The sequence below is a fragment of the Pseudoxanthomonas wuyuanensis genome (assembly GCF_900215535.1).
GTDB lineage: Bacteria > Pseudomonadota > Gammaproteobacteria > Xanthomonadales > Xanthomonadaceae > Pseudoxanthomonas_A > Pseudoxanthomonas_A wuyuanensis.
Genome location: NZ_OCND01000001.1, coordinates 344,610 through 400,794 on the forward strand (window position 1 = coordinate 344,610; position 56,185 = coordinate 400,794).

A 56,185-nucleotide genomic window follows, 5' to 3' on the forward strand; every position below is an offset into this window, starting at 1 on the left:
ATGCGTGCGCAGCGGCGGTGCGACGGCAGGCATCATAGAGGCAGGCGTTCGGGACATCGTGTTCTCCTGTAAGTCACCGGGCATCGGCCAACGGCGGGATGCGCCCGATGATAGCCGGTCCAACAGGAGGGCTAGACCGACCAGAGCTTCATAGACACTCAGTTGCCGCTTTACGCATAACGCCTTTCGAGATCTACCGGCTTTGTTAACGTGGGGCCGGAGCCGGAAGCGGGCCGAGTTCGCTGAACCCCACTTTTGACCAGCCCTTCGGCCGTTGAAGAGCGCCTCAAAGGGGGCAACAGGCTTCGGAAAAACGTAGGGTACTTCAGCTTCCGTTCCCTTTGACGAACAGACAGCAGTAAAAACGACATTGCTTTACGTGCATCAGAAATGATAACAATAGCCAGTATTCCAGCCAAAGCGGATCACTTCATGGTCATAACAAATAGATTAGTAGTGCTGGTGATGTTGTTGGCGCTAAGCATATGTGGCTGCGATCGCGCACCTGAACATCTACCTCAAGAGCGCCCTGAAGGGAACGTGGAGGAGACGCAGCTAAAAGAGCTATGGATTACCGATGCCGCAGAAGCCGTAGACGCTGACAGCAGAGCTTCGCGGCCACTTTCTCCAAATGACGCCATCGTCGCCAATGTAAGATTGAGTGGCGACAAGAAGGCAGATCTCCACGTAGCGCTGTTCTACTTAAAGACTGGCGCTAAAGTGGGCGAGGAAACTCGCTCCGTTCTTCCTAGTCCAGGACCTATTTCATTGACTTTCAGGCCTTCTCCAGCATGGAGTGCCGGCCGCTACCTTTTGGAAGTCAAACTAAACTCCAAGGTGGTTTCGCATCAAGAGATCGAGGTTGTAGAGATCGGTAAGGGAGCTTAGTTATCGTCGCTCAAGGCTTCCAAAAATGCAGTGAGTTGCTTGCGTTCTTCAACACTTAGGCTGATGGGCGTGTTTTCATTGAGGCCTCGATAGTAGATTTCTCGGTCTATCGCTTCTTCCAGCGTCTCCACACTGCCGTCATGCATATATGGAGCGGTTTCTGCGACATTTCGCAGCGACGGTGTCCTAAATGATCCTAAGTCACTAGGGTCCTTAGTGACTGCATACCGGCCCAGTTGTGCGATCTCGGCATCACGCAGAACAACATGCCCCAGCGGAACCATGTCACTGCTTTCAAGACGGGCGAGAATCGAAGAAACTCCTTTTTCCACAGCCGAAAATCCTACCCCAGTGTGATGAAACGATTGATTTGTGAGCATCCCCTGGTCAAGGGAATGGCACTGCGTGCAGCGCGCCTTGGTGGAGAAAAGTGCAAGGCCAGCGCGCTGGGTGTCATTCATCGCATTCTGATCGCCTGTGGTTCGGTACCGCTCGTAAGAGCCAGATGCTGGTGGAAGAGATGTTAAGAACGCGACGAGCGCCTTCTGCGCCGCTACGACTGTCTCGTGATCTGTATCACAGATGAGGTCCGTGTACTGATTGCCCTCCTTCAACCTAGAAATAGCTTCGGACATTGACGGTAGCCCCATCTCCATTGGGTTGGTGAATGCATCTAGTACCGTCAAACTGATATCCGATTGTCTGCCGTCCCAGAAAAAGGAGGCATGTGCCGAAACTCCAAGAAGGCTAGGAGCATTGCGTGTACCCACCGCGCCGCCTGTGCCAACAGAAACGGGTCTGCGGTCCGCAAACCGCTGAACAGCTTGATGGCAATCCGAGCAGCTTACATCTCGGCCGCGGCTGAATCGTCTATCGTTGAAAATCTGCTCGCCTAGCCTCAACAAACTATCGGCCGGGGGAGCATTGGTTGTTTCGCTGATGCGGCCGGAGGGGGCAGTGCACCCGCCAATCATAAGGAGCAAGAAAAGCGAACTTGTTCTTCTTAGGCGAGCCTGCCACATAGGGTTGCCTGGGCTATCCATGAATGTAAGTTGACGGCAGATTAGCGGCATGGTAACAATTCGCAAACGCAATCGCACGAAGCGGCCTCGATACCGGTCATAGACCTTGGCGTGAGGGAACGATATATGGATTTTGAAGCTGAAGATTGTTCTTCCCGTCGTTCCCCGTCGTCTGATTCTGATCCTAGTACATCTCGCCGCCTACGCCGTCCCCGCAACGGGGGCGCGAAATACTGGCTGGTTGCTTTTTCGCTGATCGCCGCCATCTTTTCGGCTACTATCACGTTAGCGGCATCATATATGTACGACGCCAACGGGCGATTGATCGTCGTCAAGGATGATAGCGGTCAGGCAGCACAATATATATATGACAACGTCGGAAATCTTGTCAGGATTGACCGCTTTTCTACAAACGAACTTGCTGTTGCGGGGTTTACGCCGCTTCGCGGTGCGGTCGGTACTCACGTTTCCATTCAAGGGCATGGGTTCTCAACCACGCCTGCGCAGAACTCTGTCTCCTTCAATGGTGCTCCTGCAACGATTGTTTCCGCTACCGCTGGAGAAATCGTAGCAAGCGTACCTCTGAATGCGACAACGGGGCCGATCAGCGTGACGGTAGGTGCTGTAACGGCAAGTAGTTCGCGTGCCTTTGTTGTTGACGCGAATGCCCGACCGCCGCTGATCACCTCAGTCTCGCCGTTGATCGTGCAGCAAGGCGCGACGATTTCAGTGTTGGGGCAGCATATGGAGCCCGAAGATGGTGAGACCACGGTAAGGGTTGGTAGCACCGTAATGGGTTCTGCATCAGTTGAGCCTCTAACGGCAACCTTCGCGGCTCCCGCTAGAACAATGGCGGGAAAGATTTCAGTGTCTACTCTCCATGGCACGGCTTACAGCATAGATGATGTGCTGGTTCTTCCATCAGGACTGTCGTCGAGCAACATTTCTCAGGTGATCCGTATGTCGCCGGATGCTCCGGCGGTAAGTATGGCGACCACGGGTCCGGGTAACCGGGTAGCCGTTCTATTCGATGCTTCGTTCGCGCATATGCTATCTATGCAGTTCTCCAACATAAGCGCATCTTCCTTACAGATTGATCTATATCGTCCGGATGGTGCGCTAATGGTTCAGAGAGAGGTCCGAGACCTGCGGCCAACATATCATCTTCCCAAGCTCGTCATGGCCGGGACCTATCTGGCACTTGTACGAAATGATGGATCGGCAGCGAGTTGGCAGATGCAGATCGAGAAGGATAAGAGATTCTTAGAAGATTTGGACACGTTATCTGTTGGCTCGGTCCTGGCTGGCCAATCAAAACGATTCGTGTATGAAGCGGATAGTGGAACATTTGGAGTCAAGGTTACGGATATTACTGGCGGCGACATTATTGCCCGCTTGAGTAGCAACTACGGCGAGGATATTTCGCAAGTACACTGCGCGTACTCAGCGGGTTGTGAGCTTGATGCCGCCGTACCTAGGGTCGCGACTTACTCGTTGATCCTTGAACCATCCATCAGTTCGAATAGCATTCAAGCGCAGGCCGCACTGTTGTTGGACCACAGATCAGAAATTCTGCCGAATGTAGCCTACCCAGTAGCGCTATCTCCAGCCGGACGAAACGGTCGTTTCAGTTTTCAAGCTGGCGCTGGAGATACCTATGGCATCCTGATTTCCAATCAGCAAACGGTCCCATCGGGCAGAGGCGTGTACTACTCGTTGTACGCCCCCAACGGAGAGTTTCAGGGATCGACTTACGTAAACGGAACGGGCGTGCTTTCAGTTGCGTCTTTGCAGACGACGGGAACATACACGTTGCTAGCGGACCCAGATTTAGACGTTGCCCTCACCGCAACCATAACGGTAGTTCCCGCTTTAATCGCTACAGCGAACGTAGATGGTGATTCGGTCAACTTTGCAACTGAACCGGGCCAGAGCGTTCGAGTGAATTTCACCATTGCAGGACCGATTCACCTTGGAGTCGGCATTCATGAACTGGTCACGCCGGGATCCACTGGCAACGTGGAGGCTACGGTTCTGACTTCAAGCGGGACGAAACTGATAGGAACAACCTGTAACGCTTCCCGAACCGGGTGCGAATTTGATTTCAGTAACTTGGCGCCGGGTAGTTATTCGTTGGAAGTTTCACCTCCAATAAATGGGGAGGGGACCATGCTTTTTGGCGTCACGCTGTCCACTGATCTTGTGGTGAACATCAACCGTAGCGTAGCAACACCAATAGCAGTATCTCGCTACGGCCAGAATGTCCGCATTCGATTTGATGCGACGCAAGGGGAATGGCTGGGGCTAGGATTTGCAGATCAAGTGACGAATCCGAGTGGGGAGAGCGTCCTGTACTCTAAGGTCAACATCGACGGCTCTGTCTCAGACAGCTACGGAGAACAGAATTCCGGTTCTTTTGCGGCGGTGGGTTACAAGAACATCACGGAAACTCGCAAGCATGAGGTATTTGTCGACCCTGAGTACGGTGGAAAACTTTCTGTTGTGGCGAAGGTAGAGACAAACTATCCACAGAGCATTGCTATCGATAGCTTAGTGACTTTTAGTAATCCTTTTCCTGCGGGGCCTGTCTATATCCATTTCGTCGCGCCACAGGGGGCTAACCTAGGGGTAGGCATAACTCAACTAAATGCGCCTGGGGGGACGCAGTTCTATGGGCCACGCTTCTATATTCGAGCAACGTCGGGTGCGCAGTATGCCTTCGGCGAATGTATCCGTTCGATGAGTGGTTGCGATTATGACTTGGAGAATCTCCCGGCCGGAACCTACGAGATCGAAATACTTTCGTCGCGCGACGGTGACCGTACATTTTCATTGGATCTGGGAGTTTACCCGGACGTCGCTAGTACGCTGCAGCCAAATGTTCCCGCTGCGACCTCCGTTACTAATCGCGGGCAGAACGCGCGTCTCAGCTTCTCGGCAACCAGCGGTAAGGGCCGCGTGTTTGAGATCCAGAACATGGCAACTACCCCTAGCGGGAAGCCGGTGTCTTACCGTATCTATAGCCCCAATGGCTGGCTATTGACGTCATTCACCAGAACAGGTGACGCAACAATCAATCTGCCGACTATGTCTAGCAGCGGAACATATACAGTCCTGGTGGACCCGGCGGAAGCAGCAACGTTTTCTGCCTCTTTCAAGCTGTACGTGCCATAGATAACGACGCCGAACTTTCACGAAACGACAATGGAACCAAGTTTCGGAGATCTTAAGCAATGAATCCTCGCCAGAAGCCACTGAAAGTATCAGTTCTCTCACTCTTTGGTGTGCTAGGGATACTGCTGGCTAGGTCATCGACCGATACTATTGCAGGTCAACATTCTGCATCTGAATCCGGAGCCGCAACAGGGTGGTTGACGCCTTCGAATAACGTGGCAAAAGAAGTCCAGTTAGCAGATGGGAGTCGATTGAGACTGCATGAGGATGGCCGGACTCTGTCGGTGTTTGACGCTACAACGGGGAAGTCATTCAAGACATTCCAACTAGCCGAGTCACGATTCCATGCCTCAATAACAACGCTATCAAGTGGCCGAGTTTTGATTTGGGGTGGAGTAACCGATAGAGGTGTCGTTTACGATGAGGGCATCTGGTTTGACTCCAAAACCCTGACGCTGACGAAGGCACGCGACACGGGGCTTTCTCCGCGCGCAGGACATACTGCCACAGTGCTAACGGATGGCGCATTGTTCATGGCTGGTGGAGTGTCTAGAGACCGGCCTTTACAAGAGGCCTCCGAGCTTTGGTATGAGCGAGATGGGTCAATCGTTGCTATTCGGCCCCAGGACAGCGTTGCTCGCGTACGACACCAGGCTGAGTTGCTGGCCGATGGTGGCGTAAGAATACGAGGGGGCTTAGACGGCACGCAGCGTCGTATGACAACGGAAAGCCTGGTGTATCCGTTGAAGCAACAAACAGCGACCGCTGGCGGCGGACGAGACGACGCACCGGAGTTCACCGTGGCTGGCACGTTTCCTGAGCATAACGCCGGTGATATTGTGCCATCATCCATGATCGCGCTGCGTTTCACTCGGCGTGTGGACGCAACTAAGCTACGGCAAGGCTCAGTGGCGTTGATCGGCCCCGGTGGCATTACGGGGATTGATGTTGGCTCGGCGGAGGGCGGGCGTTTGTTGTTTGTCAAACCACGCCAGCCACTGTTTCCAGAATCGAAGTACATCCTAGCGGTCAGCCGTTTGAAGGACTTATCAGGGAATGTTTTGCCGTTATCGACGTTAGAGTTTGAAACCATTGCTTTGGATGCAAGGGTGGGAGTATCAAAATCGGAGTCGAGCCAGGAACAGAATAGAAAAATAGTTTGCCGTGGATATGGCCGGATAGCGCCTTGCAACGCACGTGGTCGAGTCGAGAATGGTGTGTGGACGCCCGGCCGCGACAATACCAAAGGGCGTTGGCGCTTGTACACAAAGGCTTACCAGATTTTGCCAAACACTGCGTTGGAGCGGTCGCTAAAATATTCGAATCGAACCGTTATTTCCGGCCGTATTGCTCAGATTGATGAAAAACCTGTCGCAGGCATATCGGTGTATCTGGGCGACAAGACAGCGGTAACCAACGAAGTTGGTGAGTTCATTCTTTACGACGTACCTGCCGGCCGACAGGAATTGTACGTGGATGGGAGTACCGCCAATCGGGCGGATGCGGAGTACGGCCAATTTATCGCCGGCGTAGATGTGCAAAGCAAGCGCTATACGCAACTGCCGTACACCATGTATGTTCCGAAGATTTCCACTCGCGACAAAGTGAAGATTCGCTCGCCCTTGATAAAGGACACTGTTCTGACGCACCCGGCGATGCCGGGTCTTGAGGTGCTCATTCCTGCGGGTACAGTCATACGTGATCGCAAAGGAAAGCTCGTGACTGAGCTCGCGCTGGTGCCGACCCCAGTCAATCGTGCCCCGTTCCCTGTGACCGAAAACTTTCCGATGTACTTCACGATTGAGCCTGGCGGCGCCGTCATCCAGGGGTTGACGCCAGAAGCCGCAAAGGGCATTCGGGTTTCATACCCAAATTATGGGTCAGCTAAATCTGCGCAAAGTCGCTTTTGGATATACGATTCCGCCAGCGGTTGGCAGGTGTATGGCAAAGGTGCGCTATCGCGTGATGGAAGCCAGTTCATCGCGGAGCAAGGTGTAGCGTTACACCGCATGACGGGTGGAGCATTTACGGTCAATCATGACGATCCCGCGCCTGAGCCTGACCTCCCAGAAGACGGTGATGAATGTGGCTGCAGTGGTTCGGGTGGGGTCTCCAACGCCGGAGACCCGATCGACCTAAAGACCGGTGCTTTTATTAACTCAAGCACGGATATCGTTATCAGGGATGTTTTGCCCATCTCCTTGGGACGAAGCTACCGAACTCACGACGCCAGAAGCCGAATCTTTGGGATAGGAACTACCTCAAACTATGGGTATACGCTGTATACGTCGCTTGGAGGCGACTACGATCAACTGCAGCTGGTCCTTCCGAATGGAGCGGGGCTTGAATTTGATCGTATCGGTCCCCGTCCTCCCAGCTACAGCGTCAGCAGCTGGCGGCATACCAACTCTACGGGAAATTTTGCTGGCTCTGTGATCGAGACGGTGGTAGATGATCCGGTAGATGGAGAGGGCTACCGGCTTACCAAGCTGGACGGCACCATCCTTTTCTTTGAGTCGTCTTCTTACAGTGGCGACCTAAGTAGCCGCTTGCGTTACATCCGGAACAAGCATGGCCATCAGATACGGTTTATCTATAGCGCTGGCTTGCTCACAAAGATCATCTCACCCAATGGGCGCTACATAGATCTGAACTACGATTCCGATAACCGGGTATCAACCGCGGTCGACCACACGGGACGGACATGGGCATATACCTATTCAACGCAAGGAATGTTGACGAGGGTGACGTACCCAGACACTACTCACGAAGACATTACTTATGACACGGATAGCGTGATCCTTCCGAACGATGACTCGATCATTATTCATAGGATTACATCCATCACCAATCGCAGAGGCTTCCGCGAGTTGCTCAATTCATATGAGTCAGCGCTCGATGTTGGCGTGCCTGGCGCATACCGCGTAATCAAGCAAACTCTGGCGGATAACAGTGAAATCAACATTCAGTACGAGCATTTCAATGGCACGAACTATGGCGTGCTGGTGACAGAGGCGGATGGTAGGCAGCGCCGAGTAGTCTTCGATACATGGCGCTATCCCGCGTCAGAGTCTCTCGACTATGGTGCGTCTCTGGAACAGACTTTCCAGTTCGAGCGGGATCCCCTCAGTCAGCGGCTCACTGCTCGCATCGATCCGATGGGGCGGCGAACCGAGTACACGTACGATGCCAATGGTTTGGTTAGTCAGGTGGTCTCGTTGGCAGGCACGCAAGATGCAGTTGAGACCAGCTTCACCTACAACGTCGAAGGGCTGATTACCTCAGTCACTGATCCTCTCAACCAGCAGACAACTTTCGACTATCTAGATCGTTGTCTCACACAGGCGACCGATCCATTGGGACATAGTACGATCGTAGTGTGCAACGACGATGGGCTTCCTGAGTCCATCACTAACGCTCTAGGCAAGACAACCCATTTGTATTACTCAGGTGGACAGCTGATCGCAAGTGTTGACGCAATGAACAGAGCCACGGGATATGCCTATGATGCTCTCGGACGCGTGGTAGTGGTGCGGGACCCGCAAGGTCAGATATGGCGAAAGTACTATGACACCAATGATCGCGTCATCAAGACAGTAGATCCCTTAGGCTACGAGACCCAGCTTGGTTACGACGGCAATGGTAACGTCGTTGCAGTACTGAAGCCCCATGGAAATGGTATGACATACGATTACGACAATCGTGACCGGCTGCTGAGCCGCACCGATAGTCTTGGACAAAGTGAAACTTGGACCCATGACGTGATGGGGCGGACTACCAGTCATACTGATCGAAAAGGGCAACTCACGCAGTATGGCTACGATGCTCTTGGCCGTTTGATCACAACTATATACTACGATGGTTCGGTTATCACAGGTGCCTATGACGCAGGAAACCGACTGCTCAGCTTGTCTGATACCGCCGCCGGCGTTCTTACATGGAACTACGATGGATTCAATAGGGTGGTTTCTGAAGTAGGCTCACAAGGCAATGTCTCTTATGGCTATGATGCTGCTGGCAGAAGGACACACCTGAATGCCGCGTCGCAGGCGCAAGTAGTCTATGACTACGACGCAGCCGGTAGGCTCACAAGCATTCAGCAGGGAACCGAGGTCATCCACTATGTTTACGACGCCATCAACCGTGTGACACAAATGACATTGCCGAACGGCGTCAGTACGGGCTACGCCTACAACGATGCCAATCAGCTCACCGGTCAAGCTTATCTCAAAGCGGATGGCACATCGCTGGGAGACCTAGGTTATGGATATGACAGTTCAGGGCGACTGATAGCTCAGACAGGTACATTCGCGTCTAGTTTGCTTCCGAGCGCCAGTTCTACGCCCAGCACTTTTGATGACAATCATCGGCAGATCGGCTGGAATGGACAAACACTGAGTTACGACGCCAACGGCAATCTGATTTCAGATGGAACCCGTACGTTCAGTTGGAACCCACGGAACCAACTCGTTGAAGTAAAGCAGGGCAGTACAACCGTCTCTGCCTTTGCCTACGACGCGGTCGGTCGCCGAATTAGTAAGACAGAAGGCGGCACCATCGTCACCTACTTGTACGATGGACAAAATGCAGTGCAAGAAACGACAGGCAGCGCTGTGAATGCCATTCTTAGCGGGTTGTCCATTGATCAACGTTATGCACGAAATGATGCCGTAGGACGGACCTACTACTTGGTGGATGCCTTAGGAAGTACGCGCGCATTGACGAACTCTTCGGGAACAGTAGTGCAGCGCTATGACTACACGCCGTATGGCCAGTCGACTCAGACAAGCGTGATATTCAATAATCCTTACCTATACACCGGTCGCGAACTGGATAAATCGGGGTTGTACTACTATCGAGCTAGATACTACAGCGCCAGCATGGGGCGGTTCGTTTCGGAGGATCCTATTGGTATATCGGGAGGGTTGAACACTTATTCTTATGTGAATCAATCTCCGTTGGATGGGGTAGATCCTTTTGGATTGCAGAAGCTATCCGTTGATTACTTTATTTTTAAAGCCGGTGGCGGGATTGATATTTATTTTGACTACAATCAAGTAAAGGGATTTCAGTTGAATGGTGTCGGTCTTCGTGGGGGCGGTGGGCAAGGAGCTGGGATCAGTTGGGATCCCGCGGGTGAGCGCCCAGATAAAGACATACTGTTTCCTGATCCATGCCAAAAGATTGACCGTATGATGAATTCCAGTGTTGGCCTTTATGCATCAGGAGCAGCAGTCGTGCCGCCGCTTGGTCCATGGGGAGCAAGCCTCACTGGAGAAGCGCATGCGGGTGTAAGGACAAACACAACGCAAAATTATGATCCTAATAGACCAATATTTAGGCCTTATGGTGATGCTAATCTTCCAGGGCTCCAATTTGGAGCAGGACCAAAAGGAGGGGCGGCAACCTGGAGCGCTGGAGTGGAAGTAATAATATATTGATATTAAACAATATGTTTATTTTCGAGTTTAAGATTAATATCTGTTTTCTACATTTACCTTAGTGCATGGAGCTTTTATGAGTGGAAGGATGACTTTAAAGGGGATAGCGATCTTGATCGCTATATTGATTCTATTTAATATTTCAATTTCTTCGTATATTTTATTATCGGATCCGTACGAGCGTGTGGTTGCTGCATATGAGAAAGAGTATGGGTATTCTGGGTCTGAGAAAGTTGAAATGTGTCTCTATTGTCGGAAGAGAATTAGTTATGCGAGCGGATTTCGAATTTTCAGGTTTACTATAGTCGTCAAGAATGGACGGGCCAGTAAGAAGGTTCCTGTCGTTTATAGGGTGTCAACCACTAATGGTTCTTATCAAGTGGAATTTTCGAAGTGAAAAATGTCCCGGAAATATGAGCGGGCCAATAAGTGGATTGCCTGCCAATTGGGGCGATGATGTCGCCACCCTAGGGGAAGAAGTATGACGCGCCGCCGCCGGAATCACTCGCGGGCCTTCAAGTCGAAGTGACCTTGTCCCGACTAAGAAGGGGCGACTTTTAGTCCCTTCCTCGCTTATCCCAACTCCTGCTCAAACTCGCCGACGAACTCGGTTAGCGATTGTCCACAGGCATTGCAGAACTCCCGCAACTGCAGCAGGTCCATCCGGCGTGAGCCGCGCTCCACGTCGCTGACGTAGGACTGTGGACGATGGAGCGCTGCGCTCAGCTCGGTCTGGGTCAGGCCAGCATCGGTGCGAAGAGCGCGCAGGCGGCGCAGCAGCACTATGTATTCGGACTTATGGATGGACTTGGCAGGCATGGCGGCGGTCTAAGGGGGCCGACATGACGCTATATCTGCTTTTCAAATATCTGAAAAAGGGATATTCTCTGCCTGCGGACGACCTGTCCGCGCCAACCCCGGAGCAATCCCATGACATCTTCGGAACCACGCCAAGCCGTCACCCAGCGGCTCAAAGACTGGGTATGGCCGGACCCCACCGCACCGGCAATAGCGCAGGAGGCGCACTGACATGACCTACGAATCATTGAGTTTTGGCGCCACGCTCAATCAGATTGACGAGCTAAACCGCCTGGTCCGGACCATCACCGCCAGCAGCGACGCGATTGCGGTCAGCGGGGATGACCTGATGGATGACCACAGCCTACCTACGCTGGGGGATGCCATCTACGACGCGGGCATGGCGGTGCGCGAGATTGTCGACCAGGTCTACCGGCAGAAGCTCAAAAAGGGCGCCGCAGCGGCTGCTACCGCGGTACCGGTGGCCGGGCGCGCAACATTTGCCAGCGATATGCACGACAGCCTTCGGTGCGCGCGTTCCATCGTGCAGGCGGCCGATACCGCCGCCGGTCAATCCGGGGGCGCCGAAGACGCCGCAGGCGTGTGCCGGGCGGTATCCGAACTGGTGGGGCGGGTGATCGACTACATCGAGCGCCATTTCGATACGTCCCCCACGCAGGCGGGCCATGACCGCTGAGCGGCCCATCTGTCGCTTGGCATTCAACATCAGCAGCTTCGACGGGGTGACCTATCACCGGTGGCCGTCAGGATGGATATCTCAGTGAATCACGTAGGGCGGAACCGCCGACGGCGATGAACAGCTTCGCTGCTAAGAACCCGCCGGATTTTTCCCAATCCCCAGATAGATAATCTGGCGGAATCGCCTTCGGCGGTTCCGCCCTACGTGGGCTCGTCGTCCTTGCCCGCTTTTTTGATGAACTGAGTTACGGCGCGACGGCCTTGACGTCATACACGACCACACGCTGCCATAGGTGCTCGCAGGCGGCGATGAACTGCTTGTGGATGGGATGGACCTGATAAGCGTCCTGCCCGGCCACATCGTCGAAGAACAGGATTTCCGAGGCGCTGTAGCTGCCGTCCACCACGCCGCGCTGCTCGGTATCCGCCGGCACGCCGATGTGGATGCCTCGTACGGTGTCGATGCCCGCCAACGTCCGCAATCCGGCGAGCAGTTTGGCGAGATCCTCCTCGGAGTCCGGGTTCTTCAGCCAGAAGAACACGTGGTGCACGACCGGCGGGAACGATGCCTTGCTGGCGGACATGGAAGTGGCGGCGCTGGAGCCGGTGGCGGCCACGCCGGCAGCCAGCGCGGCGGCGGCAACGATGACATCTCGGCGCGAGCGATCGGTCATGATCCGGGTCCTCCAATTCATAGCCTGCGGGACTGTGAGTATAGGGCGGTGCCGTTGGACGATGGGGGCGGAGGTGGCGATTGCCTGAATCGCGCCTCCGGCCCCGTTCTCGCCGTCCTGGCCGGAGGGCTTACCTATGGGGACGACGTCTGGTTGGCGATGGCTTGGGGCGTGCCAACCACAACATACAGTGAGCCGGTGGTGGTCAGCCAGCCTTCGGGCGCATTGCGGCTGCAGGTGGCATAGTCCTTCCATCCAAGACTATAGACGTCGTCCAGATAGACCACGGTAACCTCGCGCGGCTTGTTGCCGACCTGGACTTGCTGAAGCTGGGTGGTCTGTTTTCCCCACAGGATCAGGTCGCGCAGGCTTCCTGACTCGCGTTCGATCGAGTAGTAACCCAGATCCGACAGCCGCTGCCGTAGCAGGGGGCTAAGCGCATCCAGTGTGCTCGCCTGTTCGCTTGCCTGCCTGTCCTGCATCGCCGAACGCTTGCTTAGATCCAGGTAGGACGGCAGCTCAAAGCCAGGGTTTCCGGGGCCACCGCCAGCGAATGAAAGCGTCCGCAGCGTTTGATGTTCGGCGGAAGACAGGTTCCGCAGCGCGGGCTGGTCTGCGTTGCTGGCATCAATCCGGGCCAGGCGCATCAGTCGGGAGCCCAACGTCTTGCGGGCCAACGGCTCCCGCTCCGGGTTTCGCAAGGCTGAATGCCAATACGTCTGATAGGCGGATAACACGTCTCTGACAAAGGGATCGCTGGGGGGGGATGAAAGCGGTTCGGGCTTGCGCGAGTCGAACCGGGAGACCATGCACTGCCGGAATGATTGGTCATTGGCCTGCAACTGGTCCGGCGAAAGCCGTGCCAGCAGGCGCGAGGCATCCCCCGCGTTGCCGCGGAGCGCCGTCTCGGCGGCGAGCTCGACGCTGGGTTGTGCCATGCCGGTGCCCGGAGACACGGCAGCCAGGGCGAAGATTAATATGCGGTTACGAATCATGGGAACGCACCTCCAAAGCAGGTTGGGTGCCCATAGAAAAGACCCATCCACCGCTTTCCGGAATGGAGGGAAGCTACGGTTTTGCTATGGATTGGCTGTAGATATGTGGAGGCGTCGTGTTACAGGCGCTTTGGAGGCACTCTCCAGCCGTGCTCGCCCAATGTCGCGTTTGCCTGGCTTCCATCTGCCCCGGTGTCGCCTGGCCTTCAAGCTCGGCCGCTTCGCCGGCCCGACCTATCCCCAGGCGGCCACCACCACGGGCATCTCGGTGAAGAGGGTGGAAAAGCGCATTAGCCGCATCTTGCTGGCCTGCCGCGATGCTGCGGGGGAGGGTAGGCCGTTCCCGTTGCCTGGATGGCTGTACCGAATTACGCCGGGCCGTTTACGGGTCTCCGACTACTGCAGCCCATCCGAGCCTGAGCCCTCGCGCACCAGCGTCGAGTCGCCTTTCCGTTCGCCGGGCACTATCTTCCAGCCCGGCTTGAGCGTGAGCGTCCAACCGTCGCCTGTCAGGCCGTTGCCTTCCTGCGGCATGGCCACCGTGGCGCGTTTGCGGTCGGCGTGCACCAGTGCGGCGCCGCCATCGACCACCACCAGTTCGCCCCACTCATCCATCAGGCGCAGGCTGGGATAGACGGTCCCCACGTCGTCCAGCGCGGCCAGCGTTTGCGGATTGAACTGGAAGTGCGATTTTGCAAGTGGCAGCACCAGCGCCGGACCATCGACCAGCGCGGCGCGCCAGTTGGCGAGGCGGGTGACGCGTTCGCGTTCGCGGGCTTCCTCGGCGGTGCGCAGGCCGCCGTCGGCATCGTAGCGGCGCTTGCGTGTGCTGAGTTCGGCCGGGTTGGCGACCTCGATGCGATGCGCCGCGGCGAGCAGCGCGCCCAGGTCGGCATCGGCCCCCAGTTTGCCGTGCCATGCGGGGTCGGCCTGGTCCAGCAGCAGGCCATAGGCCGGGCCGCTGGCATAGGCAAACGAACGCACGAAGCTGGGGGAATCCAGGAACCGTGCCAGGGCGTAAACGGCGTATGCCAGGCGCTGCTCGTCGCGGTGAAGACCCAGGCGCACGCCGGTGTACTCGGCAATGCCTTCGTTGATCTCCAGCGCGGCCTCGTCGGCGGCGGCCGCATCAGACAGGCGGCGGCGTTCCTGCCGGAAAGCGAGTGCATCGGCGATTCGGTCGCGGCGCGCCTGGGCCTGGCCGGCCATCAGCGCACGGGCAAGCGCACGCCATTCCAGTTGCAGCAGGTAGCGGCCTTCCAGCGTGTCGAGGTGGCGATTGCCGGCTTCGGGGCGCGCCAGGCCCAGACCGGGCTGGATGCGGTGGAACATCTCGTGCACCAGGAAGACGCGCAGCAGCGCCGGCTCGAACGGCACCGGCCACACCAGCTGGGTCCACTGCGTGCCCGACCACTCGAGGCGGGTATTGGCAATCAGGGTTGCGGGCGGCAGGGTGCCGGTGAAGACACCGTCCTTGGCGACCAGTACGCCGCCCGCATCGAGCTGGTTGGCGATGACGTTGCGGTCTGCGGGGTCGACGATCATGATCGGCCCGCACAGCGACTGGCCCCAGAGGGCGCCGTTGTCGCGTTCGCACAGCGTCCTGGCTTCGTTGAACACATGCAGCGCGCTGGCGTGGTCAGGCGTGGCGCGTGCGGGCGCGGCAGCAGCCAGCGCCATCAGGCAGGCGACTGCGGCAAGAAAGGAGCGTGCGAGGATCAACGGCATGGCATGGCTCTTCGGCCTGGCAGGGGGCAGGCGGCGCTGGGCGGACGATAGCAGCAAGAACAAGGTTAAAAGTAGGCTTTCTCCGGCATCTTTTGGCACTGGCGCCTTGCGCAGCCGTCCGATCCGGTTGGGGCCGACCGTCCTTCCCCGTTGCGCTTCGATGGCTGTACGGAATCGGTCCGGGCTGTAGATTGGATTAGCTCCTCCAACCCAGCGCCTTTGCCCCGAGACCAAGCATTGCTGGGTTGATGAAATCAATCCAGCCTACGGCGCAGGGATCCGGTTATACGTCGGCTTGTTAGCCGGACCCCGGCGGCATAGGATTGAAAGCAATCAAGGGGATAGCCACCAATGCGGGGCGCTGTGGGTAAGTCGTATAGGCACTTCTCCGATCATCAATGGAGTTCCAGCCGTGGAAAAGAAAGAACTAAAAGCGCTACGAACAACTGGGATGATTCTTGTTCTGCTAATGGCTGGATTGCAGTTGGCTTACGCCCTATATGCCTTCGCTGACCCAGCAGGTTTTTCACTCATGCGCGGCACCGAGCTGTTTGCTGCTGGCGACTCTGACTGGATCAGAATCTATGCATCGAGAACGCTGTTCATCGCACTCATTATCGGCTACTTGCTTTACCGAAAGCAGTTCCAAATCCTAGCGGTAGCCTCGCTATTGGGTACTGTTATGCCAGTTGCGGACGCATGGCTTGCGTATCAAGCATCGGCGGGTGACAAGGTAATTCTCAAGCACGTTGCCACTGCCTTGTTTCTCATTATTACGTTCGCCATCCTTCGTTCAGTGGTCAGGCGCGGGCAAAGTGGCTAACAATTCATTCAAGTCGAAGCCGCTTCGCGGGTCGGCCTAGTTCAGGCGTTGGGGCGCTAAGGAAAGATCATGAAATCCAAGTATGCCGTAGCGATTGTTGTTTTCTTCCTGTCCGCATCGCTCTGTGCAGGCAACTCGCCTCAGGCAGTCCCAGAACAATTCTTGGGCGATTGGGGCACCAGCTTAACGGACTGTGGAACAGAAGCGGATGACACGGCCCTGCGTATCGGCAAGAGGCATATTTCGTATCACGAGAGCTCTGGTCCATTGCAAGCCGTTGTCGTACGGGGAACAAAAGAGGTGGCGCTAGTCGCTGAGCTTACAAGCGAAGGCGAGACTTGGCTCAATGCATCAACATTCATGCTTTCACCAGACGGCAGCCAACTTACCCAGAGCTCCGGCGTGAATGGAGAGCCGTTCGTTCGTGTGCGGTGCGACTCTATTCTCGGTCTACGCCGCGGCATTTCCAAGCCGAACCCGCTTCGCGGGTCGGCTTAGTTCAGGAGCTAGGCGGTATGCCAGAGTTCGAGAAGGTCATTGAGTTGGTGGACTACTACGACGGCCCTCGCGAGGGCCTCGCCAATTTTCAGGGAAAGCCGCATACCTTCAAATCTCGCATGCTGGATGTGTACGGCGCCGACGACGCAATAGATCTGTTTGATCTAGCGCCTGTCGGATTAGATGGCCCCACAGTAGTAGCCCGCGCAGAGTTCCGCCGGGTTGGCTCAGGCCCGCAGCCTCCCGGCGAGTGGCCGGTGCATGCAGTGCGCTGGGCTTTGGTGAGCGCGGATGGCGCCTAACGATTCAAGCCGGAGCAGCTTTGCGGGTCGGCTTTCTTCAGCGTTGAGGCCTGCATGAAAGAAGTTTTTGTGCTGATAGCTCTTTGGGTCGTTGGGTGCGGCGCAGCGCCTGCGCCCCCTGTCCCAATCGCTTCAGGTACGTACATCTTTCAGCATCGTTTCGCAGAGCATCCCGCGATGCCGAGCTTCTCTCTCACTGCGACAATCGACGGCACACATATTGTGCTGATCAACCCCAAGGCCTCTGGTCCGTTTCCTGCCGGTATCATCGCTGAGGGTGAGCTCATGTGGCATGCTGGATCCCGCCAATGGATCATTGGCCACAAAGACACTGACCGGACACTTCCGGATGTAGGAGGGTGCAGTGATGGCCCGGAGGTCGTTGACCTGGTCGGCAAGATTTACTGGACCTGCTAGCGTGCCTACACTGCCAGGCAACTTGTTCAAACCTAGCCCGCATCGTTGCGGCTTTGATCTGATAGCTGGCCAGGGCGGGCTCAACTCAGCGTTAGGTGCCTTGTGATGACTGCCTATAGTTCAAAAAGTAGCTGGAACTTGGTTTGCGTCGTCGTCGGTGTTGCCATCTTGGTGCTGACAATCAATCAAGCTCGTCTCTCTCTTGCTACAGGCCTCTTGCAGTTCTCGTCCAGCAAGTACGGATTCGCTTTCTTCGGCGCGGAGGCAGCGGCGATATATCTGGCCTTATTGTCGGGCGCGGGTATTCTTATTGGTGTCGGTTGGAGGGGGCTGCGGCATCTCAGGGGTTAGGGCAACAGATCTTTTTCAGCGTTGCCTTGGGCCTCATGGAGAGATCACATGAAAGCTAGAATTACCGTGATCACCATTGGCGTTGACGATTTGGAACGGGCTCTTCGGTTCTATCGTGACGGCCTTGGTCTAAAGACAGATGGCATTGTCGGACGTGAGATCGAACATGGCGCCGTGGCGTTCTTTGATCTCCAAGCGGGTTTGAAGTTGGCAATCTGGCCGCGCGCAAGCATTGCTCATGATTCTGGCCTGCCGGTGGGCAAGCGTAGTGCCACAGAGTTCACCCTGGGCCACAATCTTTCGTCGAGGGAAGAGGTCGATGCCGTCATGGCGCAAGCGGAACACGCTGGTGCCGTTATCGTAAAGGCTGCTAATGAAACCTCTTGGGGCGGTTACGCGGGCTACTTCCAGGATCCGGATCAGCATTTGTGGGAGGTACTGTGGAATCCACAGCTTCTGCCCGAGGATTGAAGCTTGATAGTTCATTCAAGGGTGATTGGCGGCATTGGCGTTTCTGACGTGCGGTCAACCGAAGATGCTCAGATCGCCGGAGCGTGGACAGGTTTACTGACAAGGTAGACCGCGCAGGGGAGATAGCCTACTGCGCTCGCGCGTGTACCTGATCTTTCACGGCCGGGCCTGCTGCCCGGTCGGCGCGGAGACTGGCCGCGCGCCGCACACGTACGTGCGCCACGCATAGCCCCATGGCACCACCAGCACCAGTAGTGGCAGGGCAAGGAAGGAATTGGCAATCGGCTGTGCCGACGCCCCGTCCATAGTGCCGGCCAGCCACAGCGGCAGGGCGACGAAGACCAGCCATATCGACTTGTAGCCGATGGTGAAGAACATCAGCGGCAGCCAGCGCAATGGATGGAACAGGGCGAAGAAGGCCAGGGTGGGGTAGGTTGCCCATACCGTCCACGCCACCGCCGGCAGCGGCTGCCACGGTCCTTCATGCGTCAGCAGCACCTGCCAGGCGCTTGGGGCGACGAACACCAGCATCAGCAGATAGAACAGCCGTAGGCCCCAGATGTTGATCGGGCGCACGCCCTCGTAACGCAGCGGGTCGGCGCGGAAGAAGTTTGCGATGGCCATGGTCAATCCTCGGCGGGTTGGGTGGGGTCGTGGGCGAGCAGATCGCCCGGTTGGCAATCCAGCACACGGCAGATCGCCTCGAGCGTGGAGAAGCGCATCGCCTTGGCCTTGCCGGTCTTGAGGATCGACAGGTTGGCGACGGTGATGTCCACGCGCTCGGCCAGCTCGGTCAGCGTCATGCGCCGCGCGTACAGCAATTCGTCCAGGCGGACCAGGATGGCCATGTCAGACCGTGCCTTCCAGGTCGGCGCGCATCCGCGCCCCTTGCCCAAACACGCCGGCGAGCACGAACAGCAGCAGCACCGCCAGCCAAGGCGTGAACGAGAAGCCATCGCCCATGTCCACCGGCTGTGCCTGCGTGGATACCGCGGCTGCAATCAGCATGATCGCCAGCCGCAGCAACTGCCCGGCCAGCACGCACCAGGCAATGGCGGTCAGCCGGCGGGCGTTGCCGGCGATGAACGGGTCGCCGTCGCGCACGGTATCGACGATGGCCCACAGCTTTCGCAGCACGACATGCACCAGCGCGGCGCCGGCGAGCCCAAGCACGGCGATCGCCTGCAGGGCCACCGCAAGCGCGGGGTGCGCGAGTTCCATGTCGAAACCCAGCGCCGCCCACGGCCAGCCCGGCCGCACGACGCTGGCGAGCAGCAGCGCGGCGATGAACAGGCCGTAGAGGATATTCAGGGCGGTCAGGCCGGTGATGACCGGGCGGGCGGCGGTGAGGGCGCGGCTGGCGGTGGTGTCCATGCGAGGAACCTGGGTTGGCATCGTTAAACGATATTTACCATATCGATTAACGATAATATCTAGGCCAGAGGTCACCCCCGCGCCGGCCGCCTGATCTCTCGCGGCCGGTGGTCAAAAGCAGGGCAGGGCCGTGGGCTGCGGGAACACCGGGTCAGGCCCATCTAGCAGGCCGTATTGAACCGTTGGGCCTGGTTCCGCATCCATGCCTGTACCGGCCGATTGGCCCAGTCCATGGGAGCACCCCACATGAACTTCCGGAGTCGGGTCGTTTTGACGGTGGCCGCGGCCGTGATTGGCGGCATGTGCGCGTATGCGGGCGCCACGAATGCGGCCGCCGATCTCCGCGTGGTTGCCGAGTCGATCAATGCCACATTGAGGGCCAACCACTATCGCCCGGCGCTGCTCCAGGACGACAGGTACCGCCAGCTCGAGTCCGACGCGCTGGTGCTCGCCGCGACAGCGCCGTCCGACGAGGCGTTCCGGACCGGCTTCAACGCGCTCTGGAAGCAAGGGCCGTTTTCGCATGTGGCCTTGCTGCGCGCCGACGAGTCGGCCGATGAGCGGTATGCGCGCATGGATACCGCGCCCGGCGGCGAGAACGCCGTATCGCTGGACTGGCAGGGCGACGCCGCGGTGCTGACGGTGACCACCATGAGCGGCACCGACACGATAGAGGCGATCGAATTGGCATACGACAAGATCGCCGCACGAAAGCCGGCGCGGCTGATCATCGACCTGAGGCGCAACGGTGGCGGCGCGTTTGCGGTGGTGCCGCTGGTGGGGCACCTGATCGCGCAGCCGCTGGACGCCGGCGTGTTTGCCAGCGCCGCCTGGTACCGGGACCACGACGCGCCGCCGGGACCGCGCGATTTCCCGTCCGCCACGCCATGGCGCGGGTACTCGCTCAGGGCGTTCCAGGCGCAGATGCTTGCGCAGCCGCTGACCGGCTATCGCATCGATCCCATGCAGCCTCATTACCCGGGTCCGGTCTACGTGCTGACCAGCGCCCGCTCGGTCAGTGCCGCCGAGATTGCCGCCGACGTGCTGAAGGCCACCGGGAGGGCCACGGTGGTCGGGGAGCGGACACCCGGCGCCGTGCTGTCGTCAAAGCGTTTCGATATTCCCGGCGGCTTCCACCTGCTGGTTCCGGTTGCGGATTACTTTTCGATTGCCAACGGACGCATCGAAGGGGTGGGCGTGGCGCCGGATATCGCTGTGGACGCCGACCATGCGCTGGATGTGGCGCTGGGGCCTGTCAGCGCTCGGGACAGGTAACGCCGCCGTCGTTGGCCGCATCCTGGCCGCGTCTGCGTGGAATGGGATGCAGGGGCTGCTGAGACATGGAGAAGTGTCATGTGGCAACGCATCCTTGTGGCCGGGGCGGTCATGGGCCAGTTGTTGGTGGGCGCGACGGCGCTCGCGCAGGACGAGGCGCTGGGACCGCCCGACGCGCTGCAGTACCCGGTACAAGCCAGCGAAACCGCGGCGCGTGCGGTCACCGCGCCGTTCCTGCGCAAGGCCATCGAGGACGCCGCCGACCTGGGACTTTGCGAGGCGCTGATGCGCGAGGCCGGCCACTCGTTCCCGGGCGGTTTCCGGCCGCAGGATTGCACGCCCGCGTTTGCGGCCAAGGTGCGTGCCGGCGATGGCATCGTTCATTGGCGCAGCGAGAATGCGCGTCCGCTCAAATGCGGCACCGCCTGCTTCGGCCGGCCATTCGCCAGCGCCACTCGGCACGTGGACAAGCCCAACCTGCGCGAGACCATGCTGTACGGGCGCCTGCAGTTCAAGATCGATCCGCCGGGCCCGGTGGATCGGGACCTCACCTATGGCTACGAGGTGCATGTCCAGTGCAAGGCGGAGAACGGGGCGCGTACCGGCAACATCGAAGTGAAGGTCGAGGTTGGCGATCCGGTGCTGGGCGATCCGCATCCGCTTGAGTCGGCGCTCGATTTCCTGCTGCTGCCGGTGCAGATTTCGCGGCGCATCGAGTCGACCATCCGTGGCTACCTGCGCACCATTCCAACGGCGGTCATCGGCGGCGAAGCGTGCCGTTCCATCGGCGTCAGCCTGGCGCAGGATCCCAAGTTCGATGCGATGCCATTCGACCTGGCGCAGGCGACGGCCGGCGGGGTACGCCCGGGGCTGGATGCCGTAGGCGGCGTACTGACGGATCGGGCGCGGGTCGAGTTTCTGTCCATCACCCGCCATCCGTTGCCGCTTGGAGTGGCGGCCGCGCATGCACAGCCGGGCGCTGTCGAGGCTGGGTATTTCAACGTGTTCCTCAACGGCGCGAACGTGGCGTTTCCGCCCCCGGTGGGCGCACCAGAGGGATTGCGGCTGCCGCCCGAGGGCGGGAGCGTGGCGCTCAACTATTGCCGGACGGTTGCGCTGGGCGGCGCGGACCGGTTGCAGCTGCTGTTCGTCAATGCGCTGGGCGGAGCGGTATGGTCGCAGTTTGCGCGTGGTGCGGCCTTCGGCGCCAGCGCGCCGCGACGCATCACCACCGGGCGCACGATCGTGGTACCGGGCACTCCCAAGCCGCGCGTGGTTCCGCTACGCGAGTTCGAACTGCTCTATCGCATCGTCTACCTGCCAGCACCGGCCGTTTCCGCTGCCTCAACCGGTACCCGCGATGGCGAACGGCCCCGGCCGCCGCGCGGCACTCGCGGCCTGCCGGCCGAGCTTGCGGACGCATCGTTGGAAAGCGCGTCCTCCGCCACGCCGTGCCGCGAGATCTGAACCGTTACCGGCCGTGGCACCGAAGGAATGCGCCACGGCTTGGCGCCGCTTCAGGAGGAACCTGGCAGCCGCCTGCCAAGGACCGGTGAGCAAGGATCTTCAACCCGCCGCGCTGCCGCGATCCAACTCAGTCGCTGGCGTCGTGAATCCGGCCCACGCGCTGGCGGTATGCGCGCACGTTGTCGCCATCGATGCGCGTGCGCTGGGTACCCTTGACCTCATCGACCTTGCGGTCGGAACCGGTCACCGGCTTGGCTGCCACGTCGGTCTCGCGCTCGAACGCGTGCGACTTGTCGGTGTTGCGGTAATAACGGTAGATGGCCCAGTACAGCGCCACGGCGCCCGTTGGGCCCAGCGCCAGCAGCCATAGTCCATTGTCGTCGCTCATGAGCCCGCCCAGATGATCCAGAGGGCGATGCCCTCCAGGAACGTGCCGACGGTCAGCGCCGTCAGCAGCAGCTTCCACTGCTGCACAGGCACGCTGCCCATTGTTTCGCCGGTGCGGCCGTTGACCGCAATGTAGTGCAGCATGCCGCCATTGCTGCCCGGCTGGTGATACGAATACAACCATACCGGCAGGTACATCGACACCCAGCGCGTGCCGTGCACGTCCAGGCGTTCCTGCTCCCAGCGCACGCCACGATCGTAGCGCCGCACCGAACTCTCCACCTGCGCGCGGGCAATGGACAGCAACTGGTCCTCCAGGCGCGGGCGCAGCTGCTCCACGTCGGTGTCGCGCTTCTCGGAGGTGAAGCCGGACAGATACGATGCGTTCCACTTCACCGCATTCTTGGTGTCGAACGGCAGGATGGTGTTGATGATGTTCTGCGTGTTGACGCGCGTATTCAGGTTGCCGCGCTCGCGCGAGGATTCCAGCGGCAGGTCGTCGACGGTGAAGTCGACCGCGCGTTCCACATGGTAGACGTCGGCGTCGTAGTAGGTCTTCTTGTTCTTGTCGGTGCCACGCGTGTACTCGCGCGTCAGGATCTCGCCCTTGCCGGCCACGCTGGCGCTCGCGTTGCCGTCGACGATCATGTAGGGCAGGTACACGCCCACGACATTCTCGGGCGTGAATTGTTCCTTGAAGGCCTTCAGCGCGAACAGCCGCCGCTTGTCCACGAACTGGCGGATGCGCGCAATGGCATCGTCCTTTCTGATGTGGAAGGGCAGCACCGCATCGGGTACCGCGCCGTTGGCAATCTGCTCGTTAATGCCGAATACGTGGCGGCACCAATGGCAGCGCGCCGTCATCGCGTTCTCGGTATTCACCGTCACCTCGGCGCCGCAGCCGGTGCATTTGAAGGTCATCAGGTGGGTGACGTCGGCGGCGATATCGCGCGCGCCGGATGCGATGACCGTACCCTTGAGCTGGTCGAGGCCTTCGCCCAACCCGAACTCATCCTCGACCCGTGCGCCCACCCATTCGTTGCGGCAGTACAGGCAGACCAGGACATCGCTGCCCAGTTTGTGGCGGATGTCGGTGGCGCCGCACTTCGGGCAGCGGTTCTGCCCGTCCTTGAGTTCGGCCGACGCGGTGTCGATGGCGACTGGATCGGGGGCCTCGATCTCCGCGCGGATGGCATCGGGCAGGGTGGCGGAGTCGACCGGGAAACTCCCGGGCAGCGGCGGCACCTCCTGCGGTGAGCCAGGGCCGGCGGGGGGCGCCGGCGGCAACGGCGGTGGCGCCGGACGGTTCGGAATGGACATGGGCAGCGTGCGGTTCCGGTTTACAGGCCCAACGCCTTTGCCTTGAGGGCGTCATAGTCGGCCTGCGTGATCAGGCCGAGATCGAGCATCTGCTTGGCCTTCTGCAACTTGGCCACCGGATCTTCGGCCGCTGGCGCTGCGGGGGCCACGGGCTGCTGCAGCGCGCCGAGGCCGCCGACCATGCCGGTGGCCATGCCCAGGCCCATGACGCCGGCGGCACCGCCGTTCTCGCCTGCCGACTGGATGCCTTGCGCCACGCTGGCCTGGAGGTTGACATTGCCGCGCGCACCGGACAGCGCGTCGGCGCGCTGCACGGTCTTGAGCAGTTCGCGGGTGTTGGCGTCGTACTCGATGGAGACGATGGCGGTCTTGACGATGGCCAGGCCCCGGTCGGACTTCCACTGGTAACCCTGCTCGACGGCTGCGGACAGGCTCTGCGCGAAGCCCAGCGAATCCTGTTGCAGCTTGGTGATGCGGTTGCCCTTGGACGGGTCGTTCGAGTACAGGCTGAAGGCCGGCGCCAGCGAGCCGACCACTTCATTGAACAGCTGGCCGGCGGCCGCGTTGTCCAGATCGGTGAAGTCGAACACCTTGCCCGGCTGCAGGTACGACGCCGGTACGAAGTTCTTCACGAACAGGATGGGGTCGACGATTTTCAGCGTGTACGAGCCGCGCGTCACCGCGCCGACCTGGGTGTTGAGGAAGCCGTCGTCCCAGTAGATCTCGGACTGGGTGCCGAAGCGGTTCTCCGGCAGTTCCTTCAATGAGACGAAGAACGCCGCCTGCTGCGAACCCGGCTGGCCGCCGAATTTGAAGCGCTCCCAGCTCTGGGTGATGAACGTGGAGACCAGGCCGTCGCCGGCGAAGAGCGATTTTGAGTTGAGGTCGTCCGAACGCCACTCGTAGCCGCCGGGCTCGGCGACGAACGCGGTGATCGCGCCGTCCTGCATCAGCAGCAGGCCGTAGCCTTCGGGGACGACAATCTTCGACCCGTTGGTGATGATGTTGGACGAACCGTTGGTGTTGGAGCCGCGACCGGCATTGGTGCCGCGCGGCACCGCGGCGAACAGCGCCGCCGTCGCCGGCAGGCCCTCCGGCACGGTGTAGAAATCCTTCCACTGGTCGGCAAGCACGCCGCCGACTGCACCCACCACCGCCTGCACAAGACCCATATCGTCGCTCCGTGATTTGTGGACGGGTATGGCACCCGCCATGTCGGCGCGAGTATACCTTTCCGGATGGCATCGCCAGGACTGGTTCGGCCAGGGCACAAGCAGCGGTGCAGGCCAGCGCGATGCGGCGGTGCGCGGCCGCGCACATGTCGGCGCATTGGCGACTTGCGCCGGCACCTGCCGCTGCCGGCAGCGGCGCATCGGGTGCAGGCATGATGCACCGCCTCCGACGTGGCCAGGCTTCCGAACGGGCGGGGACTAGGGCCTGTTAACGCTATTGGGATAGGTCACGTTGCTTTCCAGCGCTTGTCAGGTGATTGCGCGCGGCGCAGCGACAGGCTGGTGGCCTGTTCAAGCCGCGCGCGGCCGCCTGGCGAGCGCTGGGAAGCAACCCGGAGGGCCGGCACTGAGTGCGCGCGGTACCGCGTCATCACTCGGGCGTGTATCGACATACACTTCCTCGTTCTTCCTTGTCCCACACGTACTCAGTGTCGGCGTGACCTATCCCAATAGCGTTAACAGGCCCTAGCCGCCGCGTTGTGGGGTAGGATTTGGCTGCGGTGGTTCCTTGGGGACGGAACGTACCGACTGAGGGCCGTGCGATCGCCGGGGGGGGCGGTATGCGATGTGCCGGTTGGCAACGTACAGCGCGCTGCGCCCCGCGTGAGGATTCGCGGCGTTTCATCAATTTTGGGGGCTTGCGATGGTACTGGAACCGAGAGTGCGCCGGCTGGCGCTGCTGATGCTCCTCGCGTGCGCGGGTTGGGCCCACGCCGCCGACGCCGACGCCGATGGGACGTGGGGCATCTATGCGCGGTTGGTAGGGACGGTGAAACAGGCAGGACCCAGCGGCTACCAGCTACGGTGGCGCTGGGAAGTGCCGGACGAAGTGCTGGTGCAGGAGTGGGTCGAGCCACGTACCGGCAAAGTCGTGTTTACCAATACCATCATGCCGGGTGTAAGTCCTGGCACGCTGCGGGTCAAAGGGTCCTACCTTGGCGGCAAGGAATGGGACGGTACTGTCGAACCCGATGGCAGCGTGGTCTTCATCGGGCGCGGACTGTTGAAGGCGCCTCATCGCGTGGTGCTTACCGTCAACGACACTTACGAGATACGCAGAGTGCAGTTGCGCGCAGGGCAGGTGGTGTCGGAATCGCCCGCACAGAATCTCAGCCGCTTTGCTCCGGTCGACGCGACGGGCGGGGCGTTGCCGGGCGATGCACCGGCTGCGCCTGTGGGCGCTGGCTCGGGAGCGGTAGTCGCAGCGCAACCGGCCCCCGTACCGGCGCAGCCTGCGAAACCGCGTACGGCCGAAGAACTCGAAGCCGAAGCCATCGCGTTGCAGGAGCAGGCCGCGGCCTTGCGCCGTGCGCAGGCCGACGCCGCCGAGCAGGAGGTTGCATCGGCAGCGCAGGCCGAAATCGCCCGGCTCGAACAGCTTGCGCGGGATGCTGGCGCGGCCGCGGATGCCGCGAAACGCGAGGCAGAGGAGGCGCAAGCGTTGGCGCAGGCGGCGGATCCGCCCAAGCCAAAACCGCGGCCATGGGTGAAGGGCGCCGACAACCGCGACTGGTGGTCTTACTGCGCGTATGGCGTGCATGGCGGAGACTCTTTCATCACCCAGCTCATCAACCAACGGATCTACCACCCCTACGAGGGGCCGCGGGACGAGTACGACGCCTATGACGGCCCCAACCGCGATGACGATGTCGAGGAACGATTCATTCGCGCAATGCAGACCTCCGGCCTGGTGCCGCAGCAGGGCGGCTATATCGGCGTGAACTGCAAGACGTTCGGTTCGCGCGATTCTGCCGACTACTACTACCGGCAAGCGCAGCAACAGGACCCGGCGCCGCGCCGCGTGCTCTGGCTGCGTCTTGAAGACGAGCAGATCGTTGGCAGCCGCAACCTTCCCACGCTGGAGGAACTGGCGGCCATGAAACGCGCCGCCGAGGAAGCCAGCCGTCGCGCCGAGGCCGCTCGCGCCGCTGCCGCCGACGCAGCGCGACTGGAAGCCGCTCGCCAGAAGAGCCGGAAACTCAAGAAAGATTGCGAAGCCGGCGTGCCTGGCAGCTGCGTTGCGTCCAAGCAATGAACAGAGCAAGGGCGGAGTCGTCGTTCCTGCACAGGTCACGAGCGACTTCGCCTCCAAGCGTTGGCCTTCCTTGGCTGCCGCAAGGCGAATCCGGGCTTTTCTTGCGTTGGGTGCGTTCGACCGACCGGCACAAGCTGTGCGCCGTTGCGGGCCTACCGCGCCTGCGCCGTTGCCGGTGGCGTCGCGGTGTCCTTGTTCGCGGCTACCCAGCGGCTGGCGGCATCGCCCATCAGGGCTACACCGGCCAGGGCGAAGATCCATAGCGTGGCTTCGCGCGCGCCTCGTTGCAGACGTGCGCGCCAGCGGGCGAAGCGTTCGTCGGTGCGGCGGCCCAGCAGGGCATGCAAACCAAGCAGCAGCAACGGCGGTGCGATGAAGATCAGGTTGTAGCCTACCAGTAGCGGCAGCCACTGCGCGGCTCCAAGTTCGGCGCCTATCATCAGGGCGATGGCGGCGAAGTAGGGCAGCGCGGTCACCAGTTCTGCGGCGGTCACCGCCATGCCCAGCGCAACGAAGCCCAGCAGTTTTCCGGTGGCCGGCAGGTTCGGTTGGTGCGCTGAGTGAGCGGTGGACGGCGCGAAGATGGCGTATACCAGCAGCGCAGCGCCCAGCAGGCCCTGCACGATTAGGGCAATCGGGTGATCCAACGCCTGGCCCAGACGCTGGCTCAGTGCGGTGAAGCCCAACATCATGGCGGCACCCAACGCCAGGTAGCTCGCCAATATGCCGGCCACGTAGGCAAGCAGGCGCGGCGCGGGTTGCGGGCGGGAAAGCAGCCACAACGCCACGACCAGGGCGGAGGGATTCAGGCTGTCCAGCAAGGCCAGCAGCAACAGGCTCGGCAGCAGGGTGTCCATTCGGGTGAGGAGTATCGAGGGTGCGGCAGATTACCGCAGTCGCGTCATATGCGCCGCCCGCGCCGCCACGCGTTCGCGCGCCCTGCCGGATGGGCCGCGTCTTGTACCTGAGTCAAGCCGCAAGTGCTCCCGCGGATTCGCGCCGTGGGCTGTTGCTGGGCAACCGTGCCGTGGGCTCTTTCGCGGGCGCCTGGCATCGGTTAACTTGCGTGCGGGGATTGGAAAACGGGGAACGGAATGAAGGAACGCATGCGCCGTGGTTGCGCAATGGTCGTGCTTGGATTGCTGGCCCTGCCGGCCTTTGCCCAGCAGTTGGGACACGTGCCAGCGCATGTAGCGCCAAAGCCGCCCGAGGCCTTGGCCGCGTATTTCGCGCAAGTGCGCCAGGCCGAGCAGATAACCGACCCGGAAAAGCGCTGCCTGGCCTATCCGGATCTTCCCGGCAACCAGTGGCCCGCGGGCGCGGCAGAATGGCGCTGCCTCATGCTGCGCGCACCGGTGTTGCCGCTGGAGGAGATAGAAGCCAGGCTGGCCACGCCCGACGGTGCCGCGTGGCTGGAACAGCGGCTGGAAGCATTGCTGGAGGCCAACTACAACGATCCGCGCGAACGCGACCGCCTCTTCCCGGTGTTCAATCTCTTCGACAGCAGCGAGCGTGCCGGCAATATCGCCACGCTATGGCTGCGCCAGATGCCGCAAAGCCCGTTCGCCCTCACCGCCATGGGCAAGCATCGCGCCGCACAGGGCTGGGACGCGCGCGGTGGGGCGTACATCAGCAAAACTTCCGAGGCGCAGCTGAAACGCATGAGCCAGTTGTTCGCCGGCGCGGCGCCGTTGCTGGCCGAGGCACTGGAGCGCGAGCCCCGCCTCACGCCAGCCTGCCTGGCTCTGGCCGGAATCGGACGGCAGTCGTCCGATGCCTTGCAACAACAAGCGCTGGCGCAATGCCTGAGTGCCGATCCGGCGTCGTACGACGTGGTATGGGAATGGATGACCGCCGCCATGCCCAAGTGGGGCGGCTCCCTGCGGGCGATGAACCAGGTTGGCGCCCATGTATTGCAGCATGGCCCTGAAAATCCAAAGCTGTATTCGCTGCTTGCGGAGCCGCCGGGCTACGAAGCCGCGCAGATGGATACCTATGCCGAAGGCAGGGAAGGCTTCGTCGCCGCCTCTCGCGCCGGCCCTGGCGCTCGGATGATGACCAGCGCGGGTCGTGCCTATTGGGCGAAGGACGATTCCTGGACGGCGCTGGTGTATTTCTCGCAAGCGCTGCGTTTCTGGCCCCGTTCGCAGGAGGTGGGTAGGCTGCGCGGCGTGGTCCTGCAGCAGCTGGGGGACTACGCGTGGGCGCTCGAGGACCTGTTGCCTACCGTCGCCGCGGACTCCGAGGACATGAATACGGATGCCGACATGGACATACGGATGGATGCCCAGTACGCCATTGGGCACGCATTGCTCTCGTTGAACCGCATCGAAGAATCGCGGCCATACTTCTTGCGTGCACGGCAGCACCCGGCGCATGAACTCAACGCGCTGGAGAATTACTGCTTCACCTATGTCTATACGGCCGAAGCCGCAGGCACCCAGCAGGCGCGTGACTGCACGGCGGAGCTGGTGAAGCGCAGGCCGAGTCATGCCATGAGCTGGTTTTGGCGTTACCAGGCGCTCGTGGCTGCGCGAGACGAGCGATGGGTGGAGGCGGCCGGGCAGTTCGTGTTGCATGCCGATCCCAATGATTCCTGGCAGCAATCGGTAAAGAAGGAAATGCTGGCCGGCGGCGTGCAGCCGGCCAGATCCGTCGGCGAAAAACAGGCGAAACCATGAACAAGAAAATGCCTGGGGTGTTGTTGTTGTGCGGCGTCTGGGCCGGTGCCGCTTTGGCGGCACCGCCATCTGCGCCCAAGCAGCCCACCGTGCTGCCGTTGACGGCGCAGGTAGAAGGCAAGGGTTATGCCCAGTTGTCGGCGCAGTGGTGGCAGTGGGCGTTGTCCATGCCGGTTGAACCCTATCTTGATCCCGACGGACGGTTCTGCGCGATCGGGCAGGACGGCCCGATATGGTTCCTGGCGGGAACGGACGGCAGTTTCGATGCGCTGCGCGAATGCAAGGTGCCGTTGGGCAAGCATCTGTTTCTGCCGGTGATCAACATGATCCAGCAGACCCCGTTGGGCGTGAAGAAAGGCAAGACGGTGATGTCGTGCGATCGCCTGCAGGCGTCGGTGGCGGTCAACAACGATCATCTGGCCAGTGCAGTGGTCCTGATCGACGGCGTAGCGGTGAAAAACGTGGCCAGCTACCGGGTGCGCAGCGATGGTTGTTTTCCCATATATCCGGATCTGCCAGAAGATGACCGATACATCACGCCGGTGGCGGCCAGCGATGGGTACTGGCTGTTGATCCCGCCACTGCCGGTGGGAAGGCACACCATCGTGGTGGGGGCGAACTACGGCGCGCCCGAAGGCGGCTTTCACCGCATGATGCAGAACTTCGAATATGTGCTTTGGGTTGGCATGGGCGACGGATTCGCAATGCGCGATTAGCCTGTGGGCTTGTTGTCGCGGGTCGAACTTGGTCCCAGAACACGGGTACGTGAAACTGATTCCGTTCATCCGGTCCGTAGGTTCAACGCCCTCTCCCACTTGCGGGGAGGGCGGAGGGGCAGGGCAGCGGGACCATAGCGAGCACAAGGCAAGCGGAATGTCCGGCGGACGGACGAAGGTGCGTTTTCCTCTGCGAAGCGACCGCAAGCTGCGGTCTGCACGGAAGGGAGAACGACATGCCGCTTCGTCACCTGTTGGTTGTCTTGTGGGCCGTGGCCGCCTCGTGCGCCGGTACCAGCGCCTGGGCGCAGGCCGAAGCGCCGGCCAGGCAGCTCAATCCTGTGGTCGATCCTGCGACAGCGCTTTGCCTGCGCACGCCGGCCAAGTGCCCCAGCTTCAAGAACACGCTCAGCTTTCCTGCGCATGCCTTGTCGCGTTCGAGTTTCGGAACTTTTTCCGTGCATACGCGCGGAGTGAACTGGAATGGCAACAATGGGGCCATGTCGTTCACGATGCGCCGGCCAGCGGGATTCAAAGGCAACCGTCTGCGGCTGCGTTTCTTCTACGAAATCACCGACGACAGCGGCGGCGATCTGCAATGGCTGGTGACAGCGGTATCGCTGAAGCATGGAAGCGGTTTTGAAACCTACGGCAGCGTCGGTACCGCCAGCGGCCCGGTGCCGGAATCGCCCACGATTCTGCAGGAAAGCTCGTTGATCGTCTCGCCGGGGCAGGGCTGGACTCCCGCCGGCGATTGGTGGTATTTCGAGATTGGCCGGCAAGGCAGTTTCCAGGGCGGGTTGCGGCTGATGTCGGTGGCCGTGGAGTACTGATGCGCCGGCAAAGCGCAGCAGGCGGAACGAGCCTGCGCTGCGCGCTGTGAAACGGGCACGGCTGGCTGCACAACGGCCGCAGTCCGGCGTATCTTCGGCGCAGGCCGTGCCTGACGGCGGATGACAACCAGGGGGCACCATGTCGTCGGATCAACTGATTGCAGTGGCCACGGATGCATTGCGTGGCTTGATGCAGGCCGCCGTGCCGCCCGCTACCGCGGTGGTCGTGGGACCGCCTTCGCCCGAGGGCGAAGAGCTTTCAGGCCTTTCCGTGCATCTGTACCGCATCGCCGTGCTGCCGCTGGTGCGTGCGGTGCCGGTGCTCGGCAACGATGGGCGGCGGAAGCGGCCTGAGCTGGGACTGCAGCTGGATTACCTGATCAGCGGACTGGGCGGCGAGGCGCTGGAAGAACTCGGACTGCTGGGCGCTGCGCTGCAGGCGTTGACGGACTCGCCGGTGCGTGAGCGCCAGCGGTTGCCCGAACTGTTGTCGCAGCCGGATCGGTTGTCCACGGTGTCGCCGGGGACGCTCACCATCCAGTGGCGGGTACTGGACATGCCGGCCGATCAGATGTCGGGCATCTGGCTGGCAAGCCGGATGCGCCAGCGGGGCGGGGTGTTCTGCAGGGCGGAAGCGGTCTGGCAGGCAGTGCGGGAGTGAGCCTGGAAGGTTCCAACCGGACAGGTTGAAGGCGCCTACAGGTTTGCCCGCGCATGGCCGAACGCGGCCCGGTATGCGGCCGGTGCGATACCGATCCTGCCGGCGAAATGCTGCCGTAGCGAATCCGCGCTACCCAGGCCGCAGGATTCGGCGATGCGCTCCATCGGCAGCGCGGTGGTTTCCAGCAGTTCGCGGGCCCGTCCGAGCCGTTGCTGCAGCAGCCACTGCAACGGGCTGGTGCCGGTTTCGGCGCGGAATTTTCGCGTCAGGGTGCGTTCGCTCAGATGCGCGCGCCGGGCCAGCTCGGCCAGCGAGATCGGTCTGTCCAGGTGCCGGCATGCCCATTCGCGCAGCGGCGCCAGCGAATCTCCGCGTTGCTGGCTGGCCGGGCGCGGAATGAACTGCGCCTGGCCGCCAGCGCGGACCGGCGCCACCACCGTCATGCGGGCCACCTCGTTGGCGACGGCCGCGCCGTAGTCGCGCATCACCAGATGCAGGCACAGGTCGATGCCGGCGGCAACGCCGGCGGAAGTAACGATGCTGCCGTCTTCGACAAACAGCACGTCCGGCCGCACCTCGATGGCGGGGAAGCGGCTACGCAGTTCGTCTGCGCGCAGCCAGAAAGTGGTGGCGCCGCGTCCTTCCAGCAGACCCGCCTGGGCAAGCGCGAAAGCGCCTGTGCACAGCGATACCATCCGCCTGCAAGCCTTGTGCGCCCGCTGCAAGGCACGGATGACCACCGGGTCGAGCGGCTCGCGCGAGCCGGAGCCGACAACGATGATGGTGTCCGCCTGACGCAGGATGCCCAGGCCCTGGCGTATGACCAGGTCCAGGCCTTGCGCGGCATCGGCGCTGGCCACGGTGCCGGGGCGCGGGGTGCACAGCTTCACCTCGTAGCCGGGCGCGCCATCGACCCGCGCATTGCCGAGGATCAGCCCGGGAATCGCAAGATCGAACGCGGTGACCGGCGGCAACGCCAGGACGGCGACATGGTGCATGGCTGGAATATCCCGATCAATGTCAATCCGGCCACTAGTCTAGCGTCCCGTGAAACCGGACAGTAGCGCTGGACCGCCCGGGTTCTCCGGACGGTGTCTGACAGCCGGCCGTGCCGATGTTGCGCCATGCGCAGCGGCACCGCCCTTATCCGATGAGCGAGACCCCATGCATAACCCCGAAACCCAGGACGTGCTGCCCGATGTGCAGGCAGTGGATATCGACACGGTGGCGCCGATTGCGATCGGGCCCGGATGCCTGCGCCGGGATCTGCCCTCGCGCAGCGGCGTGCGGATCTGGGTGGTGGATATGGCGCCCGGCAGCGTGTGGCCGCATGTGGACCAGCACGACGCGCAGGGCGAGGATGTGTACGTGATCAGCGGCACGATGATCGATGGCGCGCACTCGTTCGGCGCCGGCAGCTATCTCAAGTTCGCCGCGCACAGCCGGCACCAGCCACGTACCGAGACCGGCGTGCGCCTGTTCGGGTTCAATCTGCTTGCAGGGACAGCGCCATGACCCGCGGCCCATCTGCCGGCGGCATCGGCCGGCGCGGGTTTCTGAAGGGCGGGATTGCCGCGGCGGTTTCGCTGGGGCTGGGCGTGCCCGCCGTGCGGGCGACCGGCAACGATGCGCTGCGCGTGCAGCGGCTTGCCTGGGCCGGTATTCGCCTGCAACTGGCCAACGCCACGCTGTTCGTCGATCCGTTGATCGATCCGAACATCTGGGCATCGGCGCTGGCCGATCCGATGGTGGCCGTCGACGACGCCGTCGGCGACAGCTACGTGCTGGTCACCCATCGCCACCCGGACCACTACGATGCCAGCGCGGTGGCCGCTGCGCTGCGCAACGGCGGCACGCTGGTGCATGCGGAAGGGACTTCGTTCCATCCGCTACCGGCCAATGTGCGCGAGCGGCTCTCGCCGCCGTGGGAGCCGCAACTGCTGGGGGATTTCACCGCCACTCCGGTTCCGGCCGTGGACGGGTACGGCGATCGGCAGGTTTCCTGGGTGGTTTCCGCCGGCGGACGGCGGATCTTTCACGGCGGCGACACCATGTGGCACGGCAACTGGTGGCGCATCGGCCGCCAGTTCGGGCGCTTCGATGCGGTATTTCTGCCGGTCAACGGCGCGCGCTTCTCATGGCGCAAGCCGGCCAGCGACGAGTCGGCGGTGTTGACCCCGGAGCAGGCGATGTCGGCCGCGACGATACTTGGGGCCAGGTACCTGGTGCCTATCCACTATGGCGTCAGCGGTGCGGAAGGGTATGCCGAAGTGGACGACGTCCTGGGGCGCCTCCAGCGCGCGGCCGCGCCCGGCGGCCCGCAGGTGCGGATTCTGCGGCCCGGGGAATGGCTGGATTGGGACTGAGACCGCGCAGGCCAATCCTTCCGTGGGTGCGGGAGCGGCTCCGAGCGGCGCAAACCCGGCCGGCTTGAGCGTCATGCGTGCGCCGTGGGATCATCGCGCCCGTGACCCGTCCATCTGCCCCGGCACATCATCTGCGCGATCTCGCACGGCTGCGCCGCGTGCGCGACCGCATCGATCGCGAATACGCAAAGCCGCTCAATGTCGAGGAGCTTGCCGGCGGCGTCCACATGTCCGCCGGGCATCTGAGCCGCGAGTTCAAGCTTGCCTTCGGCGAGTCGCCTTACAGCTACCTGATGACCCGGCGCATCGAGCGGGCGATGGCGTTGCTGCGCCGCGGCGACCTCAGCGTCACCGAGATCTGCTTCATGGTCGGCTGTTCGTCGCTGGGCACCTTCAGCACGCGCTTTGCCGAACTGGTCGGCGTGCCGCCCGGCGTTTACCGGCGGGAGGCGGCGCGGGCGACCAAGGGAATGCCGGCCTGCGTGGCGCGGCAGGTGACCCGGCCGGTCAGAATGAAATCGGTCAGGAATGAAGAAGCGGCGGCCACCGAGCCGAGTCTAGGATGATGGCCCAACCCAAACCGAGCCAGTTCACGATGAGCACGACTACCATGGACATCCGCATTCACGCCAGTTTCCTTCCGCACAGCGACCCGGACGCCTCGCTGGCGTTCTACCGCGACATCCTTGGCTTCGAGGTCCGCAACGACGTTGGCTACAACGGCATGCGCTGGATCACGGTCGGGCCGCCCGCTCAACCGGCGACGTCCATCGTCCTGTACCCGCCGGAGGCCAGCCCGGGCGTCAACGACGACGAGCGCCGCACCATTGCCGAGATGATGGCCAAGGGCACGTTCGCCACCTTCCTGATGGCCACGGCCGATGTCGATGCCGCTTTCGAGCGGATACAGGCCAAGGGCGCCGAGGTGGTGGAAGAACCGACCGACCAGCCGTACGGAGTACGCGACTGCGCCGTCCGCGATCCCGCCGGCAACCTGATCCGCATCCAGCAGCATTGAATCCAGTGGAGTGAAGTGAGGCCGCAAGCCGTAGGCTGGGTTGGTTTCACCAACCCGGCAGATGGGCTCGCGACGCATCGCAGAAAGGCCCTGTGCCCAATGTCACATGCGCATCCGCGTTCGCATCGTAAAGATGCGCACGCGCCCATGGGCGCTCTTAACTGGAGGCGTGCATGAGCAAGCGATGGGCGAAGTGGTGGTGGGCGTTGGCGCTGGCGGGGCCGGCCGTGGCGCAGGCGCAGGTCGATCTGACCGTGCTCGACAAGGACATGAGCGGGGCGCCTGCCCAGGTCCTGGTGCTGGGGTCGGTGCACCTGAGCGGGATGCCGGATAGCTTCAAGGCCGAATCGCTGGAGCCGGTGCTCGACCGGCTGGCGGCGTTCAAGCCGGACATCATCGCCATTGAGGCGATGTCCGGAGAGGAATGCGATCTGGCTGCCCGTCATCCCACCGTTTACGGACTGGATTACTGCGGAGATACCGATGCGGCGAAGGCGGCGACCGGACTGGACGTGCCTGCCGCCATTGCCGAGGTCAACCGCCTGCTGGATTCATGGCCCGCGCAGCCGCTGCCGTGGCAGCGGCGCCAGCTGGCGTCGCGGTTGCTGGCGGCCAACGACCGCGCTTCCGCGCTGGTGCAGTGGCTGCAGTTGCCGGTCGCCGAGCGGCGTGCGGGCGATGGCCTGGATGATGCGCTGGTGGTGATGCTGCAAGCGCTTGAGACGCGCAACAACGAGAGCTACCAGATTGGCGCGCAGCTGGCCGCGCGGCTGGGCCTGCAGCGCGTGCATGCCGTCGACAACCACACCGGCGACAACGTCCGCGTCGCCGACGAGGAGGCATTCGGCAAGGTGCTGCAGGCGGCCTGGGATTCGGGCAGGGCGGCGCTGTCGGCAATGGAGAAACGGCAGGCCGCATTGACGAAGAAGCACGACATGCTGGGGCTGTACCGCGACATCAACCATCCCGAAAACATGGCGATGCTGGCCGACCTCAATGCCGGCACCGCGATGCGCTTGAGCTCGCCGGAGCGCTATCCGCAGGTGTGGGTGGCGGGTTGGGAAATCCGCAACCTGCGCATGGTCGCCAATATCCGCGAAACCTTCCGCGAACGCCCCGGCGCGCGCGTGCTGTCGGTGGTCGGCGCCTCGCACAAGCCGTGGTTCGACAGCTGGCTGGGGCAGCTGCAGGGCGTGGAGATTGTCGATGCGGCGCAGGTGTTGGAGTGAGCGCCGGTCGCGCAAAGCCGCCGGTTCGCCGGAACCGATATCCGTCATGATGACCAGCCCAGCAACGACCTGACGCGACGATGCCCGGCATGCGCGCGGCGGGCCAGCCGGGTGGAAGATTCCACCCGGCCGGCGCATCGCTCCGGCGGTTGGCGCCGGACTATTGCCCGCGCTTGGTGTAGGTGATCTCCATCATCTTGGCTTCCTTGCCGTCCGGGCCCGGCGCATACATGTCGAAAACCTCGGTGGAGGGGTTGGTCCAGCGGGTGGTCATGCGGGTGGTCTGCAACTGCTTGGTGACCGGGTCGTGGTGGCGGCCGGTATAGGTGCACGACAGGTTGGCGTCGCAGCTGCCTTCGCTGACCATCAGACCGGTGCTCATGCTGTCGACCCAGGTTCCCCAGTACTTGCCGGTGACGTTGTCGTAGCCGTGCAGGCCCTGGCCGCTGAAGGACTGGCCCATCATCTGCGAGCTCACTTCCTCCACCATCACCCGGCCGCCCAGGATCATCCTGCGCGTGGCGGTGCCGGTGTCGGTGGTCGGCTCGCCGCCTGGGTTGTGCCAGCTCTTGATCGTCAGGTCGTAGGTGCCGGCCATCGAGGCCAGCTTCTGGTGTTCTGCGCCGGGGGTGCCGGCCTTCTGGAACGCCTCCATCATCGCCTGCATCTCGGGCGTCATCTGCGGCGGTGCGGCTTCCTGCGCGGCGAGCGGGCCGCCCAGCAGCAGGGCGAGGGCGGCCATCGAAACAGCTTTCTTGCGGTTCATGCGGTGCCTCCTGGTGGCGGGAATCGATTGTGCGGGAGTATGTGCGCCAGGCCGCGCTCAGACGGCGTGAAGAAGCCGCCCGGCCGGTACCGCGCTGCCGGTTCAGCGCCGCATTGCCGCCACGCCATCCAGCGCCGATTGCGCCTTGAATCCCGCCCTTTCCAGCCGCCTGGCCACTTCGCGCGGCACATCCCGTCCGCTGGTGAGTCTGTTCGGGCTGCCGGTGTAGTGGAACAGGCGGCCGCCCTTGCGCAGCACCCGCGCCAGCTGGTCGTAGAAGACCTGCGAGTAGAGCTCGCCGGCGATGCCGAAGCGCGGCGGGTCGTGCAACACGGCATCCACCGAGGCATCGGAGACCTGCGCGATCGCCTGCGAGATGTCGGCATGGGCAAGTTGCAGGCGGCCGCCGCTTTCGGGATCTTCCGGATCCGGAGACCAGGGATTGAGCGTGCGCAGCCAAAGCACATCGGCGTTCTTCTCGAACGAGCGGATGCGTGCGGCACCGGCCTCCAGGCAGCACGCGGCGAAGTAGCCCAGGCCCCCGCAGGTGTCCAGCACCATCTTCCCGCGCGGTTCCACCAGCGCAACCTTGCGCCGGGCATCCTGCAACGGCGATTCCTTCGAAGTGGGCAGCATCTTGATGCCGTCGATCTCGAAAGTGGGCGCGCCCCATTCGCTGGGCACCAGTTTGATCAGCGAGCCGGAATAGCGGGAAATCGGCGCGAATTCGTCGCCATCCCAGTAGTGGATCGTGCGGTCTTTCAGCTTTCCCGGGTAGGGATAGAGCTCGCCCCGCCATTGCCAGGTGTCGGCCTCCAGCAGTGCCTCTCCGCTTGAGCGCCCCAGATCCAGCGAACCCGTCCATGCGCCCATCCCGCCATCGCGCGCGGCCAGCAGCGCCTGGCCAACGTCGCGGGTGAGCAGAGGGCCGGAATAATGGGGCATGGCGGGCGATCTCCTGGAACGCCGATGGAATGGTCGGCTTTGTTTCCAGTGGCTAGTTTGACGCCTGCGTGGCGATAACGCATGGCTGTTCGGTGGCTGCATCGCCGCGGCGCCTTGCGCCGGCGAAACGTTTGGATTGGCCAAGCCCGCCGACCAGGAGCGGTTGCGGGCGACGGCAACGCCAACCTGCGGTGATAAAGTGCCTCGCTTCCCGGATGCCAGCAGAGCGAACGACACCATGACGAGCCATGCCTTCTATCCCATCGGTACGCCCGGCCAGCCGTGGGGTGACGCGGAAAAAGCCGAATGGCGGTCGCGACAGACACGCCAGCGCAGCTATCAGGAGGACGTGCTGACAGTGATCGACCGGCTGCGCAGCCGTTTCGACGTGGTGCAGTACGGCGAACTGGATTACGCGCCGGACGGCGTCTATCCGTTGTTCGCCATCCGCAGCCGCGACTGGGACGACGCGTTGCCTTGCGCGCTGGTGACCGGCGGCGTGCACGGCTACGAGACCAGCGGTGTGCACGGGGCGCTGCAGTTCGCCGAACGGCATGCGGCGGGCTACGCGGGCCGGATCAATCTGCTGGTCGCGCCGTGCGTCAGCCCTTGGGGCTATGAGCGCATCCACCGCTGGAATCCGGATGCGGTCGATCCCAACCGCTCGTTCCGCGAAGACAGCCCGGCGCAGGAGTCCGCGGCACTGATGCAGTTGGTGGCGCCGCTGCGCGATCATGCGCTCGTGCATATCGATCTGCATGAGACCACCGACACCGACGAGTCGGAGTTCCGCCCGGCGCTGGCCGCGCGCGAAGGCCACGCGTTCGAACCCGGAGAAATCCCCGACGGCTTCTACCTGGTCGACGACAGCGAGAATCCCCAGCCCGAGTTCCAGCAGGCGGTGGTGGCGGCGGTTGAGAAAGTGACCCATATCGCCCCGGCCGACGCCAACGGCGAGATCATCGGCTCGCCGGTGGTGGCGCACGGCGTCATCGAGTATCCGTTCAAGCGTCTTGGCCTGTGCGCGGGCGTCACCAACGCCCGCTACACCACCACCACCGAGGTCTATCCCGACAGCCCGAAAGCCAGCCCAGAACAATGCAACGCCGCGCAGGTGGCGGCGGTCTGCGCAGCCATCGATTTTGCGTTGGCGCATCGCCTGGCGCAGCTGCGCGCCGCACAGTCGCCGGCTGCGGGCGCGTAGCCGCCGCGGCTGCGCCCGCAGGCCAATGACGGCTGGTTCCAGCCAGCCGACCATGTCCTTGGTCACCGCCAGCGCCCTGCAATCGGTTTTCCGGTCCCAGGGCGCCATGCGCCGGATCCTGCAGTCGTCAATTGTCCTTGCCGTCGTCTTTTTCCTGCTGCTCCTCGGCCTTCGGGGCGCCCTGGCGACTTTGCGGTGTCGTTGCTTGCTGTTGGGCAGGTTGGCCGGCCTGCTGCTGGTTACGCTGCATCCCTGCGCCGGCGCCCGGACCCATGCCTCGGCCCATGCCCATGCCGCCAGCTTGGCCCAACGGCACGTCCGGCAACTTGACCCCGCGCTCGGCCGCGCGCTGCTGCATTTGCTGGTGATGCTGCATACGGAAGGCGTCGCGCTCTTGCTGGGTCTTGAGGCTGCGCAGCTGGTTGCGGTGCGCGGCGCGCTCTTCCGGCGTCATCAGCTGGTAGCCGTAAACCTGATCCTGATCGCTCTGCTGCTGGTTGCCCAGGCTTTGTGGCGCCTGGGCGCCTTGTCCGCGCCCTTGCTGCGCATAGGCGGGCGCGCAGACGGCCAGAGCAAGGCCGGTGGCGACAACGAGTGCGGATATTCTGGACATGGGACACCTCTTGCGTGTGGATGTACTCCGCATCATTCGCCGTTCCGCGGGAATGTCATTGATGCGAATCAATCGGAAAAAATGGCAGGCGGGCGTTTATCTTGCCGTCACCTTGACGGCAACCGGCCGGCACAAGGCCAGGCTGGGGACGCCCCCGCCGTCGCGCCAGGGCAGCTTGAAATGGAGCGGTATCCGCCGCATCTAGGTCGAACAGGGCATCAGGCAGACAGTGCGGGAGGTAACGACCATGGCAACCGGATGGGCGGGCGATGGTGCAGTGCAAGACCAGATAGATGCCACGGTGAAGGACGGGATCGAACGGGCGCGGCGCAAGCTCCCCGCCGGGCCCAGCCAGAGCCATTGCGAGGAATGCGATGCGCCCATCCCGCTGGCGCGGCGGCAGGCCGTGCCCGGCGTGCGGCTATGCGTGGCCTGCCAGGAAGCGGCCGACGAGGCGGAACACGCCGCCGGCCTGTACAACCGCCGCGGCAGCAAGGACAGCCAGCTGCGCTAGCCATGCGGTTCCGTCGTCGCCGGCGGCGATTGCCGCACCGGGTCGATGGCGTGGGTTCCCTGTAAAGTTGCGGGCCTGTTTGCGGCCACCGATACCGTTCATGCCCACGAAAATATCCTTGCTCGTTCTGGGCGCCGTTTGCCTGCTGGCCGGTGCCGGTGCCGTTGCGGCGGTGCCTGAGCCCGCGGCCACTGCGCCGTCGTTCAACGCGATGATCGATGCGCAGACGATGCGCGCCATCAACGCCAATCCGGAACTGCGCACGATGCTGGGAATCGGCGGGACCGGGGACGATACTTCCGATCGCCTGACCGACGTTTCGCTGGCCCGCCGCGACGGGATAAGAGCAGATCTGGCCGACAGCCTGAAGCGGATCCAGGCCTGGGATCGCAATGGGCTCGATGCCCAGGAGCGGCTGACCTACGATCTGGCCACCTGGTTCTACAACTCCCAGATCGAACTGATGGCCCATGCATGGGCTCCGGCATGGATGCCGATGGGGGACAGCACCTATGCCGTGGATCAGTTGTTCAGCGCGCCGGTCAATCTGCCGCAGTTCATGGACAATCACCACGCGGTCGGCGACGAGGCCAGCGCACGGAACTACATCGCAAGGTTGCGCGCGATGGGCGACCGGCTGGACCAGGTGCGGGAAAATTTCGAAATGCAGGTCGGGCAGGGCGCAGTGCCGCCGGAAGTGGCGTTGCAGGGTGCCGCCAGCCAGTTCCGCGCCTTGCTGCAGCCGGTGCCGCAGGACAGCGTGTGGGTGCGTTCGCTGCAGCGCAAGCTGGACAAGCTGCCGGCCATTGCGCCGCAACGTCGCGCCGAACTGCTGGCCGAGGCCGCCGCCGCCGTGCAGGAACGCACCAATCCCGGTTATGCCCGATTGCTGGCGAGCGTGGACGAAGTGCTGGCCCGGAAGCCCGGCAATCATGGCGTCTGGGCCGCGCCGCAGGGCGCGGCGTACTACGACGCGGCGCTGCGCTGGTATACCAGCACCGGGCTGGATGCCGATGCGATCCATCGGATCGGCGTGGAAGAAGTCGCAAGGCTCGAACAGGCAATGGACGCGCGCCTGCGGCAGATCGGCCTGGGCAACGGCGCGGTGGCCGACAGGATGGGCCAGTTGCGCGATGACCCGCGCTACCGCTATGCCGACTCGGCGGAAGGGCGCCAGCAACTGATCGAGGACATGGAACGCCGCCTGGCCGATCTGGAACCCATCCTGCCCGGATACTTCGGCCGGCTGCCGCCGCAGAAGCTGGAAGTGAAGCCGGTGCCCGAGCACGCGCAGGCGACATCGCCCGGCGGTTACTACTATCCGCCGGCGCTGGATGGTTCGCGCCCGGGGACCTTCTTCATCAATCTGGGCGATATCGAAACCAACACGCGCTGGAGCACGCCGACCCTGGTCTATCACGAAGGGGCGCCCGGCCATCACTTCCAGATCTCGATCGGCCAGACCTTGAGCGATCTGCCATTGCTGCGGCGCTCGCTCAATCCCAGCGCCTTTACCGAAGGCTGGGCACTGTATGCCGAACAACTGGTGGCCGAAGCCGGCGTCTATCGCGACGACCCGGCCGGCGACATCGGCCGCCTGCAGGCGGAGATGTTCCGCGCGGTGCGGCTGGTGGTCGATACCGGCCTGCACCGCAAACGCTGGACGCCGGAGCAGGCCATCGACTACATGCGCGGCAAGACCGGCATGAAGGAGTCCGACGTCCGCCTGGAGGTTCACCGTTACCTGGTGCAGCCGGGCCAGGCCTGTTCCTACAAGATCGGCCACCTGAAACTGGTGGAACTGCGCGAACGCGCACGCACGCAACTGGGCGACCGGTTCGACATCGGCGCCTTCCACGACCTGATCCTGGGCAATGGCGCGCTGCCGCTGTTGCTGGTCGAACAGGTGGTGGATGAGTGGATCGCCGCGGGTGGGGTTGCTGTCGCCAGCAAATAGGTGCCGCAGAACTCACCTGCGGCCTGGCTGCGCCTGCTTGGGAAGTTGTGGGATCGAGGTCAGTTGCGGCCACGAGCAACGGTGTCGCGACTGACGTCGCTCCCACAACGGAACGCCTGCTGGGTTCGACATATCAGCGCAGCTGCCGTTCCCAGTTCGCGATGTACCGTCGTATGCGGATCTTGCGAGCCCAGCCTAAGCGGCTCCCGTTCGATGGTTGACGCCTCCCGATTGTCTGACTAAAGTCAGCTAATGGACGAAGCGCAGATTCAGCAGGTCCGCCACTTCAATCGCGCGGTGACGCGGCGCATCGGGGTGTTGACCGACGACTACCTGGGCCGCGGGCGGCCGCTGGCCGAATCGCGGCTGCTGTTCGAGATCGGCGGCGGTGCGGACGTGCGCGAGCTGCGCGCACGGCTGTCGCTGGATTCGGGCTACCTGAGCCGGTTGCTGCGCGCCTTGGAGGGACAGGGGCTGGTTGCAGTGCAGCCGTCGGCTGAAGATGCCCGCGTGCGGCGGGTGACGCTGACCCGCAAGGGACAGCGCGAACTGGGGGCGCTGGACACGCGTTCGCAAACGCTGGCCAGTTCCTTGCTGGCGCCGTTGGGCGCCGCCCAGCGCGAACGCCTGATCGCGGCGATGGCGGAAGTGGAGCGCTTGCTGCGGGCATCGGCCGTGGAGATAGCCATTGCCGATCCGGCCAGCGCCGACGCGCATGCCTGCATCGATGCCTACCTGGGGGAACTGAATCTGCTGTTCGACGGCGGTTTCGATGCGTCGCGCTCCGTGTCCGCCGATCCCGGCGAACTGGTGCCGCCGTGCGGGGCATTCGTCATCGCCCGGTTGGACGGCGTGGCCATCGGCTGCGGCGGACTGAAGGGCACCGGTAACGGCGAGGGCGAAATCAAGCGCATGTGGGTGGCGCCGTCCGCGCGCGGGCTGGGCATCGCGCAGCGGCTGCTGGATGCGCTGGAAGCGCAGGCCGCCATCATGAACCTGCACACGCTGCGGCTGGATACCAACCGCACCCTGACCGCTGCGCGTGCGCTGTACGCCCGCAACGGCTACCGTGAGATACCGCGCTACAACGACAATCCCTACGCCGACCACTGGTTCGAAAAGCGCCTCGATTCTGCTGCATGACAGGGCCGAGCTAGCCCGGCTGGCGGGAACGCCAGGGCAGCGTATCGAACTTCGTTCTACCTACCGGTCACGGTTATCGCTCGGCCGACACGCGCACACCGCGCAGGCCCGGCACCACCTGCAGACCAACCTCCGGCACGGGTCGCCGACGGACGCGGCCGGTATCCTGTCCGACACCCGCGTGGCCAGTGTCGCGCCGAACGCATTGCATCCGGAGAGATCCCTTGAAGAAGACCCTGTTGTCCGCCGCGACCCTGCTGGCGCTGAGCCTGGCCGCCCCGCTGGCCGCGCATGAAGACCACGGCTGCCTCGACGATGGTTGCATCACGCAGCTGCTGTTCGCCGAAGGCGGTGTCGCCGGCACCCACAGCGGTACCATCGCCGCCCAGCGTTTCGGCAGCTGGGGCATCGATACCGCCGGCATGGACCGCAGCGCCAGGCCGGGCGAGGATTTCTTCCGCTACGTCAGTGGCACCTGGGCCAACACCACCGCCATTCCCGCCGATCGCTCCAGCTATGGCGCCTTCGCCATCCTGCGCGATCTGTCCGAGGCCCGTCTGCGCGCGCTGGTGGAAAGCTACCCGCCAGGCAACCCGGAAACCGATGGCGACGCCGCCAAGATTGCCGCGCTGTACCAGGCGTTCATGGACGAGGCGACCATCGAAACGCTGGGCAGCAAGCCGGTCGCGCCACTGCTGGCCGCCATCCGCGCCGCCCGCGACAAGGACCAACTGGCGGCGCTGATGGGGCAACGTGGCGGCCTGTCCGGCAGTTTCTTCGGCCTGACCGTCAGCGACGACCAGCGCGATCCGGACCGCTATGCGCTGTACCTGAGCCAGTCCGGGCTGGGCCTGGGGGATCGCGAGATGTACCTGCGCGAGAGCTTCGCCCCGCAACGAGAACGCTACCAGGCCTATATCGCGCAGATGCTGCAACTGGCCGGCTGGAACCGGCCGGAAGCCAACGCCCAGGCCATCCTGGCGCTGGAAACCCGCATCGCCCAAGCGCACTGGACGCGCGCCGAAAGCCGCGACCGCGACAAGACCTACAACCCGCTGGCGCTGGCCGATTTCGGCGCCAATGCGCCGGGCTTCCCATGGGCGACGTTCTTTCGCGCCGCCGGTGTGGACAATGCGCCGCGTGCGGTAGTGCGCCAGGACAGCGCGATTCCGAACATCGCCGCCATCTACGCCGACACCGATGTCGCCACGCTGCAGGCGTGGCAGGCCTTCCATACCGTGGACGCGGCCGCGCCGCTGCTGTCGCAGGCCTTCGTGCAGGCCGAGTTCGAGTTCCGCAGCAAGTTCCTGTCCGGGCAGCCGGAGCAACGCGACCGCTGGAAGCGCGGCGTGGCCCTGGCCGAGAGCGCGATGGGCGAGGCCATCGGCCGCGACTACGTGGCGCTGTATTTCCCGCCCGACGCCAAGGCCAAGATGGACGCGCTGGTCGCCAATGTGAAAGCGGCGATGGGCGCGCGGCTGGACGCGCTGACGTGGATGGGTCCGCAGACCAAGACCGAAGCGCGCGCCAAGCTGGAGAATTTCGGCCTGAAGATCGGCCATCCGGACCAGTGGCGCGACTACAGCGGGCTGACCGTGCGCAACGGCGACGTTTTCGGCAACGCGCTGCGTTCGCGCCAGTTCGAATGGGACTACCGCCGCAGCCGTATCGGCCAGCCGGTGGACAAGGGCGAGTGGGGCATGACTCCGCAGACGGTCAACGCCTACTACTCGTCGGTGAAGAACGAAATCGTGTTCCCGGCCGCCATCCTGCAGCCGCCGTTCTTCGACCCCGACGCCGACCCGGCGGTGAACTACGGCGCCATCGGCGGCGTGATCGGCCATGAGATCATCCACGGTTTCGACGACCAGGGCCGCAAATCCGACGGCAACGGCCTGTTGCGGGACTGGTGGACCGCCGAGGATGCGGCCAAGTTCGAAGCGCAGGCGAGCAAGCTGGGCGCGCAGTACGAGGCATACACATTCCCGCAGTTGCCGGGCATGCACATCAACGGCAAGGTGGCGATGGGCGAGAACATCGGCGACCTGGGCGGCCTGACCATTGCGTTGGAAGCCTATCGCCGCTCGCTGGCCGGCAAGCCGGCACCGGCGATCGATGGCTTCAGCGGCGAGCAGCGCCTGTTCATGGGCTGGGGCCAGGTATGGCGCACCTTGTGGCGCGACGACGCCCTGCGCCAGCAACTGGTCAACGGCACTCATTCGCCGGGCCATATCCGTGCGTTTGCGCCGCTGCGCAACGTCGATGCGTGGTACGAGGCCTTTGGCGTAACGGAAAACGATCCGCTGTGGATCGCACCGGAAGACCGCGTCCGCATTTGGTAACGGACGAGGCGCCGGATCTCGTAGGATGCGGTGAGCGAAGCGAACCGCATCGAACGCGAATTTCAGGCCTCGTAGGAAGCGGTGAGCAAAGCGAACCGCATCGTTCGCGAATGTCGGAGCCGGAGTGGAGCGTGGTTGCGTTCAAGACGCGATCGATGCGGAGCGCCTGCGGCTTACCGCATCCTACGGATTCTGGTGCTTGGAAGGGGGGAACGCGAGCATCCTCGCCAACCCGGACCGTGGTATGGAACAGGCCTCGTAGGATGCGGTGAGCGAAGCGAACCGCATCGTTCGCGAATGTCGGAGCCGGAGTGGAGCGTGGTTGCGTTCAAGACGCGACCGATGCGGAGCGCCTGCGGCTTACCGCATCCTACGGATTCTGGTGCTTGGAAGGGGGGAACGCGAGCATCCTCGCCAACCTGGACCGTGGTATGGAACAGGCCTCGTAGGATGCGGTGAGCGAAGCGCACCGCATCGTTCGCGAATGTCGGAGCCGGAGCGGAGCGTGTTTGCGTTCAAGACGCGATCGATGCGGAGCGCCTGCGGCGTACCGCATCCTACGGATTCTGGTGCTTGAAAGGGGGGCGCGAGCATCCTCGCCAACCCGGACCGTGGTATGGAACAGGCCTCGTAGGATGCGGTGAGCAAAGCGAACCGCATCGTTCGCGAATGTCGGAGCCGGAGTGGAGCGTGGTTGCGTTCAAGACGCGACTGATGCGGAGCGCCTGCGGCTTACCGCATCCTACGGATTCTGGTGCTCGGAAGGGGGAACGCGAGCATCCTCGCCAACCCGGACCGTGGTATGGAACAGGCCTCGTAGGATGCGGTGAGCAAAGCGAACCGCATCGTTCGCGAATTTCGGGTCCCGTAGGATGCGGTGAGCGAAGCGAACCGCATCGATCGGAGCGTCGTTTCGTTTCGTTCAAGACGCGATCAAAGCGGAGCGCCTGCGGCTTACCGCATCGTTCGCGGATTCACGTCTCATGCCCGCTGCAGGGATACATGCGGCGCGCCCGCCGAAGGTGGGCGCGTATGAATCCGCTCAGGTTTCGCCGGCGGGCGGCTTTGGCGCGGAATCGGCGGCCGCCCTGGCGGCTTCGCGCGCCTCGCGCTTGCGCGCGTCCTTCTCGTCCTGCTGCTTCTTCTTCGCAATCTCGCGCTGGCGCTTTTCGAATGAGTAATTGGGCTTGGCCAAGCGAATACCTCGGTAAGGGGAGGGCACCAGTGTACGCGGTGAGGGTCTCAGGGGCGCGGGAGGCGTGGGAAGGCGGGACCGGGCAGCGGTCGGGGTTTATCATGTCAGGCCAGTGATTGCGGTCCGGAAAGGTCCAAGCCATGCGTAATCCCCTGCAGGAACAGCTGCTGAAGGCCGGCCTGGTCAAGAAATCCCAGGTGGCCCAGGTGGCGCGTGAGCAGGCCAAGCAGCGCCACGGCAAGGCCGCACCAGCGCCGACCGCCGAGCAGGTCGAAGCTGAACGGCTGCGGCTGGAGAAGGCCGAGCGCGATCGCGCGCTGGCCGCGGAGCGCAATGCGCAAGCCAGGTTGCAGGAACAGCGAGCGCAGGCGCGGCAAATCGTTCAGCAGAACCAGGTGCGGGCCGAAGGCGAGATCGCCTACCACTTCGCCGACAGCGGCGCCATCAAGACGATCTGGATCAATGCGCCATTGCGTGCGCAACTGGCCAGCGGCAGTCTGGTAATCGTCCGTCATGATCAGGGCTATGCACTGATTCCCCGCGCCGCGGCGGAAAAAGTCTACGCCCGCGATCCGGCGATGGTGGTGCTGGATCATGCCCGCAGTTCGACGGACGGCTCCGATAGCGATGACGAGTACTACCAGCGCTTCCCGGTGCCGGACGATCTGAGCTGGTAGCAATGCCATGGAAAAACGCCCGGCATGCCGGGCGTTTTCATCTGGACTCAGTGGCTCAGCGCCTGCAGGCCCAGCACGGTAGCCAGGATCGCCGCCAGGATCACGTAGTTGCCATCGTCGCCGCGGCGGCCGTAGCGGTAGTGGCGGCTGTAGCCGTCTTCGTAGCCGCGCTGGAAGCCTTGCCGGAAGTAGTAGGCGTACTCGTCATGCCCCAGGTAGTAGCCGTTGTAGCCATAGCTGGCGTCGCGGTAGGCGTAGCTGCCGCGGTAGTCGCTGCGCCAGCCGTCCTGGCTGTCGGCGCGGCCGGCGCGCAGGCCTTCCTGGTAGCCGTAGTTGACGGCCTGGCGCATCAGATCGGCGCCATAGCGGTTGGTGGTGCGGTAGCTGCCGCCGTAGTAGTAGCGGTAGCTGGCGGGAGTGTAGTAGTACGGATCGTTGTAGTGGTTGTAGTTGCGCGCGTTCCAGCGCAACTGCTGCTGGCGCAGGCGCTCGAAGTACTGCTGCTGGTAGCGGTACTGGGCCATCCGGCGCTGCTGTTGCAGATCGCGGCTGCGCTGCTCGGCCAGGCGCTGCTGTTGCTCGCGCTCGCGGTGATAGCGCTCGGCGCGCTGGCGCTCCTCGCGGATACGGCGCTCCTGCTGCTCGCGGCTTAGCCGCAGCTGTTCGTTGCGACGGTCGTCGGCGCTGCGGTCGTCGCTGCGGCGCGGCGGCTGGTTGCCGCCTACCACGCGCTGCGGCTGTTCGCGGCGCTGCTGCTCGCGAACCTGCCGCTGTTGCCGCTCGTGGCGGTCCCATTGGCGGCGATCCTGCTCGATACGCGCGGCGGCGTCGCCGCCGGTGAGGCGCGCAGGCTGGCCCTGGCGTTGCGCGGCTTCGCGCTGCGATGCGATGGCCTGCCGCTGGCGATGGGCCTGCTCGCGCGAGCGGGAGGCGCGCTGTTCGCCGGCCTGGCGTTGCTGCGCCTGCCATTCGCTGGAACGCTGGCGCTGGGTTTGTTGGCGCTCCTGGGCGGCACGCTGTTCGCTGGCGCGCCGCTGTTGCGCCTGTTCTTGGCCGGAGCGTTGGCGCTGGGCCTGCTCGCGCTGCATCCGCTCGCGCTGTTGCGCCTGTTGCTGGCGCTGCGCGTTCTGCCGGGACTCGGCCTGCTGTTGCGCGGCCTGCCGGCGCTGCTGGCCTTCGGCGCGGGCGTCGTTGCGTTCCTTTTCCCGCTCCTTCTTCTGCTGTTCGGCGCGCGGGTTGTCCTGGGCGGCAGCCGCAGCGGGGGCGGCGGAGCCGACGGCCAGAGCCACGGCGAGCGCGACCATCCACAGGGTTTGTGCGTTGGCGGAAAGTTTCATGTCGGTACCTCTGGTTCTGCATGCCAACGCGATCGTCGGCCTGGTACCTACTTGGCGGCTTTGGCGATGAATGGATTCTGAGAATCATGGGGTCGGCCGGAATCGTTCAGCAGGCGGAAGGCGTAATCGGTTACAGGCTTCCACAGCCGCAACGCAGCGTCTTTGCAGGCGTGTCAACCCTGGGCCGTTAAACTGATCGGCCTTCCCCCTGCGCGGACCTCTATGCGAATCATCGTTCTTGCTGCGGCATTGCTGTGCTGCGCATCGGCGCATGCCTGGCCTTCGCCAAGGCAGGCGGTCGATCAGTTCCTGCGGTTCGACCTGGCCGGTGGTCGTTTGCAGAGCTGGCCGTTCCACAAGTACCTGGATGTGGATGCCGGCTACGACGAACCGGGCTGGGACATGATTCATGTCGTTCGGAACTACAGGATCGCGTCCATCAGATGCCGCAAGGGCGTGTGCAGGGCGGCGGTGGTTTTCGCCTATCCGGATATCGCGCTCGCCTCCGAGCGGATCCATCCGCATGCCGCCGGAGGGAGCGAGACGGTGGTCTTCACCGTGGTAAAGGCCAATGGCAACTGGTTGCTGGCCGGTTCCGAGGGAGCGCCGCGGATATCGCAGGCCGAATTCGAACGCCGTTTCCCGAACGGGTCCTGGGGGCTGTTGCCGTTTCCTGCGCAGGCTGCGCAGCGAACGCGGTAGTGGCGGGCCGCCATCAGCCTAGGAAGGGTGCGAACCGGCTGCAGTCCGCTTGCGCGCCCGCAGCCGATCCGCGCCGGTCACATCACATGCGCCAGATAGAGCAGCCGCGGTTCGGCCAACCGTTCGAACTCGGCATACGGCATCCGTACCACGTCGGTGTGCGAACCGGCATTGAACGCGATCTCCGCCCCTCCGGTCAGGCGCGCATCGACATACACCGGTATGCCGTAGAGGTTGCCGAACGGCGGCATGGCGCCGACTTCGCAGTCGGCAAAGATGTCCTTGAACTCGTCCTCCTGCGCGAGTTCGACTTCGCTTCCGCCCATGGCGCGCGACAGGCGGGTAAGGTCGACCCGGTAAGCGGCCGGCATCACCATCATCATCAGGGAGCCATCGACCTTGAGCATCACGGTCTTGGCGAAATTGCGGCTGCCGACGTGCGCGGCATCGGCGGTTTCCTGCGCGGTGATGGTGCGTTGGTGGGAGAGCGTCGTGTACGGCACATGGCGCTCGTCTAGGAAGTGGTGCAGGCGTGGGGAGAGCATGGTCGCCTCCGTTGCAGCGCCGGTTGCCATCCCGTGCAGCGGCACCGTCTTGTGGGCTGGACGCGCGCATCCGGCGTCGCATCGCCGCGGGTGTGCAGGGGAGCATGCCCGCAAGCGCAGCATACTCCTTGCCGTGAAGGGATCGTGAAGCATTGGCACCGGTGCGGCGTCTGGGCGATGAACGGAGCGCGCTTGGCAGGCGCCGGGGCGGAGCCGATCAGCCGGCGGTGGAGCGGGCTGGCGCGGCGCGGTCACTGCCCGCATCCGCTGGTGCGCAGCCTGCCGGTGTTGCCCGAAGATTGCGCGGCCACAGCGGTGAACGGAAAATGGAGAATGGAAATGAGAAGGGGCGCGACGCGCCTGCATCGATGAATCGCATGGGTGACGGCGTGGAAAGACCAGCAGGTAGTGAGACAGGGACTTCGGATGCGGCCCGCAGGGCAGGGGCACGGCCTACATTCGCGGCGTGCGCAGGCATCCTGATGGTTGCGCTGTGGGCCATCCATCCGCTTCAGGCCCAGGATGCCGCGCACATGCCGGAGGGCCCGGCCGAACGGATGGAACAGACCCAGGCCTACGGACAGGCCTTGCGCAGGGCTGTCCAGCAGGTGTGGACAATGCCGGCCACGCTGGCAACCGGAGAATCCTGCCGGGTGCACATCCGGCAATTGCCTGGCGGAGAAGTATTGGATGCGGAAGTGCAGCCGGATTGCGTTTTCGACGATGCCGGCAGGCGCTCGTTGCAGGCGGCGGTGCTGAAAGCCAGCCCGCTGCCATATGCCGGATTCGAAGCGGTATTCCAGCGCAATCTGGTGTTGAACTTCGTTGCCGGCGAGAGGCGCTGACCGGTTCGATGCGCCTTTGCGGTAAACTCGATGCGGGGGCGGCGACCTGCCGCCTCCGCAAAGAAGCCCCGACGGGACTCAGTTCCTGATCTGAACGTCGTCGATGTAGACGTTGACGTCGTAGGCGGTCTGCGCGCGGTACAGCCAGATCGCATCCAGATGGACGCTGCTGGCGGTGATGGCGCCGTTGGCGTTGCCGACCCAGGCGTTCCATTGCGCCGAATCGGTCAGGCTCCACTCGACATAGGTCCAGGTATTGGCCGCGAGCGCGCGGCTGACCGAGCGTTCGGTGCCGTCGCTGTCGTCGATGCCGACCGCCACGCTCATGCCGCTGCCTCCGCTGTAGACCCAGAAGCCGACGCGGCCGTTGGCGCGGGTCAATGCGACATTGCCGGACGGACTGCCGCTGGCCGACAGCAACCGCACCGCCCAGTCGGCCGAACTGGCGGTGTTGTCCTTCAGCAGCACCCGCAGCGAACAGTTGCCGTTGCGGCGAGTGCTGCAGTCGCGGGTGGCGCTGGAGGTGGCGGCAATGCCGGTGGTGCTGCCGGAGTAGCTGGGACTGGTGTCGAAGTGGCCGACGGAACTTTCGAAGGTGTCGAGCAGCTTGGTGGTGCCGCCGCTGCCCGGGTTGAGCAGGGCGTAGTAGCGCGGCCAGTCCCAGTTGATGCCAGGGTCGGTATGGGTCTGGTTGCTGTAGTGCTGGTGGCCTTTGATCTTGACGCTGGTCGGCAGCACGTTGATGCCGCTGCTGGCGGCGCCGTTGTAGGCGCTGGCGCAGGTAATGCCGCTGTAGCTTGCGCAGAAGTGGCGCACCAGGGCGCTGGAGGCGTTGTACATCGCGGTGGTGTACCAGGAGCTGTTGTTGACGTAGCCCTCGTGCTCGATGCCCAGGGTGTAGCTGTTGTGGCTGCCCACGTGCCAGGCGGTATGGGCGTGGCGCACCATCTGGGTGACCTGGCCGTCGGAGCTGCGGATCACGTAATGGGCGCTGACGTTGGCCGAGGAATTCTTGAACCAGGAAATGGTGCCGGCGTAGCTGCCTTGCGCGGTATGGATGGTGACCGCGCTGACCGCCTGGCTGCGCGAAGCGGTGTAGTTGGACGAATGCGCCGGGTCCCAGATGGCCGGGCCATAGTCGGTGCTGAGGATGCCGACGTCGGTGGCATTGGTTTGGACGCGTCCGTCGGCGCCAGTGCTGGCGCGGCGCAGCGTTTCGGTGCGCGGATCGATGGCGAACTGCTCGGTGAAGACGCGGTCGCCGGCCACATCCAGCCGCACGAACGGTGCCCGCTGCTGGATCAGTTGCTCGGGGTTGAATGCGCGTTCCCAGCGCACCGGGCGCTCGGGCACGACGATGCCGCGGTCGTCGACGCCGCGGTCCTGCGCCAGCAGCACATCGAACGCGAAACTGGTGCGGGCGAAATCCTCGATTTTTCCCGGCCGGGGCGAATAGCCGGCGTAGCGCATCAGCGCCGGGGCGATCTCGTCGCTGGCCGGGTTCAATTGCGTGCTGCCGGCGCGGATTTCGCGGTCGAGCAGCGCGGCGGCGCCGAGCACATTGGTCAGCGGGTCTTCGGCCACCCGCGATGCGGGCACGCCCAACAGCCGCGCCGCCTCGCCGACCTGATCGGCGAAGCCTTCGCCCTGGTACAGGCCCATCACGCCGTAGGCCTGCGGCATGTGGTGGTGATTGCCGCCGTGCGCGGCGGGGTCGGGAGCCAGGTGCATCCAGCGGCTCTGCACATAGGCGATGGCTTCCAGCGTGCCGGCCGGAATCGACGGATAGCGCGCGTAGGCCTGTCTGAAATGACTGGCAAATTCGGCCCTTTGCGGCCGCAGCCGGTTTTCCTCGGTTTGCAGCCGGGTGGCGAGTGCGGGATCTCCCTGCGCCAGGGGCGCGCTGGTCATTGGCGGAGCCGCCGTTGCGCCTGCCGCCAGCAGGCCGCTTGCGATGGCCGACATCATCCGTACCGAATACGTTTTCATCTGGTTTCGTCCTTGCGTATGGAAGGTAGGGTGTTGCCCGCCCTTTCTACTTTGTCGATATTTTATTTACCGACGACCAGGTCATATAAATAAAATATTCCTTCGGTGGTGCCGCCGTCTGCCGACGAACGGGCGGCGTTTCCGCCAGCGGCGGCATCGAGCGTTGTTGCCCGGGCGCCGACGGTTCAGACTGCGCCAGGCTGTTGCCGTGGGCCAATCACGGGCGCCCTTGGTCCCGGCACCCGCGCCAAAGGCTATGGCGCTTACTCGGAGAGACGCGTGTGATCGGGTTGATTCTGGGATTGCTGATATTTCTGGGCGTGCACTCGGTGCATCTGCTGGCCCCGCGCTGGCGCCAGACGCGAATCGCGGCCTGGGGCATGGGGCGCTGGAAGGGGCTCTACAGCGCGGTGGCCATCGCTGGATTCGTGTTGCTGGTGTGGGGTTATGGCCAGGCCAGGATGCATTCGCCGGTGCTGTTGTGGGTGCCGCCGCCGGGCCTGCGCCACGCGGCCGCGTTGCTGACGTTGCCCGCGTTCCTGCTGCTGGCGGCCGCGTATGTGCCGCGCAACCGCATCAAGGCATGGCTGGGCCACCCGATGCTGCTGGCGGTCGCGCTGTGGGCCGTGGCGCATCTGCTGGTCAACGGTTGGCTGCATGGCGTGTTGCTGTTCGGCAGTTTTCTGATCTGGGCCGTCCTGGGTTTCCGCATGGCGCGGCGGCGCGAACCGGCGCCGCGCAGCGGCGGGACGCTGGTCGGCACGGCAGCGTCATTGGCGATCGGAATGGCCGCCTGGTACGGCTTCGCGTTCTACCTGCATGCGCGCTGGATAGGTGTGGCGCCATTCGGGTAATGCGGCGACCGGCCGCATAGCGGCTGGCCGTTAGGGACTCCGGCCGGCGTTGAATCAACGTGCGTCTTGCATTACGGTCCGCGGGACCGGACACCGGAGGACAGGCAATGCCAGTCACACGACGCGGATTCCTTTCTGCCCCGGCCGCGTTGACCGCGACCCTGCTGCCGACCGGCCTGCTGGCCGCGCTCAATGCCCAAATCCCGGCGCCGCCGGATCTCTCCAACTGGGAAGCGGTGCGTGCGCAGTTCGCGCTGGATCCGGCGTATCTGCATTTCGCCAGTTTCTTCATCGCCAGCCATCCGGCGCCGGTGGCGGCGGCGATTGACGGCTATCGCCGCCTGATCGATCGCAATCCGTTCCTGGTGGTGGAGCAGGGGTTGTTCGAAACGGCCGAGCAGAATCTGCCGCTGCAGGTGCAGACCGAAATCGCCGATTACCTGGGCGCGCGTGCGCAGGAGGTCTGCCTGACCGGCAATACCACCACCGGCCTGGCGCTGGTCTACCAGGGCCTGCCGCTGCAGCCGGGCGACGAGGTGTTGTGCACCACCCACGACCACTATTCGCACCATGAGTCCATCCGCCTGGCGACCGAGCGCGCCGGGGCGAGTATGCGCAAGATTCCGTTGTTCGATGACGCCGCCACCGCCACTACCGATGCGCTGATCGCTGCGATGCTGAAAGGCATCGGTCCGAAAACCCGCGTGCTGGGGCTGACCTGGGTGCACTCGAGCAGCGGCATCCGCCTGCCCATCCGCGAGATGGCGGCTGCGTTGCGGGCGCGCAGCGGGCCGCCGGTGCTGCTGGTGGTCGATGGCGTCCATGGCCTGGGTTCCACCGACGAAACCGTGGCCACGATGGGCTGCGACTACTTCTGTGCCGGCACCCACAAATGGATGTTCGCGCCGCGCGGCACCGGGCTGGTGTGGGCCAGCGCCGACAACTGGGCGCGGCTGCGTCCGTCGATCCCCAGCTTCAGCGATGAAGACCAGTACGTGGCCTGGGAACGGCAGAGCGCGCCGGCTTCGCCCAACAACGCCAACCGCATGAGCCCCGGCGGCTTCCATGCCTATGAACACCAGTGGGCCACCGCCGCCGCGTTCCGCATGCACAGGCAGATGGGCCGGGCGCGGGTGGCCGCGCGCATCCGCAGCCTCAACGAGCAATGCAAAGCCGGCCTGGCCGCCATTCCCAAGCTCAGGCTGCATACGCCGATGTCTTCGGATCTTTCCGCGGGACTGGTGTCGTTCGAAGTGGACGGCATCCGCCCGCCGGAGCTGGTGAAACGGTTGCTTGCGCGCAACGTGATCGCCAGCACCAGCCCGTATGCGATCTCCTATGCGCGGTTGGCGCCCAGTCTGGTGAACAGCCCGGAGGAAGTGGAGCGCGCGGTGCGCGCGGTGCGCGAAATCTCCATGTGAGACGGCGGGCCGGAAGAGCGGAGAACGCAGCAATGGCGGCAGGCGCTGGCAGCGTGGGGAACCGGCGCCGACAGGCCGTTTCCGAGTTGCGCCGTGGCTGGTGGGCCAGTCAGTCGCGGTCCGGCGCGCCGAGCGGGAAATAGGAGCGATACGGGCGCGCTTCTTCGACTGCGCGGGCGAACGATGGCCGCGCCAGCAAGCGTTGCCGGTAGGCGCGGACATGGGGGAAGCGAGCGCCGATGGGGTGCGACCAGTCGGCGT

At 63.2% G+C, this 56,185-nt stretch carries 53 protein-coding genes and 1 pseudogene (2 of these 54 only partly in view); 31 read left to right on the plus strand and 23 right to left on the minus strand.

Annotation, left to right across the window (positions count from 1 at the left end; genetic code table 11):
• Positions 1-57, minus strand: the beginning of a protein-coding gene (locus CRO39_RS01565) for a DUF2268 domain-containing putative Zn-dependent protease (protein WP_238394607.1). Its footprint begins 921 nt before the window's first position; the window shows 57 of its 978 coding nt (coding positions 1-57); the start codon lies at positions 55-57; the stop codon falls past the left edge of the window.
• Positions 58-390: 333 nt separating this feature from the next.
• Between CRO39_RS01565 and CRO39_RS20350 the strand changes: the two genes are divergently transcribed.
• Positions 391-888 carry a hypothetical protein gene (locus CRO39_RS20350; protein ID WP_141400673.1) on the plus strand — a complete coding sequence of 166 codons (498 nt, stop codon included), beginning with the start codon at positions 391-393 and terminating at the stop codon, positions 886-888.
• Here the strand turns inward: CRO39_RS20350 and CRO39_RS21125 are convergent.
• Both CRO39_RS21125 and CRO39_RS21365 read right to left on the minus strand, forming a co-directional pair.
• On the minus strand, positions 885-1,349 hold the full coding sequence (locus CRO39_RS21125) for a cytochrome-c peroxidase (RefSeq protein WP_238394606.1): 465 nt from the start codon (positions 1,347-1,349) through the stop codon (positions 885-887). The two genes, CRO39_RS20350 and CRO39_RS21125, sit on opposite strands and share 4 nt — an antisense overlap.
• A 21-nt stretch (positions 1,350-1,370) precedes the next feature.
• Positions 1,371-1,961, minus strand: a pseudogene (locus CRO39_RS21365) (cytochrome-c peroxidase); the annotation flags it as partial.
• 75 nt (positions 1,962-2,036) lie between these two features.
• Between CRO39_RS21365 and CRO39_RS21050 the strand changes: the two are divergent.
• Both CRO39_RS21050 and CRO39_RS01580 read left to right on the plus strand, forming a co-directional pair.
• Positions 2,037-5,084 carry an IPT/TIG domain-containing protein gene (locus tag CRO39_RS21050; protein WP_097120112.1) on the plus strand — a complete coding sequence of 1,016 codons (3,048 nt, stop codon included), beginning with the start codon at positions 2,037-2,039 and terminating at the stop codon, positions 5,082-5,084.
• A gap of 716 nt (positions 5,085-5,800) precedes the next feature.
• Positions 5,801-10,525: an RHS repeat-associated core domain-containing protein gene (locus CRO39_RS01580; protein ID WP_162125793.1), complete on the plus strand. Its 4,725-nt coding sequence runs from the start codon at positions 5,801-5,803 to the stop codon at positions 10,523-10,525.
• A 573-nt stretch (positions 10,526-11,098) separates the two neighbouring features.
• Here the strand turns inward: CRO39_RS01580 and CRO39_RS01585 are convergent.
• Positions 11,099-11,344: a helix-turn-helix domain-containing protein gene (locus CRO39_RS01585; protein WP_097120114.1), complete on the minus strand. Its 246-nt coding sequence runs from the start codon at positions 11,342-11,344 to the stop codon at positions 11,099-11,101.
• Between the two features lie 211 nt (positions 11,345-11,555).
• On the opposite strand from CRO39_RS01585, the gene CRO39_RS20750 reads away from it, so the two are divergent.
• Positions 11,556-12,020: a hypothetical protein gene (locus tag CRO39_RS20750; RefSeq protein ID WP_176520136.1), complete on the plus strand. Its 465-nt coding sequence runs from the start codon at positions 11,556-11,558 to the stop codon at positions 12,018-12,020.
• 247 nt (positions 12,021-12,267) lie between these two features.
• On the opposite strand, the gene CRO39_RS01595 is transcribed toward CRO39_RS20750, so the two are convergent.
• From CRO39_RS01595 to CRO39_RS01610, 3 genes are all read right to left on the minus strand, one after another.
• Entirely contained in the window at positions 12,268-12,696 is a 429-nt protein-coding gene (locus CRO39_RS01595; protein ID WP_097120115.1) for a Dabb family protein, read from the minus strand.
• A 134-nt stretch (positions 12,697-12,830) separates the two neighbouring features.
• On the minus strand, positions 12,831-13,691 hold the full coding sequence (locus CRO39_RS20355) for a hypothetical protein (protein ID WP_141400674.1): 861 nt from the start codon (positions 13,689-13,691) through the stop codon (positions 12,831-12,833).
• Positions 13,692-14,087: 396 nt separating this feature from the next.
• Positions 14,088-15,419, minus strand: a complete 1,332-nt coding sequence (locus CRO39_RS01610; protein WP_238394605.1) for a hypothetical protein — start codon at positions 15,417-15,419, stop codon at positions 14,088-14,090.
• Positions 15,420-15,831: 412 nt separating this feature from the next.
• Here CRO39_RS01610 and CRO39_RS01615 point away from each other — a divergent pair, with 412 nt between their 5' ends.
• The 5 genes from CRO39_RS01615 to CRO39_RS01630 all read left to right on the plus strand — a co-directional run bounded on the left by CRO39_RS01615 (position 15,832) and on the right by CRO39_RS01630 (position 18,281).
• Positions 15,832-16,242, plus strand: a complete 411-nt coding sequence (locus tag CRO39_RS01615; RefSeq protein WP_202926303.1) for a DUF4267 domain-containing protein — start codon at positions 15,832-15,834, stop codon at positions 16,240-16,242.
• A gap of 69 nt (positions 16,243-16,311) precedes the next feature.
• Positions 16,312-16,740, plus strand: a complete 429-nt coding sequence (locus CRO39_RS20360; protein ID WP_141400675.1) for a hypothetical protein — start codon at positions 16,312-16,314, stop codon at positions 16,738-16,740.
• 17 nt (positions 16,741-16,757) lie between these two features.
• A complete protein-coding gene (locus CRO39_RS01620) occupies positions 16,758-17,042 on the plus strand; it encodes a hypothetical protein (protein ID WP_097120119.1) in 285 nt (94 codons plus the stop codon).
• Positions 17,043-17,564: 522 nt separating this feature from the next.
• On the plus strand, positions 17,565-17,810 hold the full coding sequence (locus CRO39_RS20755; RefSeq protein WP_176520137.1) for a hypothetical protein: 246 nt from the start codon (positions 17,565-17,567) through the stop codon (positions 17,808-17,810).
• A 48-nt stretch (positions 17,811-17,858) separates the two neighbouring features.
• Positions 17,859-18,281: a VOC family protein gene (locus CRO39_RS01630; protein ID WP_097120121.1), complete on the plus strand. Its 423-nt coding sequence runs from the start codon at positions 17,859-17,861 to the stop codon at positions 18,279-18,281.
• 156 nt (positions 18,282-18,437) lie between these two features.
• On the opposite strand, the gene CRO39_RS01635 is transcribed toward CRO39_RS01630, so the two are convergent.
• Genes CRO39_RS01635 through CRO39_RS01645 form a run of 3 tightly spaced genes read right to left on the minus strand, consistent with a single transcriptional unit; the run spans position 18,438 to position 19,655 of the window.
• Positions 18,438-18,905, minus strand: coding sequence for a hypothetical protein (locus CRO39_RS01635; RefSeq protein ID WP_097120122.1), 468 nt, complete (start codon positions 18,903-18,905; stop codon positions 18,438-18,440).
• 2 nt (positions 18,906-18,907) lie between these two features.
• Complete coding sequence (locus tag CRO39_RS01640; protein WP_097120123.1) at positions 18,908-19,129, minus strand: helix-turn-helix domain-containing protein; 222 nt, start codon at positions 19,127-19,129, stop codon at positions 18,908-18,910.
• A gap of 1 nt (position 19,130) precedes the next feature.
• Positions 19,131-19,655, minus strand: coding sequence for a DUF2975 domain-containing protein (locus CRO39_RS01645; RefSeq protein WP_162125792.1), 525 nt, complete (start codon positions 19,653-19,655; stop codon positions 19,131-19,133).
• A 246-nt stretch (positions 19,656-19,901) separates the two neighbouring features.
• Here CRO39_RS01645 and CRO39_RS01650 point away from each other — a divergent pair, with 246 nt between their 5' ends.
• Both CRO39_RS01650 and CRO39_RS01655 read left to right on the plus strand, forming a co-directional pair.
• The gene (locus CRO39_RS01650) at positions 19,902-20,930 is read left to right on the plus strand and encodes a S41 family peptidase (RefSeq protein ID WP_176520138.1); all 1,029 of its coding nucleotides are present in this window, start codon (positions 19,902-19,904) and stop codon (positions 20,928-20,930) included.
• Positions 20,931-21,008: 78 nt separating this feature from the next.
• Positions 21,009-22,397 carry a hypothetical protein gene (locus CRO39_RS01655; protein ID WP_097120126.1) on the plus strand — a complete coding sequence of 463 codons (1,389 nt, stop codon included), beginning with the start codon at positions 21,009-21,011 and terminating at the stop codon, positions 22,395-22,397.
• A 127-nt stretch (positions 22,398-22,524) separates the two neighbouring features.
• On the opposite strand, the gene CRO39_RS01660 is transcribed toward CRO39_RS01655, so the two are convergent.
• From CRO39_RS01660 to CRO39_RS01670, 3 genes are read right to left on the minus strand one after another with little or no spacing between them, the layout of a single operon-like run.
• Positions 22,525-22,785 carry a hypothetical protein gene (locus tag CRO39_RS01660; protein WP_097120127.1) on the minus strand — a complete coding sequence of 87 codons (261 nt, stop codon included), beginning with the start codon at positions 22,783-22,785 and terminating at the stop codon, positions 22,525-22,527.
• A complete protein-coding gene (locus tag CRO39_RS01665) occupies positions 22,782-24,104 on the minus strand; it encodes a hypothetical protein (RefSeq protein ID WP_097120128.1) in 1,323 nt (440 codons plus the stop codon). Before CRO39_RS01665 ends, CRO39_RS01660 begins: the two co-directional genes overlap by 4 nt.
• Positions 24,105-24,124: 20 nt before the next feature.
• Entirely contained in the window at positions 24,125-25,276 is a 1,152-nt protein-coding gene (locus tag CRO39_RS01670) for an SPFH domain-containing protein (protein WP_097120129.1), read from the minus strand.
• A gap of 703 nt (positions 25,277-25,979) precedes the next feature.
• On the opposite strand from CRO39_RS01670, the gene CRO39_RS01675 reads away from it, so the two are divergent.
• Positions 25,980-27,371, plus strand: coding sequence for a hypothetical protein (locus CRO39_RS01675; RefSeq protein ID WP_097120130.1), 1,392 nt, complete (start codon positions 25,980-25,982; stop codon positions 27,369-27,371).
• A 152-nt stretch (positions 27,372-27,523) separates the two neighbouring features.
• On the opposite strand, the gene CRO39_RS01680 is transcribed toward CRO39_RS01675, so the two are convergent.
• Positions 27,524-28,228, minus strand: coding sequence for a GAP family protein (locus tag CRO39_RS01680; RefSeq protein WP_097120131.1), 705 nt, complete (start codon positions 28,226-28,228; stop codon positions 27,524-27,526).
• 237 nt (positions 28,229-28,465) lie between these two features.
• Between CRO39_RS01680 and CRO39_RS01685 the strand changes: the two genes are divergently transcribed.
• The 4 genes from CRO39_RS01685 to CRO39_RS01700 all read left to right on the plus strand — a co-directional run bounded on the left by CRO39_RS01685 (position 28,466) and on the right by CRO39_RS01700 (position 32,262).
• Positions 28,466-30,052: a tetratricopeptide repeat protein gene (locus CRO39_RS01685; protein WP_141400677.1), complete on the plus strand. Its 1,587-nt coding sequence runs from the start codon at positions 28,466-28,468 to the stop codon at positions 30,050-30,052.
• The gene (locus tag CRO39_RS01690; protein ID WP_238394604.1) at positions 30,049-30,768 is read left to right on the plus strand and encodes a hypothetical protein; all 720 of its coding nucleotides are present in this window, start codon (positions 30,049-30,051) and stop codon (positions 30,766-30,768) included. The genes CRO39_RS01685 and CRO39_RS01690 overlap by 4 nt, the downstream gene beginning before the upstream one ends.
• Positions 30,769-31,004: 236 nt before the next feature.
• Positions 31,005-31,601: a hypothetical protein gene (locus tag CRO39_RS01695; RefSeq protein ID WP_141400678.1), complete on the plus strand. Its 597-nt coding sequence runs from the start codon at positions 31,005-31,007 to the stop codon at positions 31,599-31,601.
• 139 nt (positions 31,602-31,740) lie between these two features.
• Positions 31,741-32,262, plus strand: a complete 522-nt coding sequence (locus tag CRO39_RS01700; protein WP_097120134.1) for a Pvc16 family protein — start codon at positions 31,741-31,743, stop codon at positions 32,260-32,262.
• Positions 32,263-32,297: 35 nt separating this feature from the next.
• Here CRO39_RS01700 and CRO39_RS01705 read toward each other — a convergent pair whose 3' ends face one another.
• Complete coding sequence (locus tag CRO39_RS01705; protein ID WP_097120135.1) at positions 32,298-33,260, minus strand: GlxA family transcriptional regulator; 963 nt, start codon at positions 33,258-33,260, stop codon at positions 32,298-32,300.
• A 166-nt stretch (positions 33,261-33,426) separates the two neighbouring features.
• Between CRO39_RS01705 and CRO39_RS01710 the strand changes: the two genes are divergently transcribed.
• The 5 genes from CRO39_RS01710 to CRO39_RS01730 all read left to right on the plus strand — a co-directional run bounded on the left by CRO39_RS01710 (position 33,427) and on the right by CRO39_RS01730 (position 36,875).
• Positions 33,427-33,777, plus strand: a complete 351-nt coding sequence (locus CRO39_RS01710) for a cupin domain-containing protein (protein ID WP_097120136.1) — start codon at positions 33,427-33,429, stop codon at positions 33,775-33,777.
• A complete protein-coding gene (locus tag CRO39_RS01715; RefSeq protein WP_097120137.1) occupies positions 33,774-34,628 on the plus strand; it encodes an MBL fold metallo-hydrolase in 855 nt (284 codons plus the stop codon). Before CRO39_RS01710 ends, CRO39_RS01715 begins: the two co-directional genes overlap by 4 nt.
• 101 nt (positions 34,629-34,729) lie before the next feature.
• Positions 34,730-35,194, plus strand: a complete 465-nt coding sequence (locus CRO39_RS01720) for a helix-turn-helix transcriptional regulator (protein WP_097120138.1) — start codon at positions 34,730-34,732, stop codon at positions 35,192-35,194.
• 29 nt (positions 35,195-35,223) lie between these two features.
• Positions 35,224-35,646, plus strand: a complete 423-nt coding sequence (locus tag CRO39_RS01725; RefSeq protein WP_238394603.1) for a VOC family protein — start codon at positions 35,224-35,226, stop codon at positions 35,644-35,646.
• A gap of 173 nt (positions 35,647-35,819) precedes the next feature.
• A complete protein-coding gene (locus CRO39_RS01730; protein WP_097120139.1) occupies positions 35,820-36,875 on the plus strand; it encodes a DUF5694 domain-containing protein in 1,056 nt (351 codons plus the stop codon).
• 160 nt (positions 36,876-37,035) lie between these two features.
• Here CRO39_RS01730 and CRO39_RS01735 read toward each other — a convergent pair whose 3' ends face one another.
• Positions 37,036-37,641 carry a DUF1579 domain-containing protein gene (locus tag CRO39_RS01735; RefSeq protein ID WP_097120140.1) on the minus strand — a complete coding sequence of 202 codons (606 nt, stop codon included), beginning with the start codon at positions 37,639-37,641 and terminating at the stop codon, positions 37,036-37,038.
• A gap of 102 nt (positions 37,642-37,743) precedes the next feature.
• On the minus strand, positions 37,744-38,586 hold the full coding sequence (locus CRO39_RS01740) for a class I SAM-dependent methyltransferase (RefSeq protein ID WP_097120141.1): 843 nt from the start codon (positions 38,584-38,586) through the stop codon (positions 37,744-37,746).
• 238 nt (positions 38,587-38,824) lie between these two features.
• Between CRO39_RS01740 and CRO39_RS01745 the strand changes: the two genes are divergently transcribed.
• Complete coding sequence (locus CRO39_RS01745) at positions 38,825-39,790, plus strand: M14 family metallopeptidase (protein WP_097120142.1); 966 nt, start codon at positions 38,825-38,827, stop codon at positions 39,788-39,790.
• Positions 39,791-39,917: 127 nt separating this feature from the next.
• Here the strand turns inward: CRO39_RS01745 and CRO39_RS21130 are convergent, their stop codons facing one another.
• Positions 39,918-40,475 (minus strand): hypothetical protein, encoded by a 558-nt coding sequence (locus CRO39_RS21130; protein WP_238394602.1) that lies wholly within the window; start codon positions 40,473-40,475, stop codon positions 39,918-39,920.
• A gap of 175 nt (positions 40,476-40,650) precedes the next feature.
• On the opposite strand from CRO39_RS21130, the gene CRO39_RS01755 reads away from it, so the two are divergent.
• The 4 genes from CRO39_RS01755 to CRO39_RS01770 all read left to right on the plus strand — a co-directional run bounded on the left by CRO39_RS01755 (position 40,651) and on the right by CRO39_RS01770 (position 46,359).
• Positions 40,651-40,917 carry a DksA/TraR family C4-type zinc finger protein gene (locus CRO39_RS01755; protein ID WP_097120143.1) on the plus strand — a complete coding sequence of 89 codons (267 nt, stop codon included), beginning with the start codon at positions 40,651-40,653 and terminating at the stop codon, positions 40,915-40,917.
• 118 nt (positions 40,918-41,035) lie between these two features.
• On the plus strand, positions 41,036-42,874 hold the full coding sequence (locus tag CRO39_RS01760; RefSeq protein WP_176520139.1) for a DUF885 domain-containing protein: 1,839 nt from the start codon (positions 41,036-41,038) through the stop codon (positions 42,872-42,874).
• A gap of 252 nt (positions 42,875-43,126) precedes the next feature.
• On the plus strand, positions 43,127-44,017 hold the full coding sequence (locus CRO39_RS01765) for a bifunctional helix-turn-helix transcriptional regulator/GNAT family N-acetyltransferase (protein ID WP_097120145.1): 891 nt from the start codon (positions 43,127-43,129) through the stop codon (positions 44,015-44,017).
• A gap of 224 nt (positions 44,018-44,241) precedes the next feature.
• The gene (locus CRO39_RS01770) at positions 44,242-46,359 is read left to right on the plus strand and encodes a M13 family metallopeptidase (RefSeq protein ID WP_097120146.1); all 2,118 of its coding nucleotides are present in this window, start codon (positions 44,242-44,244) and stop codon (positions 46,357-46,359) included.
• Positions 46,360-47,401: 1,042 nt separating this feature from the next.
• On the opposite strand, the gene CRO39_RS20760 is transcribed toward CRO39_RS01770, so the two are convergent.
• Positions 47,402-47,554 (minus strand): hypothetical protein, encoded by a 153-nt coding sequence (locus CRO39_RS20760; protein ID WP_176520140.1) that lies wholly within the window; start codon positions 47,552-47,554, stop codon positions 47,402-47,404.
• A gap of 140 nt (positions 47,555-47,694) precedes the next feature.
• Here CRO39_RS20760 and CRO39_RS01775 point away from each other — a divergent pair, with 140 nt between their 5' ends.
• Positions 47,695-48,231, plus strand: a complete 537-nt coding sequence (locus tag CRO39_RS01775) for a DUF2058 domain-containing protein (protein WP_097120147.1) — start codon at positions 47,695-47,697, stop codon at positions 48,229-48,231.
• Between the two features lie 47 nt (positions 48,232-48,278).
• Here the strand turns inward: CRO39_RS01775 and CRO39_RS01780 are convergent, their stop codons facing one another.
• Positions 48,279-49,568, minus strand: coding sequence for a hypothetical protein (locus tag CRO39_RS01780; RefSeq protein WP_097120148.1), 1,290 nt, complete (start codon positions 49,566-49,568; stop codon positions 48,279-48,281).
• A gap of 222 nt (positions 49,569-49,790) precedes the next feature.
• On the opposite strand from CRO39_RS01780, the gene CRO39_RS01785 reads away from it, so the two are divergent.
• Complete coding sequence (locus CRO39_RS01785; protein WP_097120149.1) at positions 49,791-50,270, plus strand: hypothetical protein; 480 nt, start codon at positions 49,791-49,793, stop codon at positions 50,268-50,270.
• A gap of 77 nt (positions 50,271-50,347) precedes the next feature.
• On the opposite strand, the gene CRO39_RS01790 is transcribed toward CRO39_RS01785, so the two are convergent.
• Positions 50,348-50,815, minus strand: a complete 468-nt coding sequence (locus CRO39_RS01790) for an aminoacyl-tRNA deacylase (RefSeq protein ID WP_097120150.1) — start codon at positions 50,813-50,815, stop codon at positions 50,348-50,350.
• Positions 50,816-51,297: 482 nt separating this feature from the next.
• On the opposite strand from CRO39_RS01790, the gene CRO39_RS01795 reads away from it, so the two are divergent.
• Positions 51,298-51,660, plus strand: a complete 363-nt coding sequence (locus tag CRO39_RS01795) for an energy transducer TonB (protein WP_097120151.1) — start codon at positions 51,298-51,300, stop codon at positions 51,658-51,660.
• A gap of 78 nt (positions 51,661-51,738) precedes the next feature.
• Here the strand turns inward: CRO39_RS01795 and CRO39_RS20365 are convergent, their stop codons facing one another.
• Positions 51,739-53,649 (minus strand): N-acetylmuramoyl-L-alanine amidase, encoded by a 1,911-nt coding sequence (locus CRO39_RS20365; protein ID WP_202926302.1) that lies wholly within the window; start codon positions 53,647-53,649, stop codon positions 51,739-51,741.
• A 281-nt stretch (positions 53,650-53,930) separates the two neighbouring features.
• Between CRO39_RS20365 and CRO39_RS01805 the strand changes: the two genes are divergently transcribed.
• Together CRO39_RS01805 and CRO39_RS01810 are read left to right on the plus strand one after the other, a co-directional pair.
• Positions 53,931-54,503 carry an NnrU family protein gene (locus tag CRO39_RS01805; protein WP_097120152.1) on the plus strand — a complete coding sequence of 191 codons (573 nt, stop codon included), beginning with the start codon at positions 53,931-53,933 and terminating at the stop codon, positions 54,501-54,503.
• Positions 54,504-54,610: 107 nt separating this feature from the next.
• A complete protein-coding gene (locus CRO39_RS01810; protein WP_097120153.1) occupies positions 54,611-55,924 on the plus strand; it encodes an aminotransferase class V-fold PLP-dependent enzyme in 1,314 nt (437 codons plus the stop codon).
• A 109-nt stretch (positions 55,925-56,033) separates the two neighbouring features.
• Here the strand turns inward: CRO39_RS01810 and CRO39_RS01815 are convergent, their stop codons facing one another.
• Positions 56,034-56,185, minus strand: partial view of a glutathione S-transferase family protein gene (locus tag CRO39_RS01815; protein WP_097120154.1) — the final stretch only. It continues 508 nt past the right edge of the window; only the last 152 of its 660 coding nucleotides appear in the window; its start codon lies beyond the right edge, outside the window; it ends in the stop codon at positions 56,034-56,036.

Bases quoted from the DNA above. Each gene is read 5' to 3' on its own strand.
- CRO39_RS20350 (WP_141400673.1), top strand. From the start codon at position 391: ATGATAACAATAGCCAGTATTCCAGCCAAAGCGGATCACTTCATGGTC.
- CRO39_RS21125 (WP_238394606.1), bottom strand. From the start codon at position 1,349: ATGAATGACACCCAGCGCGCTGGCCTTGCACTTTTCTCCACCAAGGCG.
- CRO39_RS21050 (WP_097120112.1), top strand. From the start codon at position 2,037: ATGGATTTTGAAGCTGAAGATTGTTCTTCCCGTCGTTCCCCGTCGTCT.
- CRO39_RS01580 (WP_162125793.1), top strand. From the start codon at position 5,801: ATGACAACGGAAAGCCTGGTGTATCCGTTGAAGCAACAAACAGCGACC.
- CRO39_RS01585 (WP_097120114.1), bottom strand. From the start codon at position 11,344: ATGCCTGCCAAGTCCATCCATAAGTCCGAATACATAGTGCTGCTGCGC.
- CRO39_RS20750 (WP_176520136.1), top strand. From the start codon at position 11,556: ATGACCTACGAATCATTGAGTTTTGGCGCCACGCTCAATCAGATTGAC.
- CRO39_RS01595 (WP_097120115.1), bottom strand. From the start codon at position 12,696: ATGACCGATCGCTCGCGCCGAGATGTCATCGTTGCCGCCGCCGCGCTG.
- CRO39_RS20355 (WP_141400674.1), bottom strand. From the start codon at position 13,691: ATGATTCGTAACCGCATATTAATCTTCGCCCTGGCTGCCGTGTCTCCG.
- CRO39_RS01610 (WP_238394605.1), bottom strand. From the start codon at position 15,419: ATGCCGTTGATCCTCGCACGCTCCTTTCTTGCCGCAGTCGCCTGCCTG.
- CRO39_RS20360 (WP_141400675.1), top strand. From the start codon at position 16,312: ATGAAATCCAAGTATGCCGTAGCGATTGTTGTTTTCTTCCTGTCCGCA.
- CRO39_RS01620 (WP_097120119.1), top strand. From the start codon at position 16,758: ATGCCAGAGTTCGAGAAGGTCATTGAGTTGGTGGACTACTACGACGGC.
- CRO39_RS20755 (WP_176520137.1), top strand. From the start codon at position 17,565: ATGACTGCCTATAGTTCAAAAAGTAGCTGGAACTTGGTTTGCGTCGTC.
- CRO39_RS01630 (WP_097120121.1), top strand. From the start codon at position 17,859: ATGAAAGCTAGAATTACCGTGATCACCATTGGCGTTGACGATTTGGAA.
- CRO39_RS01635 (WP_097120122.1), bottom strand. From the start codon at position 18,905: ATGGCCATCGCAAACTTCTTCCGCGCCGACCCGCTGCGTTACGAGGGC.
- CRO39_RS01640 (WP_097120123.1), bottom strand. From the start codon at position 19,129: ATGGCCATCCTGGTCCGCCTGGACGAATTGCTGTACGCGCGGCGCATG.
- CRO39_RS01645 (WP_162125792.1), bottom strand. From the start codon at position 19,655: ATGGACACCACCGCCAGCCGCGCCCTCACCGCCGCCCGCCCGGTCATC.
- CRO39_RS01650 (WP_176520138.1), top strand. From the start codon at position 19,902: ATGAACTTCCGGAGTCGGGTCGTTTTGACGGTGGCCGCGGCCGTGATT.
- CRO39_RS01655 (WP_097120126.1), top strand. From the start codon at position 21,009: ATGTGGCAACGCATCCTTGTGGCCGGGGCGGTCATGGGCCAGTTGTTG.
- CRO39_RS01660 (WP_097120127.1), bottom strand. From the start codon at position 22,785: ATGAGCGACGACAATGGACTATGGCTGCTGGCGCTGGGCCCAACGGGC.
- CRO39_RS01665 (WP_097120128.1), bottom strand. From the start codon at position 24,104: ATGTCCATTCCGAACCGTCCGGCGCCACCGCCGTTGCCGCCGGCGCCC.
- CRO39_RS01670 (WP_097120129.1), bottom strand. From the start codon at position 25,276: ATGGGTCTTGTGCAGGCGGTGGTGGGTGCAGTCGGCGGCGTGCTTGCC.
- CRO39_RS01675 (WP_097120130.1), top strand. From the start codon at position 25,980: ATGGTACTGGAACCGAGAGTGCGCCGGCTGGCGCTGCTGATGCTCCTC.
- CRO39_RS01680 (WP_097120131.1), bottom strand. From the start codon at position 28,228: ATGGACACCCTGCTGCCGAGCCTGTTGCTGCTGGCCTTGCTGGACAGC.
- CRO39_RS01685 (WP_141400677.1), top strand. From the start codon at position 28,466: ATGAAGGAACGCATGCGCCGTGGTTGCGCAATGGTCGTGCTTGGATTG.
- CRO39_RS01690 (WP_238394604.1), top strand. From the start codon at position 30,049: ATGAACAAGAAAATGCCTGGGGTGTTGTTGTTGTGCGGCGTCTGGGCC.
- CRO39_RS01695 (WP_141400678.1), top strand. From the start codon at position 31,005: ATGCCGCTTCGTCACCTGTTGGTTGTCTTGTGGGCCGTGGCCGCCTCG.
- CRO39_RS01700 (WP_097120134.1), top strand. From the start codon at position 31,741: ATGTCGTCGGATCAACTGATTGCAGTGGCCACGGATGCATTGCGTGGC.
- CRO39_RS01705 (WP_097120135.1), bottom strand. From the start codon at position 33,260: ATGCACCATGTCGCCGTCCTGGCGTTGCCGCCGGTCACCGCGTTCGAT.
- CRO39_RS01710 (WP_097120136.1), top strand. From the start codon at position 33,427: ATGCATAACCCCGAAACCCAGGACGTGCTGCCCGATGTGCAGGCAGTG.
- CRO39_RS01715 (WP_097120137.1), top strand. From the start codon at position 33,774: ATGACCCGCGGCCCATCTGCCGGCGGCATCGGCCGGCGCGGGTTTCTG.
- CRO39_RS01725 (WP_238394603.1), top strand. From the start codon at position 35,224: ATGAGCACGACTACCATGGACATCCGCATTCACGCCAGTTTCCTTCCG.
- CRO39_RS01730 (WP_097120139.1), top strand. From the start codon at position 35,820: ATGAGCAAGCGATGGGCGAAGTGGTGGTGGGCGTTGGCGCTGGCGGGG.
- CRO39_RS01735 (WP_097120140.1), bottom strand. From the start codon at position 37,641: ATGAACCGCAAGAAAGCTGTTTCGATGGCCGCCCTCGCCCTGCTGCTG.
- CRO39_RS01740 (WP_097120141.1), bottom strand. From the start codon at position 38,586: ATGCCCCATTATTCCGGCCCTCTGCTCACCCGCGACGTTGGCCAGGCG.
- CRO39_RS01745 (WP_097120142.1), top strand. From the start codon at position 38,825: ATGACGAGCCATGCCTTCTATCCCATCGGTACGCCCGGCCAGCCGTGG.
- CRO39_RS01755 (WP_097120143.1), top strand. From the start codon at position 40,651: ATGGCAACCGGATGGGCGGGCGATGGTGCAGTGCAAGACCAGATAGAT.
- CRO39_RS01765 (WP_097120145.1), top strand. From the start codon at position 43,127: ATGGACGAAGCGCAGATTCAGCAGGTCCGCCACTTCAATCGCGCGGTG.
- CRO39_RS01775 (WP_097120147.1), top strand. From the start codon at position 47,695: ATGCGTAATCCCCTGCAGGAACAGCTGCTGAAGGCCGGCCTGGTCAAG.
- CRO39_RS01780 (WP_097120148.1), bottom strand. From the start codon at position 49,568: ATGAAACTTTCCGCCAACGCACAAACCCTGTGGATGGTCGCGCTCGCC.
- CRO39_RS01785 (WP_097120149.1), top strand. From the start codon at position 49,791: ATGCGAATCATCGTTCTTGCTGCGGCATTGCTGTGCTGCGCATCGGCG.
- CRO39_RS01790 (WP_097120150.1), bottom strand. From the start codon at position 50,815: ATGCTCTCCCCACGCCTGCACCACTTCCTAGACGAGCGCCATGTGCCG.
- CRO39_RS01795 (WP_097120151.1), top strand. From the start codon at position 51,298: ATGGTTGCGCTGTGGGCCATCCATCCGCTTCAGGCCCAGGATGCCGCG.
- CRO39_RS20365 (WP_202926302.1), bottom strand. From the start codon at position 53,649: ATGAAAACGTATTCGGTACGGATGATGTCGGCCATCGCAAGCGGCCTG.
- CRO39_RS01810 (WP_097120153.1), top strand. From the start codon at position 54,611: ATGCCAGTCACACGACGCGGATTCCTTTCTGCCCCGGCCGCGTTGACC.